At 72.8% G+C, this 57,671-nt stretch carries 38 protein-coding genes and 1 pseudogene (1 of these 39 running past the window's edge); 18 read left to right on the top strand and 21 right to left on the bottom strand.

Annotated elements, in window-relative coordinates; all coding sequences use genetic code 11:
• Positions 1 to 124 carry the 5' portion of a GNAT family N-acetyltransferase gene (locus MXD95_RS29420; RefSeq protein ID WP_250643370.1) on the bottom strand. The gene continues 113 nt to the left of window position 1, outside the view, so only the first 124 of its 237 coding nucleotides appear in the window; the start codon lies at positions 122 to 124; its stop codon lies beyond the left edge, outside the window.
• A gap of 128 nt (positions 125 to 252) precedes the next feature.
• Positions 253 to 2,349, bottom strand: a complete 2,097-nt coding sequence (locus tag MXD95_RS25895) for an anthranilate synthase family protein (protein ID WP_285223773.1) — start codon at positions 2,347 to 2,349, stop codon at positions 253 to 255.
• Positions 2,350 to 2,670: 321 nt separating this feature from the next.
• Here MXD95_RS25895 and MXD95_RS25890 point away from each other — a divergent pair, with 321 nt between their 5' ends.
• From MXD95_RS25890 to uppS, 4 genes are all read left to right on the top strand, one after another.
• Positions 2,671 to 3,171 (top strand): NUDIX domain-containing protein, encoded by a 501-nt coding sequence (locus MXD95_RS25890; protein WP_250643345.1) that lies wholly within the window; start codon positions 2,671 to 2,673, stop codon positions 3,169 to 3,171.
• A 344-nt stretch (positions 3,172 to 3,515) separates the two neighbouring features.
• Positions 3,516 to 9,983 (top strand): type I polyketide synthase, encoded by a 6,468-nt coding sequence (locus MXD95_RS25885; RefSeq protein ID WP_250643344.1) that lies wholly within the window; start codon positions 3,516 to 3,518, stop codon positions 9,981 to 9,983.
• A gap of 771 nt (positions 9,984 to 10,754) precedes the next feature.
• Positions 10,755 to 11,912, top strand: coding sequence for a glycerophosphodiester phosphodiesterase (locus MXD95_RS25880; protein ID WP_250643368.1), 1,158 nt, complete (start codon positions 10,755 to 10,757; stop codon positions 11,910 to 11,912).
• A gap of 277 nt (positions 11,913 to 12,189) precedes the next feature.
• On the top strand, positions 12,190 to 12,966 hold the full coding sequence (gene uppS / locus MXD95_RS25875; RefSeq protein ID WP_374122148.1) for a polyprenyl diphosphate synthase: 777 nt from the start codon (positions 12,190 to 12,192) through the stop codon (positions 12,964 to 12,966).
• Positions 12,967 to 13,036: 70 nt separating this feature from the next.
• Here the strand turns inward: uppS and MXD95_RS25870 are convergent, their stop codons facing one another.
• Positions 13,037 to 14,263 (bottom strand): ABC transporter substrate-binding protein, encoded by a 1,227-nt coding sequence (locus MXD95_RS25870; RefSeq protein ID WP_250643342.1) that lies wholly within the window; start codon positions 14,261 to 14,263, stop codon positions 13,037 to 13,039.
• Positions 14,264 to 14,643: 380 nt separating this feature from the next.
• On the opposite strand from MXD95_RS25870, the gene mftA reads away from it, so the two are divergent.
• The 3 genes from mftA to mftC are packed head-to-tail and all read left to right on the top strand — an operon-like array spanning position 14,644 to position 16,489.
• Positions 14,644 to 14,763 carry a mycofactocin precursor MftA gene (mftA, locus tag MXD95_RS25865; protein ID WP_250643341.1) on the top strand — a complete coding sequence of 40 codons (120 nt, stop codon included), beginning with the start codon at positions 14,644 to 14,646 and terminating at the stop codon, positions 14,761 to 14,763.
• 59 nt (positions 14,764 to 14,822) lie between these two features.
• The gene (gene mftB, locus MXD95_RS25860; protein ID WP_518456206.1) at positions 14,823 to 15,218 is read left to right on the top strand and encodes a mycofactocin biosynthesis chaperone MftB; all 396 of its coding nucleotides are present in this window, start codon (positions 14,823 to 14,825) and stop codon (positions 15,216 to 15,218) included.
• Positions 15,215 to 16,489, top strand: a complete 1,275-nt coding sequence (gene mftC / locus MXD95_RS25855) for a mycofactocin radical SAM maturase (RefSeq protein WP_250643340.1) — start codon at positions 15,215 to 15,217, stop codon at positions 16,487 to 16,489. Before mftB ends, mftC begins: the two co-directional genes overlap by 4 nt.
• A gap of 293 nt (positions 16,490 to 16,782) precedes the next feature.
• On the opposite strand, the gene MXD95_RS28735 is transcribed toward mftC, so the two are convergent.
• Complete coding sequence (locus MXD95_RS28735) at positions 16,783 to 17,508, bottom strand: TetR/AcrR family transcriptional regulator (protein ID WP_308301585.1); 726 nt, start codon at positions 17,506 to 17,508, stop codon at positions 16,783 to 16,785.
• 349 nt (positions 17,509 to 17,857) lie between these two features.
• Between MXD95_RS28735 and MXD95_RS25840 the strand changes: the two genes are divergently transcribed.
• The 7 genes from MXD95_RS25840 to MXD95_RS25810 all read left to right on the top strand — a co-directional run bounded on the left by MXD95_RS25840 (position 17,858) and on the right by MXD95_RS25810 (position 32,394).
• On the top strand, positions 17,858 to 19,102 hold the full coding sequence (locus tag MXD95_RS25840; RefSeq protein WP_250643339.1) for an amidohydrolase family protein: 1,245 nt from the start codon (positions 17,858 to 17,860) through the stop codon (positions 19,100 to 19,102).
• An 848-nt stretch (positions 19,103 to 19,950) separates the two neighbouring features.
• Positions 19,951 to 21,129 carry a pre-mycofactocin synthase MftD gene (mftD, locus tag MXD95_RS25835; protein WP_250643338.1) on the top strand — a complete coding sequence of 393 codons (1,179 nt, stop codon included), beginning with the start codon at positions 19,951 to 19,953 and terminating at the stop codon, positions 21,127 to 21,129.
• Between the two features lie 571 nt (positions 21,130 to 21,700).
• Positions 21,701 to 22,051: a hypothetical protein gene (locus tag MXD95_RS25830; protein WP_250643337.1), complete on the top strand. Its 351-nt coding sequence runs from the start codon at positions 21,701 to 21,703 to the stop codon at positions 22,049 to 22,051.
• 527 nt (positions 22,052 to 22,578) lie between these two features.
• The gene (locus MXD95_RS25825) at positions 22,579 to 23,682 is read left to right on the top strand and encodes an ABC transporter substrate-binding protein (RefSeq protein ID WP_250643336.1); all 1,104 of its coding nucleotides are present in this window, start codon (positions 22,579 to 22,581) and stop codon (positions 23,680 to 23,682) included.
• Between the two features lie 266 nt (positions 23,683 to 23,948).
• Positions 23,949 to 24,872 (top strand): phosphatase PAP2 family protein, encoded by a 924-nt coding sequence (locus tag MXD95_RS25820; RefSeq protein ID WP_250643335.1) that lies wholly within the window; start codon positions 23,949 to 23,951, stop codon positions 24,870 to 24,872.
• Between the two features lie 649 nt (positions 24,873 to 25,521).
• Positions 25,522 to 25,962: an SsgA family sporulation/cell division regulator gene (locus tag MXD95_RS25815; protein ID WP_250643334.1), complete on the top strand. Its 441-nt coding sequence runs from the start codon at positions 25,522 to 25,524 to the stop codon at positions 25,960 to 25,962.
• A gap of 246 nt (positions 25,963 to 26,208) precedes the next feature.
• Complete coding sequence (locus MXD95_RS25810; RefSeq protein WP_250643333.1) at positions 26,209 to 32,394, top strand: HEAT repeat domain-containing protein; 6,186 nt, start codon at positions 26,209 to 26,211, stop codon at positions 32,392 to 32,394.
• 39 nt (positions 32,395 to 32,433) lie between these two features.
• On the opposite strand, the gene MXD95_RS25805 is transcribed toward MXD95_RS25810, so the two are convergent.
• The 3 genes from MXD95_RS25805 to MXD95_RS25795 form a co-directional block, all read right to left on the bottom strand.
• Positions 32,434 to 32,628 carry a CorA family divalent cation transporter gene (locus tag MXD95_RS25805; protein ID WP_480023996.1) on the bottom strand — a complete coding sequence of 65 codons (195 nt, stop codon included), beginning with the start codon at positions 32,626 to 32,628 and terminating at the stop codon, positions 32,434 to 32,436.
• A 41-nt stretch (positions 32,629 to 32,669) separates the two neighbouring features.
• Positions 32,670 to 33,626: an SDR family oxidoreductase gene (locus tag MXD95_RS25800; RefSeq protein WP_250643331.1), complete on the bottom strand. Its 957-nt coding sequence runs from the start codon at positions 33,624 to 33,626 to the stop codon at positions 32,670 to 32,672.
• Positions 33,627 to 33,820: 194 nt separating this feature from the next.
• Positions 33,821 to 34,918: a TIGR03564 family F420-dependent LLM class oxidoreductase gene (locus tag MXD95_RS25795; RefSeq protein ID WP_250643330.1), complete on the bottom strand. Its 1,098-nt coding sequence runs from the start codon at positions 34,916 to 34,918 to the stop codon at positions 33,821 to 33,823.
• Here MXD95_RS25795 and MXD95_RS25790 point away from each other — a divergent pair.
• Positions 34,917 to 35,765: a helix-turn-helix domain-containing protein gene (locus MXD95_RS25790; protein ID WP_250643329.1), complete on the top strand. Its 849-nt coding sequence runs from the start codon at positions 34,917 to 34,919 to the stop codon at positions 35,763 to 35,765. The genes MXD95_RS25795 and MXD95_RS25790 overlap by 2 nt on opposite strands.
• A gap of 40 nt (positions 35,766 to 35,805) precedes the next feature.
• A complete protein-coding gene (locus MXD95_RS25785; protein ID WP_308301584.1) occupies positions 35,806 to 36,222 on the top strand; it encodes a ChaB family protein in 417 nt (138 codons plus the stop codon).
• 36 nt (positions 36,223 to 36,258) lie between these two features.
• Here the strand turns inward: MXD95_RS25785 and MXD95_RS25780 are convergent, their stop codons facing one another.
• The 11 genes from MXD95_RS25780 to MXD95_RS25730 all read right to left on the bottom strand — a co-directional run bounded on the left by MXD95_RS25780 (position 36,259) and on the right by MXD95_RS25730 (position 52,866).
• Positions 36,259 to 37,593 carry an extracellular solute-binding protein gene (locus MXD95_RS25780; protein WP_250643328.1) on the bottom strand — a complete coding sequence of 445 codons (1,335 nt, stop codon included), beginning with the start codon at positions 37,591 to 37,593 and terminating at the stop codon, positions 36,259 to 36,261.
• A gap of 79 nt (positions 37,594 to 37,672) precedes the next feature.
• Positions 37,673 to 42,202 (bottom strand): nSTAND1 domain-containing NTPase, encoded by a 4,530-nt coding sequence (locus MXD95_RS25775; protein ID WP_250643327.1) that lies wholly within the window; start codon positions 42,200 to 42,202, stop codon positions 37,673 to 37,675.
• A gap of 154 nt (positions 42,203 to 42,356) precedes the next feature.
• The gene (locus MXD95_RS25770) at positions 42,357 to 43,322 is read right to left on the bottom strand and encodes an SWIM zinc finger family protein (protein ID WP_250643326.1); all 966 of its coding nucleotides are present in this window, start codon (positions 43,320 to 43,322) and stop codon (positions 42,357 to 42,359) included.
• Complete coding sequence (locus tag MXD95_RS25765; protein WP_250643325.1) at positions 43,315 to 46,719, bottom strand: DEAD/DEAH box helicase; 3,405 nt, start codon at positions 46,717 to 46,719, stop codon at positions 43,315 to 43,317. The genes MXD95_RS25770 and MXD95_RS25765 overlap by 8 nt, the downstream gene beginning before the upstream one ends.
• Before the next feature lie 464 nt (positions 46,720 to 47,183).
• Entirely contained in the window at positions 47,184 to 48,161 is a 978-nt protein-coding gene (locus tag MXD95_RS25760) for a fumarylacetoacetate hydrolase family protein (RefSeq protein ID WP_250643324.1), read from the bottom strand.
• Positions 48,162 to 48,255: 94 nt separating this feature from the next.
• A complete protein-coding gene (locus tag MXD95_RS25755) occupies positions 48,256 to 48,456 on the bottom strand; it encodes a hypothetical protein (protein WP_250643323.1) in 201 nt (66 codons plus the stop codon).
• Positions 48,457 to 48,744: 288 nt separating this feature from the next.
• Positions 48,745 to 49,098 (bottom strand): group I truncated hemoglobin, encoded by a 354-nt coding sequence (locus MXD95_RS25750; RefSeq protein ID WP_250643322.1) that lies wholly within the window; start codon positions 49,096 to 49,098, stop codon positions 48,745 to 48,747.
• A 204-nt stretch (positions 49,099 to 49,302) separates the two neighbouring features.
• The gene (locus MXD95_RS25745) at positions 49,303 to 50,343 is read right to left on the bottom strand and encodes a metallophosphoesterase family protein (RefSeq protein ID WP_250643321.1); all 1,041 of its coding nucleotides are present in this window, start codon (positions 50,341 to 50,343) and stop codon (positions 49,303 to 49,305) included.
• Positions 50,340 to 50,861, bottom strand: a complete 522-nt coding sequence (locus MXD95_RS29055; protein WP_250643320.1) for a cupredoxin domain-containing protein — start codon at positions 50,859 to 50,861, stop codon at positions 50,340 to 50,342. The genes MXD95_RS25745 and MXD95_RS29055 overlap by 4 nt, the downstream gene beginning before the upstream one ends.
• Before the next feature lie 122 nt (positions 50,862 to 50,983).
• Positions 50,984 to 51,892 carry a Rieske (2Fe-2S) protein gene (locus MXD95_RS25735; RefSeq protein ID WP_250643319.1) on the bottom strand — a complete coding sequence of 303 codons (909 nt, stop codon included), beginning with the start codon at positions 51,890 to 51,892 and terminating at the stop codon, positions 50,984 to 50,986.
• Entirely contained in the window at positions 51,892 to 52,866 is a 975-nt protein-coding gene (locus MXD95_RS25730) for an RNA polymerase sigma factor (RefSeq protein WP_250643318.1), read from the bottom strand. Before MXD95_RS25730 ends, MXD95_RS25735 begins: the two co-directional genes overlap by 1 nt.
• 506 nt (positions 52,867 to 53,372) lie before the next feature.
• On the opposite strand from MXD95_RS25730, the gene MXD95_RS25725 reads away from it, so the two are divergent.
• On the top strand, positions 53,373 to 54,350 hold the full coding sequence (locus tag MXD95_RS25725) for an ABC transporter ATP-binding protein (protein WP_250643317.1): 978 nt from the start codon (positions 53,373 to 53,375) through the stop codon (positions 54,348 to 54,350).
• 69 nt (positions 54,351 to 54,419) lie between these two features.
• On the opposite strand, the pseudogene MXD95_RS25720 reads toward MXD95_RS25725, so the two are convergent.
• Together MXD95_RS25720 and MXD95_RS29050 are read right to left on the bottom strand one after the other, a co-directional pair.
• Positions 54,420 to 54,569, bottom strand: a pseudogene (locus MXD95_RS25720) (IS200/IS605 family transposase); the annotation flags it as partial.
• 60 nt (positions 54,570 to 54,629) lie between these two features.
• Entirely contained in the window at positions 54,630 to 55,835 is a 1,206-nt protein-coding gene (locus MXD95_RS29050; RefSeq protein WP_250643316.1) for a DUF2889 domain-containing protein, read from the bottom strand.
• A gap of 298 nt (positions 55,836 to 56,133) precedes the next feature.
• On the opposite strand from MXD95_RS29050, the gene MXD95_RS25710 reads away from it, so the two are divergent.
• A complete protein-coding gene (locus MXD95_RS25710) occupies positions 56,134 to 56,727 on the top strand; it encodes a Rieske (2Fe-2S) protein (RefSeq protein ID WP_250643315.1) in 594 nt (197 codons plus the stop codon).
• A gap of 13 nt (positions 56,728 to 56,740) precedes the next feature.
• On the opposite strand, the gene MXD95_RS25705 is transcribed toward MXD95_RS25710, so the two are convergent.
• The coding region (locus MXD95_RS25705; RefSeq protein ID WP_518456197.1) for a flavodoxin domain-containing protein at positions 56,741 to 57,671 on the bottom strand (931 nt) is incomplete at its 5' end.

The raw sequence follows: 57,671 nt of genomic DNA, 5'->3' as shown, positions 1-57,671 counted from the left end.
AGGCGCCGAACTTGAATCCGACGCGGGGATAGACGCCGATCAGGGTGAAACCGGCGGCGGTGTGCAGCCCGACGCTCGCCGCGTTCGGCAGGGAGATGCCGGCATACACGTTGAGGTAACCCAGCGCCCGCAGCTCGGCGAACAGCCGCTCGTAGAGCCGCCGCCCGAGCCCCTGCCGAGCCCCTGCCGAGCCGCTCTGATGCTGACCATCGTTCCTCCGCCGGTGCCAGAAGGTTCGCGTACTCGTCGGAATTATCCGACGTGTACGGCAGGCGCCGCGCCGAGAAGCCTCGTAAGCTCCGCGCGCAGAATGTCCATACCATCGAGGCTCAGCGCCGACTCGGGATGGAACTGCAACCCGGTGAAGAACGCTCCGCGCAGGGCGTGCACCGCCCCGTCGGCCGGGTCGCGGGCCAGCTGGACGGGACCCAGCGCGCTCACGTGCACGTCAGCGTCGCAGACGGCGGTGAACGTGGAGTAGAACCCGACCCGGCGGGGCCGGCCGAACAGGTCGATGGCGCGGGCCAGACCCTGGTGCGGGTCGGGACGGCGCCGCAGCGGCAGGCCCAGCAGCTCGGCGAGGACCTGATGGCCAAGGCAGACGGCCAGCAACGGCGCACGCCGCGCCAGCCGGCGCTCGACCAGACCGCGCAGCGCCGCCATCTTCGGGTCACCGCCGCGGTGCGCCGTCGGATCACCGGGCCCGGGCCCGACCACCAGCAGCTCCGCGCCATCCGGGTTGTTGCCTACCTGCGTCCACGGCCGGATGGTGACGGCCAGGCCCAGGGCGTCCAGCAGGTGTCCGAGCATGCCGGCGAAGGCGTCCTCGGCGTCGACGATCAGCACCGAGCGTCCAGCCAGCGCGGACCGCCGCGGTTGCGCGGAACCGTCTGGTGTCGGGGAAACATCGGGCGTGGGCGGCGCGGGGACGACGCGGTTCATGCCGGGACGGCTAGCGCGGTCGAGCCAGAAGGCGGCGAGCCCGGCGTTGCGTCCGGCCAGGGCCGCCGCGACGGCCGCGTCCGCACCCCACGGTTCGGCGGTCGAGAGGTTTGCGGCCGGGATGGCACTGATCGGGATGGCACCGATCGGGATGGAGCTGGCCGGGATGGAGCTGGCCGGGGAGGCGGAGGGCAGGCCGAAGGCGGACAGGATCGCGGCGGCCTTGGTGCGGGTCTCGGCCGCCTCGCCGTGCGGGGTGGAGTGGCGGACCAGGGTCGCCCCGACGGGGACGCGCAGGATGCCGTCCGGGGTCAGTTCGGCGGTGCGGATGAGGATGGGCGCGTCCAGGGTCTGGCGGCCCGTGCCGTCCAGGCCGAGCAGTGCGGCCACGCCGCCGTAGTAGCGCCGGCCGCGGCGCTCGTGCCGCGCGATCACCCGCAGGGCGTTGCGCAGCGGGCTGCCGGTGACGGTGGGGGCGAACATCGTCTCCCGCAGGATGTCCCGGATGTCGGCGTCGCTGCGCCCGGTCAGCAGGTACTCGGTGTGGACGAGCCGGGACATCCGCCGCAGCCGGGGCCCGTGGGCGCGCCCGCCGTGCTCGGTGATCCGGGCCATCATCTTCAGTTCCTCGTCGAGGACCATCGACAGCTCGTCGGTCTCCTTCGGGTCGGCCAGAAACCGCAGCAGCCAGTCGAGATCCTGGTCCCGGTCCGGCGGCAGGTGGTGGGTTCCGCAGATCGGGTTCATCGTCACCTGCCCGCCGGCCACGCTGACGTGGCGTTCGGGGGACGCGCCGACGAAGGTGCGCCGGCCGGTGTGGATCAGGAACGTCCAGTAGGCGCTGGGCTCGTGGCGGAGCAGATGGCGCAGCGCGGTGAGGGCGGCGCGCAGTGGCGGGCCGTCGACGGTGGCCGTGAACGTCCGGTGCAGGACGAAGTTCGAGCCCTCCCCGTGGCCGATCTCGTCCCGCAGTACCGCACGGACATGCTCGGTGTATCCCTCGTCGTCGATGTCAAAAGCCCCGTCGCGGACGGCGGGCGGGCCGGCTGGCAGCGCGGCGAGCGCGGCGAGGGTGTCGGCGAGGGAGATCCGGACCTGGTCGGTGACGCGCAGAGCCTCGAGCGGGACCCCGTCGTCGACGCAGGGCAGGCCCGCCTCGGTGAGCTGCCGGAACGGCACGACCGCCAGGGTGCGCGGCCCGGCCGGTCCACCGGGCACGGGCAGCTCAGCCAGGCGTGTGACGGCGAGCGGCTCGCCGAGCAGCAGGTCCAGCCGGTCGGATCCGGCGGCTTCGGGGGCGGATTCCCTGGCGCCGGGGGCTTCGGGCCCGGTGCGGCGCAGCAGGGCGAAGGGGCCGGGGTCGTCGCCGGCGGCGCAGGCGGCGACGAGACGGTGCAGCAGGTCCATGGACGTCCTCGTCGGGTGGGACGCGCCGCCGGGGCCCGGGGCCGACCCGTACCCGGTGTGGTGCAGTGCCCGTCGAGGAGCTCGCTCGTCGGGTGGACTGCCCGTCGAGGAGACGATGGCGGCCGCCGGAGGGGGCGGCCGCGTGCTCGGATGCGGGTTACGCGCGCGTCAGGACGGCCGCCAGAAGGACGGCCCGCCACAGACCTCTGCGCGCAGACATGGGGTCACTCTAACGCATCACCCGCCCGTGGCGCGGTCAGCCTCGGGCCTCGGCCGGGCCGTCGGATCAACGCCGGGTGGTGGTCCTGTTGGTTTATAGTCGTGAATGTGACATCGCTGGACGCTGCCGCCAACCTGGAGTGGCAGCGCGGGCTGCCGCGTAAGCGTCTGGGTGCGGCCTGTCTGCTCGTCGATGCGCATGGTCGGGTGCTGATGGTGAAGCCGACCTACCGGCCCGGCTGGGACCTGCCCGGCGGAACAGTGGAGCTCGACGAATCGCCGCGCGCCGCGGCGCGCCGGGAGGTCGGCGAGGAACTGGGGCTTGACCGCGCACCCGGGCGGCTGCTGGCCGTCGACTGGGTGCCCGCCTCGCCCGGGCGAACCGAGGGGATGGCCCTCGTCTACGACGGCGGCCTGCTGACGGCCGCGGACGCCGCCCGGATCCGGATTCCCGCCGACGAGCTCGCCGACTGGTCCCTGGTCCCCGGGAGCGATCTCGCCGAGATCACCGAGCCGAGGATCGGCCGCCGGGTGGCGGCCTGCCTCGCGGCTCACCGCGCCGGCAACGCCATCTACCTCGAGGATGGCCACCCGCCAGCCTGACCGGCCGGGGACGATGGCCCGATCCTCGGCCACTCGCCGGGCCGGCCGGATCGGCCACTCGTCGGACCGGCAGGCTACCCGCCGGGGCGCGGCCTTGTGGGGGCCCCTGATGGCATCAAGGGACCAGCGCCCCGGGCGGAGCCGGCACGGCCACCACCGGGCCAACCGCGCGCGTCAGGACCTGCCCGGATGGCGATCCGCGCGGGTCGACCGCCGAAGGTGACGCCGTGCGAGTGGTGTCACCAACGTGGCGCGGCACGTTGTCCGTTTTGGATGCGATGGGGAGGATTTCACCAGGCGCGCCGGCCAAGCACGACGGGAACGACTTCGAGGATCGGTAGGCCATGGGTTCAGCCCGCAACACCGCGCGGACGTCGCGTGAGCAGTGGCAGGCCCAGCTGGCCGGACGGTCGGCGCGAGCCCAGCACGATCTGCTTGTCGACCTCATCGACTCCCGCGTCAGCGCGGCCACCGGTCGTCCGGTCGGCGGTGACCCGCGTGCGCCCTGGCGGTCCCGCGGGGTGTACCGCGACGCCGCCGAACGGCTGCGGGCCGACCTCGGCGCGCGGACCGGCGTCACCCTGCCGGCCACGTCGCTGTTCGACCTGCCCAACCCGCACGTGCTCGCCGACCATCTGCGCCGCGAGCTGCTCGCCGTCACCACGTCGGCCGTCGGCCAGGAACCCGCCGGCCAGGAACCCGCCGGCGAGGAACCCGCTGGCCAGGCAGCCGTCGGCCAGGAACCTGTCGGCGAGACGGCCCTCGGCCAGGCAGCCGTTGCCCGGGCCGCTGTCCGCCCGGAGCCGGACGACGATCCGATCGTGATCGTCGGGATGGCCTGCCGGCTGGCCGGCGGCGTCGACTCCCCGCGGGCGCTGTGGGAGCTGATCCGCGACGGCCGCGAGGCCACCTGCGACCTGCCGGACGACCGCGGCTGGGACCTCGACTCCCTCCACGATCCGGACCCGGACCGGCCGGGCACCGTCCACACCCGCCGAGGCGGTTTCCTGGCCGGCATCGACCGGTTCGACGCGAACTTCTTCGGCATCGGCCCCCGGGAGGCCGCGGCGCTCGACCCGCAGCAGCGGCTGATGCTCGAGATCTCCTGGGAGGCACTCGAGGACGCCGGCATCGACCCGCGGTCGCTGCGGGGCAGCCGCACCGGGGTGTTCACCGGGACGTCCCTGTCCGACTACGGCCCGTCCTGGCACCTCGCGCCGACGTCGGCGCAGGGCCAGCTGCTCACCGGCACCGCCTCGGGCGTCATCGCGGGCCGTGTCGCCTACACCCTCGGCGTGGAGGGACCGGCGCTGTCCGTCGACACCCAGTGCTCCGCCTCGCTGGTCGCGGTGCATCTGGCCGCCCAGTCGCTGCGGGCGGGGGAGTGCGAGCTGGCCCTGGCCGGCGGGGTCACCGTCATGTCGACCCCGGGCATCCTCGTGGAGTTCAGCCGCAAGCGCGGGCTCGCGCCGGACGGTCGCTGCAAGGCGTTCTCCGCCGACGCGGACGGCACCGGCTGGGCGGACGGCGCCGGGGTGCTGCTGCTCGAACGCCTGCGCGCCGCGCGCCGCGCCGGCCACCGGGTGCTCGCCGTGATCCGCGGCAGCGCCGTCAACCAGGACGGTGCCAGCAACGGCATGACCGCGCCGAACGGCCTGTCCCAGCAGCGGCTCATCCGCGCGGCGCTGGCGAACGCGGGGCTTGGCGCCGCGGACGTCGACGTCGTCGAGGCACACGGCACCGGCACGGCGCTCGGCGACCCGATCGAGGCCTCCGCGCTGATTGCCACCTACGGCCAGGACCGCCCGGCGGACCGGCCGCTGCGGATCGGCTCGCTGAAGTCCAACGTCGGCCACAGCCAGGCCGCCGCCGGGGTCTGCGGCACGATCAAGATCGTCCAGGCGCTGCGGCACGAGATCCTCCCGGCGACCCTGCACGTGCGGGAACCCTCCCCGCACGTCGACTGGTCCGCCGGTGCGGTGGAGCTGCTCACCGAGGCACGGCCCTGGCCCCGCCGCGCCGGGCAGCCCCGCCGGGCCGGGATCTCCGCGTTCGGTATCTCCGGCACCAACGCCCATATGATCATCGAGGAGGCGCCGCCCGGCCTCGCCGCGCCGGGTGTCGTCCCAGCCGCCGTGCCGGTGCCGGTGGTGCTCTCCGGGCGGACCGAGGCCGCGTTGCGCGCCGCCGTCGAGCGGCTCGCCGTCCACCTACGGGCGCATCCCGACCTCGACCTGGTCGATGTCGCGCACACCTTGGCCGGACGGACCCGTTTCGAGCACCGGTCCGTGCTGGTCGTGAACCCATCCACCGCCGTCGCGGCCGGGACCGCCGTCGGGGACGGGCCTGCCGGCGCCGCGGCGGCGCGGGAGCGGCTGCTCGCCGCGCTGGACCGGCTCGCCGGCGGCCGGGTGGCGCCGGGCGTCGTCCAGGACAGCTGCGTGCCCGGGGCGAAGGTGCGCCTGGCGATGCTGTTCACCGGCCAGGGCAGCCAGCGGGCGGGGATGGGCCGCGAGCTCCACCGGGCGTTCCCGGTGTTCGCCGCCGCCCTCGACGAGATCGCCGCTCGTTTCGACGTCCACCTCGCCCGCCCCCTGCTCGAGGTGATGTTCGCCGAGGCCGGCTCGCCCGACGCGGAGCTGCTCCACCGCACCGAGTACACCCAGCCGGCGCTGTTCGCCCACGAGGCCGCGCTGTACCGGCTGGTCACCTCGTGGGGGGTGCGTCCGGCGTCGCTGGCCGGCCATTCCATCGGCGAGCTCGTCGCCGCGTACGTCGCCGGTATCTGGTCACTCGACGACGCGGTGACGCTGGTCGCCGCCCGCGGCCGACTCATGCAGGCCTGCCCGCCGGGCGGGACGATGATCGCGATCCGCGCGGCGGCGGGCGAGGTGGCGGCCTCGCTGGCCAGGTGCGGGGGACGGGTCGCGCTCGCCGCGGTCAACGCGCCGAACGCGGTCGTCATCGCCGGGGACGCCGAGCCCGCCGAGCGGATCGCCGCGCACTGGGCGGCCCGGGGCGTCGCGACCCGCCGGCTCAACACCAGCCACGCGTTCCACTCCCCGCACATGGACGGCATGCTCGAGCAGTTCCGCCGGGTCGCCGCCGGCGTGCGCTTTCAGCCACCCGCGCTGCCGATCGTCTCGACGCTGTCCGGCGAACCCGCCGCGGCGGAGCTGCTCGATCCCGACTACTGGGTACGGCAGGTCCGCGGCGCGGTGAACTTCGCCGGCGCCGCCCGCAGAATGGCCGCCGACGGCGCCGGAGCCTTCCTGGAGCTGGGCCCCGACGCGGTGCTCACCGCACTGGTCCCCGCCTGCCTCGCGGACGAGACGGCCGCCGCGGCGGGACCGGTCACCACGGGACCGGACCCCGCGACCACGGACCCCGCGGCGACACCTTCGGCCGACGCCGGGGCGGTCCCGGTTCCCGCGCGGGCGGATGCCGCCGGGCGGCGAGAGCCGCTGGTCGTCGCGACGGCGCGGGCGAGGCGGCCCGAGGTCGACACGATGCTCGCCGCCGCCGCCGGCCTGGACGCCCGCGGCATCGACGTCGACTGGCGGGCGGTGCTGGGCCGCCCTGGCCGGCTGGTCGAGCTGCCCACCTACCCCTTCCAGCGCCGCCGCCACTGGCTGGATGGCTCGGGGGTCCCGGCGCTGTCCATCCCCACGCCGAGGGCCGGATCGTCCGGCGCCGTGGTAGCCGGCGGCGCAACGGCCGGTGGTGCGCAGGCCGGTGGTGCGCAGGCCGGTGCGCCGAGCGACCCGTCAGGGTGGCGCTACCGGACCCGGTGGCAGGAACTCCCCGACGCCGACGTCACGGCCATGCTCACCACGCATGCCGGGATCGGTCAGCTCGGCGACACCATCCCAGCGACTCCCGGGGGGCGCTGGCTGGTGCTCGTCCCGCCGCGAGGTGCCGATCCGGCCCTCGTCGACCGGCTTGGCTGGGTGCTGGAACGCCTCGGCGGCAGCGAGGTGGTGCGCCTCGGGCGGGCAGACCGTCAGGAGATCGCGGCCCGGCTGGCCGCCTGCCGCCCCGCCAGCGCCGGCGCCGGTACCGAGGCCGGCGACCGCGCCGACGCCGGCGCCGGCGCCGCCAGCGGGCCGATCAGCGGGGTCGTCTCCCTGCTGGCGCTGGATGACACTCCCGATCCCGACCATCCGAGCCTGCCCGTCGGGTTCACCCTGTCCGTCGCCTGCGCGCAGGCTCTCGCGGACGCGGCACTGGACGCGCCACAATGGATGATCACAGCCGGGGCGGTGGCCACGGGCGACGACGACCCGGTGACCCGACCCGGGCAGGCGATGCTCTGGGGCCTGGGCCGCACCCTGGCGCTGGAGCGTCCCGGTACCTGGGGCGGCCTGATCGACCTCCCTGACCTGGGCTGGCGCGTCCCGGGGCTGCTCGGCGCCGGGCGCGCCGAGCCCGGCGTCGACGACCAGTCGTTGCTCTGGCTCGGGTTCGCGCTGACCGCGAACTCCGGCGACGACCAGTACGCCGCCCGGCCGCAGGGGCTGCGCGTCCCACGGCTCGTGCCGGTGCCCGCGGCGGAACTGGCCCCGTTCGAACCGGGGGCCGAGCGCGCCTGGCGTCCGACCGGCACCGTGCTGATCACCGGCGGGACCGGAGCCGTCGGCGCGCATGTCGCCAGGGCGCTGGCCCGTGCCGGCGCTGGACGGCTGGTGCTGACCAGCCGGCGCGGTCCGCGAAGCCCCGGCGCGGCGGCCCTGCTGGACGAGCTCACCGCGCTCGGCGCGCGGGCGACGGCCGAAGCCTGTGACGCCGCGGACGAGAGGGCACTCGCCGGGCTGCTGCGCCGGTACGCGGGCGACGACGAGCCGGTGACCACGGTCGTGCACGCCGCCGGCATCGTCGGGCCGACCCGGCCCCTCACCGAGCTCACCCTCGCCGAGGTCGCCGAGGTCGTCGCGGGCAAGGCCGCGGGCGCCGCTGCCCTCGAGCGGCTGCTCGCCACGCCCGAGGGCGCCACCATCACCGACATGGCGCTCGTGTCCTCGATCGCCGCGGTGTGGGGCAGCGGCAACCAGGCCAGCTACTGCGCCGCGAACGCCTACCTGGACGGCCTGGCCGGCCAGGCGCACCCGGCCGGCCAGGCGGGCCACGGGGGATGCCGGATCACCTCCGTCGCCTACGGCCCCTGGGACGGCGGCGGGATCGGCGCCGAACCGGCACTGCGCGCGTATCTGACCCGCCGCGGTCTGCGCCCACTCGCCCCGGCCCCGGCGGCCGCCGCGCTCGTCGCCGCGCTCGGTGCGAGACGCCCCCCCGCCACGGGACACGAACCGGGAACCGGCGTGGGAACCGGCGTGGGCGTGGGCACCGGGGTGGGAGCTGGTGCCGAAACGGGCGCGGGGTCGCGGACCGTCACGGTGGTCGACGTCGACTGGGCGCGGTTCGTGCCCTCGATCACCGCGGCGCGGGAGAACCGGTTCTTCGACCTGCTGCCGCAGGGCGATGGGTCCGGGTTGCCCGTCGCCGGCCGTCGCGCGGAACACCTCGACCGCGTGTCCGCGTCCGGGCGGGCGCCAGGGCCGGACGACGAGCCGACGGCCGGGGCGCCCGTGGTGCCGACCAGCCCCCGAGAGCTGGCCGGGTTGGTTCGCGCCGAGGCGGCCGATGTCCTCGGGTATGACACGCCCGAGGAGCTCGACCCGTCCCGGCGGTTCCTCGAGCTTGGGTTCGACTCCCTGGCTTCGGTGGAGCTGCGCCGCCGGCTGGTGGCGGCCGCTGGCATCCCACTCGCGACCCAGGCCGTCTTCGAACATCCCACCGTCACCGAGCTGGCCGCCCATCTCGCCGAGCTTGCCGCCCGTCTCGCCGCCCACGGCAACACGCACGGCAACACTCACGGCAACGCCCACGGCCGGGCAGATGGCCACCATGGCCACGGCAACGCCGGCGTTGCCGGCGGCGACGCGGTCGGGGTGCGCGGGCTGTACCGGCAGGCGTGCGCTGACGGCAAGTTCGCCGCGGGCGTCGGGGTGCTGCGGGCGGCGGCGAAACTGCGGCCGGTCTGCGAGTCCGTCGATGAGTTGGGTCCGCCGGGCCAGCCGGTGCGCCTCGCCTCGGGGCCTGCGCCGCTGCCACTGATCTGTCTGCCGTCGATGGTGGCGCCGTCCGGGCCGCACAACTTCGCCCGCATCGCCCTGCACCTGCACGGCCGCCGCGACGTCCACGCGCTGGCGCACCCCGGGTTCGGGGACGGCGAACTGCTGCCCGCCACCGCCGCGCTCGTCATGGAACGGCACGCCGACACGATCATGCGGGCGTTCCCGGACTGCCCGGTGGTGCTCGCCGGCTACTCCTCCGGCGGCTGGCTCGCCCACGGGATCGCCTCCGTGCTGGAGGAACGCGGCGTGCGTCCGGCGGCCGTCGTGCTGCTCGACACCTGGCTGCCCGCCGACCGCATCCCCGAGGAGGACATCCAGGAGGAGCTGCGCGGCATCGCCGTCAACGAGCAGGCGTACGCGCTGATGACCGAGGCCCAGGTCACTGCGCAGGGCGCCTACCTGGACCTGTTCGAGAACTGGCGGCCCCGGGACGTCCGCGCGCCGGTGATGCTGGTGCGGGCGAGGACGCGGATGCCACGGATGCCGCGGCGCGCCGTGGCCGAGGACGTGACCGGCGCCGGCCAGACCTGGACGAACGAGTGGACGCTCGATCACGAGAGCTTCGACGTGGCCGGCGACCACCAGTCGATGATGCACGAGCACTCCGCCGCCACCGCACTCGACCTGCACCGCTGGCTGGAAGGCGTCGAGGCCCGCGCGCACGCGCAGGCCAGCTGACGGCGAGCGTCCCGCGGTGAAAGTGGGCAGCCGACTGGGTTCCTTCTCGTGGATCTCCGGCTTGCGGCCGGGGTCACCTGGTGAATCTCACTGTCCGTGATGGGTGGCGCCGCTGATGCGCAGGATGTCGCTTCTACCGGGTAATCTGTCCGGTTTGCCCCTTCGTAACCCGGTAGAAGCGACACGGGGGTTTTCCGGGGCCGGTCCGTCGTCACGCGCGGCGGAGAGCAGGGCGGTGGCGGGGCGGCGGTGGGAGAGGGCTCGCTGGTCGTGACGACCGGGGGCTGACGGTGACGGCGGGGGCACCGTGCACCACCGGTCACGCGGTACGCCGCGGGTCTGATGTGTGTGACGGAAGATCGCACCACGCCGAACCAGGTGGTGTGCATGCAGTGTCCCTGACCGCGACCTCAAGGGCGCGGACCGCGGCGGATCTGTTCACCCAGACGTCCGCGGTCTGTGCCCGACGGGTAAGACGCGGTCCGCTGTGGCGCCATCTGATCCCGCTTGTCTGGTCAGACGCTCCCGCGGCGACGGTCGCCGTCCGGCGCGCGTGGAGGACGAGTGGATCGCCACAACACGGCTGGTCTGAGCTCCGCCGGCAGGACTGTGGACGGCCAGGCAACCGACGGCCAGGCAACCGAGGGCCAGGTCACCGAGGGCCAGGTCACCGAGGGCCAGGTCACCGAGGGCCGAGGCGTCGACGAGCAGGATGTCATCGCGCGAGGCACGGATCGCCGCGGAGTCGGACGGCGTGGTGTCCTCGCGGGGATGGTCGCCACGCCGTTCGTCGCCGCCCCGTTGGCGGTGGCCCTGGCAGGTGCCGCTCCGGCCCAGGCCGCCACCACCGCGGCCGGCGCCAGCGGATCGCGGCGCCGCGGGGGGACGTTGGTGATCGGGCACCGGGGCGCCTCCGGATACCGGCCGGAGCACACGCTCGCGTCCTACGAGCTCGCGGCGCGCCTCGGCGCGGACTTCGTCGAACCCGACCTCGTACCCACCAAGGACGGCGTGCTCGTCTGCCGGCACGAGCCGGAGATCGGCGGGACGACGAACGTCGCCGATCACCCCGAGTTCGCCGGACGCAAGAAGACGGTGCTGCTCGACGGAGTGTCGACCACCGGCTGGTTCACCGAGGACTTCACCCTGGCGGAGCTGAAGAAGCTGCGGGCCAAGGAGCGGCTGGCCGCCGTCCGCCAGCGCAACACCCTCTACGACGGGCTGTTCGAGATCCCCGCCTTCACCGAGGTGCTCGAGCTGCGGGCCCGGCTGTCCCGGGAACTCGGCCGGGAGATCGGCGTCTACCCGGAGACCAAGCATCCCACCTATTTCCAGAAGTCCCACCTGCCGCTCGAACAGCGCCTGCTGGACGTGCTGAACCGGTACGGCCTGAACCGGGCGGACGCCCCGGTGTTCGTCCAGTCCTTCGAGACGACGAACCTGGCCCAGCTGCGCACGCTCGGCCTGCGCACCCGCTCGGTGCAGCTGCTCTCGGCCGCCGGCGCGCCGTTCGACCTGGTCACCGCTGGTGACAAGCGTACCTACGCCGATCTCGTCACCCCCGCTGGTCTGCGCGCCATCGCCGCCTACGCCAGTGCCATCGGCCCGGACAAGCTGCAGGTCATCCCGACGGGCTCCGACGGCGCGCTGGGTAAGCCCACCTCGCTCGTCACCGACGCGCACGCCGCTGGCCTGCTGGTGCACCCGTACACGTTCCGCGCGGAGAACAGCTTCCTGCCCAAGGACTACCAGCGCGGCAGTGCGCCGAACGACTACGGCCGGGCCCTCGACGAGCAGGTCACCTATCTGAAGGCCGGCATCGACGGCCTGTTCACCGACCAGGCCGACGTCGGCCTGCTCGCCCGCGCGATCGCCACCGGCGGCTCCATCGTCGCCACCCAGCCCACCCCTCACTCCGCCACCGTCTGACGCCACGCCACGGATGTGGTCCGGTGCGGTGGGGGCGGTTGGGGGGAGCGGGGTGCGGGGTGCGGGGTATCGTCGGCCAACCCGGTCATGTCCTGGCCGGGGTCATGTCGTGGTCACGTGGGGCCGCGCCGCCGCTGGGACGGGGTCTGGCGGCGATCGCGAGGCCGGTGCCGCCCACGACCCCCACGATGTCCGCGGCTGCCCGCGGGCATCCGCGTCGGAAGGTGTCCCGATGCCCCTCGACGGCATGTCCCACGGTGGCGTGGCCCTTGGTCGCATGGCCGTCGGTGGCCCGCTCTACGCGTTCTACACCCGGCGGCTGCGCCGGGCGGTGATGGCCGGCCCGCTGCCCGCCCATGTCGGCCTGGTCATGGACGGCAACCGGCGGTGGGCCCGCGAGATGGGGATGGCCAACCCCAGCCTCGGTCATCGCTACGGCGCCGAGCATGCCGAGGACGTGCTGTCCTGGTGCGAGGCGGTCGGTATCCGGCACGTGACGGTGTTCGTGTGCTCGACGGAGAATCTGCAGAACCGCGGGGACGCCGAGGTCGCCTACCTGATGAGCGTGATCGAGCGGGTGGTCTCCGACCGCCTCGCCCGCCCGGACGCCCGGTGGCGCGTGCACCTCGCCGGCATGCTCGACGTGCTGCCCGACTCGACCGCGAGGGTGCTCAAGGACGCGGTCGAGACCACGCGGACCTGCGCGACCGGCTTCCACGTCACCCTCGCCGTCGGCTACGGCGGGCGGCAGGAGGTCATCGTGGCGCTGCGCGAGCACCTGCACGAGCGAGCCGAGGCCGGGGACTCGCTTGCCGACGTCGCCGCGGCGCTGACGATGGACGACATCGCCCGGCACCTCTACACCGCCGGCCAGCCCGATCCCGATCTCGTCATCCGCACCTCCGGTGAGCAGCGGATGTCCAACTTCCTGCTCTGGCAGAGCGCCTACTCCGAGCTGTACTTCTGCGAGGCGTACTGGCCGGCGTTCCGCGAGATCGACTTCCTGCGCGCCCTGCGCAGCTTCGCCGCCCGCGAACGACGCCACGGCTCCTAGCGGATGCCGGTCACCGGTTGCCGGTCGGTGGCCCACCGATCGCCGGTGCCGGCCGGCCGGCCGCGCCCGATTATTTCGAGACGCGTTTTCCGCAGAAGTCCGGGTCGATCGTCGTCAGGCCGTTACCGGCGGCGTTCACGGCCGTAAGCGGATAGCACACCGGGATTCGGCCGAAATCCCGATCGAAATCAGTGGTCGTGATGAGGCCGCCAACGGTGTAGTTCCGCACGGCGCGCAGACCGCTGATGAAACCCTGCCGAGTCGGGCAGGGGCCGGCGGCCTGCAGGCCGCGGACGACCATGTCGCCGAGAACGTAGCCGACCTGGGCAAGCGCCTGACCGGAATCCAACAGTTCCGGAGAGTATCGGTTCATGGCGTCCTTGTAGGCGCGGTAGCCGGGGGACGTGGGGTTGACCGGCGGGCTGATGTAGGAGGTCAGGCCGGCGAGCGCGGGCCCGTACTGCGCGAGCAGCTCGGCGCCGGGCAGCTGACTTCCGGCGAGGATGACCTTGAGGGGCAGGTTCCTCTGCCGGACCAGGACGAGGAGCTGCGCGAGGGCATCGATCGTCACGACGCTGGCAAGGATGTTCACCTTGTCGGCGCTGATCTTCTGGATGATCTCGTTCAGTTGGCCCTGGGTCGGTGCCGTGTCCATCGTCGCCGAGGAGACGGGGATGCCGACCGACGCGAAGCTGTCGCGCAGCTTCTGGGCGGGGCCGTCCAACTGACCCGTCCGGGCAGCGTCGGAGATGACCAGGGCACGCGAGCCACCCTGACTCAGGGCGTACTGGCCGAAGGTGGTGACCACGTCGGTCGCGCTGGAAGTTGCCTGCGCATAGTTGACAAAGGTGAACATGTTCCGGTAGGTGGACCACACGGACTCCCCGGAGACACCGGCCACCGGGATGTTGTTCGCGGCAAGATAAGGAGCTCCGCCGGCCGCGCTCGCCGTCGCCTCGACGATGGCGAAGTCCTTCTTCTGCTCGATCAGGTCCCGGCTGGCCACCTGGTTGGTGTCCGGCTGGCCCCCGTCGTCGGCCCAGTCGTACCCGAGCTTTCGGCCGTTCACCCCGCCGGCCGCGTTGATCGCTCCGAACCTGGCGTCGAGCCCCGCCCGCACCGGCCTGAAGACGTCAGCGGTATTTCCGGTGTCCGGGTAGATGAAACCGACCTTGACCTCGTCTGCCGAGACTCCCGGCGTACTACAGGATGCGGCCGACGGGTGCGATGCGGTATCGCAGCTCGCCACGGCGGCCAGAACTAATAATGCGGTTGGTAACGCTGTCAGCGCGCGCATGGACACTCGGCGGTCCTCTCTTCGGCACGGTCGGGAGCCGGTCGTGACGGCGTTCTCGGCACGTTCGGCTGGTCAGTACTATCGCCTGCCCAGCCAGCCGCGGGACGGGTCGAGGCGCGGTGGCAGGCGCTGGGACGGGCGCTGGGACGGGCGCTGGCGTCTGCCGGGCAGGTGCCTGGACGGGGTCGCCGAGGGCCGCTTCGCTGTCTCGGCCATTGTGGTGTCTCGGCGGTCGGGTGCCTAGGCGCGGTCGACCTGGCGCAAACACTTTTCTTTGACACTCGGTGCCACTACACTGCTCCCCCAGTGGGATCGATGCTGGTCCCGCCCGGACCAGCATCGTGCGGTCCAGGATCGTCGAGCGGCCCAGGGGAGAATGCATGGAACCGACCGCGGTTCAGATCGACCAGCCGGTCGAGGCGGCCGACGTGGAGGCGCCGGTTGTGGCGGACCTCCTCGTCGAAGAGGTCTCCATCGACGGCATGTGCGGCGTCTACTGAGCGCCGATCCAGACACCTCGGCTGGATCCGCCGGTCCGGCCGCGTCCGCCCATCCGACCGTGCCCGGCAGCGTGGCCGGCGGCGCTGGTGCGGCGGCGGGCGCGGCCTCGGCGTCCTCGGCGGACTTGTCGTCCTCGGCGGACTTGTCGTCCTCGGCGGCCCCCGGCCGGGCAGGTGGCGGCGAGTTTGATCTGGACCGTCCGTGGCGGCTGCATCCGCGGGTGTCGGTGCGGCCCGAATCGTTCGGTGCGCTGCTGTACCACTTTGGCACCCGGCGGCTGTCGTTCCTCAAGGAGCCGGGGCTGTTGGCGCTGGTCGAGGCGCTGCCCGAGCACGAGTCCGCGCGGGCCGCGGCGGCCGCGACGGGGCTGGCCCCCGCGGACCTCGGCCGTTACCAGCCGGCGTTGGCGACCCTCGCCGCGTCCCAGATGCTCGTTGAGGGGAGCCCGCAGTGACCACCACCGCCGCGCCGGCACGTCTGATCGACCACTTCGCCCGCGGGCTGGCCGCGCCGATCTGCCTGACCTGGGAACTGACCTACGCCTGCAACCTGGCGTGCCGGCACTGTCTGTCGAGCTCCGGGCGGCGTGACCCGCGTGAGCTCACGACCGACGAGTGCAAGGCCGTCATCGACGAGCTCGAACGACTGCAGGTGTTCTACGTCAACATCGGCGGTGGTGAGCCGACGGTGCGCGCCGACTTCTGGGAGCTGGTCGACTACGCGACCGCCCATCACGTCGGGGTGAAGTTCTCGACCAACGGGGTGCGCATCACCGCGGAGATCGCCGCCCGGCTGGCGGCCAGCGACTACGTCGACGTGCAGATCTCCCTCGACGGCGCGACCGCCGAGGTCAACGACTCCGTGCGCGGACAGGGGTCGTACGACACCGCGATCCGCGCGATGGAGAACCTGGCCGCGGCCGGTTTCCGTGGGTTCAAGCTGTCGGTCGTCGTCACCCGGCACAACGTCTCCCAGCTCGACGGCTTTCAGGCGATCGCGAAGCGCTACGATGCCCAGCTGCGCCTGACCCGGCTGCGCCCGTCCGGGCGCGGCGCCGACACCTGGGACGAGCTGCACCCCAGTGCCGCCCAGCAGCGCGAGCTCTACGACTGGCTCGTCGCCGCCGGCGAGAACGTGCTGACCGGCGACTCCTTCTTCCACCTGTCCGCCTACGGCCAGGCCCTGCCCGGACTGAACCTGTGCGGCGCCGGCCGGGTGGTCTGCCTGATCGACCCGGTCGGGGACGTCTACGCCTGCCCGTTCGCGATCCACGACGAGTTCCTCGCCGGCAACGTGCGCGACACCGGCGGCTTCACCCGCGTGTGGCGCGAGTCCGACCTGTTCGCGGCGATGCGCGAGCCGCAGACCGGCGGGGCGTGCGCGTCCTGCGGGCACTACGACTCCTGCCGCGGCGGGTGCATGGCGGCGAAGTTCTTCACCGGCCTGCCACTGGACGGCCCGGACCCCGAGTGCGTCCAGGGCCACGGGGTGGACGCGCTGCTGGCCCGCGGCGAGGTCGCCCCGCCGCGCCCGTCGGCCGACCATTCCCGGCCGGCCCCGACCGGCCCGGCGGCGCGGCGCACGCACGGCGGGCCGGTGCCGGTGACGATCGGGCGGGCCCCGAGCACGCTGTCGCCCGCGCTTCCCCCGGTCAGCGCCTGCCAGGAGGACCCCCTCGCCGGGTTCGACCCGACGCCGACCGTCGCCGTCGCCGTCCGCGCCTGAGGGCTCAAGCCCCGCCCCGCCGCCCCCCGCCGCCCCCCGCCGCCCCCCGCCGCCCCGTCCGCAGGGCGGCGCGGGGCGGCTTGGGGCATTGGGACGGCTTCCCGCCACAGCCTGGCCGGGTAGGCGCGGGCCCGACACCGTCGTCGTCGCCGGAGCGGAAGGTCGGCGGAGCATGATCGAGAATAAAACTTAACAATGTTCAGGCCGGGAGGTATGGTCCGAAGAGGGGAGTGGGCAGGCGGAAGGAGGCGGCGATGGACGGTCGCCACGGGCTGGGCGTCGGGTGCTCGTCGTCACCCGCCGTTGGCGGCGGGTGCCTCGTGGATGAGCGCCTTCCAGCCCCGCATCAGCGCCGTGAGCTCGAGCTCGAAGACGCGGTTGGCGGCGACGTCGGCAGCCGCGATGATCCGTTCCAGCTCACTGGCACGATCGGTGTCGGTGTCGGTGTCGGCGGAGTTGATCCGCGTGGGGCCGAGGCCGGAGCCGGTGGGGCTGCGGGCGGGACTGTCGGGGTCGGGATCGGCCGGGTCCGGCTGGGTGTTCGGCGGCAGGAGCCGCGGGTTCGTCATCGCGGAGCCGAGAGCGAGCATCTCGGCGCTGTCGATGATCGGGAACCAGAACTCCTCGGGCACCCCGTCCGCCAGCATCTTCGCGGCCACGAACTCGCGGGCCGTGTCGCTCACGGCACGGGTCGGCAGGCTGCCGGGAACGAGCAGCGGCGCCGCGTTGGGATGGGACAGGAGCACGCGGCGGAAACGCGTCGTCGACGCGATGATGATCTCGTCCCAGGTGCCGTCGGCGTCCGGGGGCATCACGGCTTTCGCGAGCACGACCCCGACGACGCCGCGCAGGATCTCGTTCTTGTCGGTGAAATGATGGTAGAGGGCGGCACCGCTGACGCCGAGTTCGGTACCGAGCCGGCGGAGGCTGAGTGCGTCAAGACCGTCCCGGTCGATGATGTCGAGTGCCTTGCTGATCGCCTCCCGGCGATCCACGAGCGGCAGCTTCGGCCGTCCCACGTCTCGGTCTCCTTCGCGCGCCGCCCGGCGCCGGTACCAGGTACCCACCCGGAGTCGGCGTCCGTGCCCGGGCTGACCCCGGTGTTCCTCAGTCTGCCTGGCCGGCCGTGGCCGCGGCGCCTGGCTCACGCACCGTGACCAACCCGGCCGGCCCCTGCCCGGCGTCGCCCGCGCACCGACGAGCGCCCGGGGCGCCGCCTCCGTCCACCGCGTCCGGCTCTCGTGATCCCCGGAATCGCCCCGGAAGCCGCGTGGCGAAGGCCGCGCGGCACGAACCATGGGCCAGAAGCATGCGCGAGTAAGCGCGTACCCGAAATTGCCCGACAGGAATCACGCACCAGGAGAGAAGATGTCCCGAGTCCTCGATTTTCCCGTCTTCGACGCGGACAATCACATGTACGAGACGACCGATGCCTTCACCAAGTACCTGCCGGAGAGCCACGCCGGGCTGGTGAAGTACGTCCAGGTGGGTAAGCGCACCAAGATTGCCCTGCGGAACGTCATCAGCGATTACATTCCGAACCCGACGTTCAACGTCGTGGCGCCGCCCGGCGCCCAGGAGATCGAGTTCCGGCTGAAGAACCCGTCGTCGAAGACGAAGCCGGGCGACATCGAGGCCGCCCCGCCGCCGAGGTACATCCCGTCCATCCCGGCGTTCTTCAACCCGGCTGACCGGCTCGCGCTGATGAACGAGCTCAGCATCGACCGCGCGATGATGTGGCCGACCCTCGCGAGCCTGCTCGAGGAGCGCCTGGCCGACGACGCGGAGTCGACCGTCGTCGTCATCCACGCGCTCAACCAGTGGATGCACGAGCACTGGACCTACAACTTCGAGGACCGGATCTTTCCCACCCCGGTCATCACCCTGCCGATTCTCGACGCGGCGCTGCGCGAACTCGACTACGTCATCGAGCGCGGCGCCCGCGCCATCCTGATCCGCCCGGCGCCGGTGCCGACCCTGAACGGGTCGCGCCGCTCGTTCGCGCTGCCGGAGTTCGACCCGTTCTGGAAGCGGGTGGAGGAGGCCGGAGTCGTCGTCGGCATGCACGCCTCCGACGACGGCTACCAGCGTTACCTCAACGACTGGGAGGGCTCGAGCAGCGAGTTCCTGCCGTTCCAGTCGAAGCGCTCGGCGTTCCATCACATCGTGTCCGGGGAGTACCGGTCCATCAAGGACTGCGTCGCCTCGATCATCGGGCACGGCCTGGCCACCCGGTTCCCGGGCATCCGCATCATGCCGGTCGAGAACGGCAGCTCCTGGGTCCGTCCGCTGGTCGGCCAGCTGACGAAGCTCTATTCCCGGGACCCGAGCATCTTCGACGAGGACCCGATGGTCGCCTGGAAGCGCAACATTCTCGTCCACCCCTTCCACGAGGAGGACGTCACCGGCCTGGTCGACGTGCTCGGCGCGGACAACGTGGTGTTCGGCTCGGACTACCCGCACCCCGAGGGCCTGTTCGACCCGGTGACCTTCATCGACGAGATCGAGTCCCTCTCCTTCGAGGACCAGGGCAAGGTCATGGGCGGCAACCTCGCCCGGATCATGGGCATCGACCCGAAGGAGAAGGCCCTCCCCGTCCCCGCCACCGTCTGACCGTCTCGGCCTGACCGGGTTTCGGCCTGACTGGTCTCGGCCCTGACTGGCTCGGCCCTTCGCGGCCGAGTTCGACCGCACGTCACGAGGACGGGGTGGGTCCCACCGGGCTCACCCCGTCCTCGTCTGTGGTCCGGTCGCGGGACGGCGGGGCAGCCGCAGCGCTGTCGCGGTCGTGAATCGGGCCAAGCCTCTCTATAGCCCCCATAGCAGGACCACCGATCGCGGGACCGTCCCGGTCGGCACTTTCGACCGGACACCCCCACCCAATTCCCATGATCGTCACGCCGTGCGGTTTTCCGCCGGGCAAGATCCGCCTAAGTAGGTCGTTGTGGGGGGCAAATCGGACACGAATGCCCCCACCGCGACCTGTTTGGATCTTGACCGCACCAGGTGCCGTCGCCGAGGGTGACCTCTGGCTGCGGGAGTTCTCTGTCTGGCCAGATGGCCAGATGGGCGAGCGGGATGGCGGGCCGGCGGGATGGCGGGACGGTGGAAGGAGGCCGGGCTGAGTCTTCTGTGGGCGCAAAACGGGGCGAAGTGCCCATTGTGGCGCTGGCGCGGCCCCATCCGTGACCCGGCAAAGGGGCTGTGGGGTCGGGGACGGTCTGGTGGCTTTGCCTGGTGATGCGTCGAACGGGGCCCGCCGCTATAGTGGCACTCGGTGTCAAATTGGATGACGCCGCCGTGGAGGTGTGAGGCGCGCCCTCACCCGGGCAGCAGGTCGCCCGGCAGCAGACGCTCTGGCGCGTGGCGCGTGGCGCGTGGCGCGTGGCGTGGCGGGCGCGGAACGTCCGTATGCGGGGCGCGTGCGCGCGGCGGGTCGGTCGGAACGAGGCGGGAGTGCGATGGCCAGCACGAAGGATTGGTTCGAAACGGTCGCCGAGGCGCAGCGGCGGGCCAAGAGGCGACTGCCCAAGGGCGTCTACCTGGCGCTCGTCGCCGGTTCCGAGGCCGGGGTGACGCTGGACGACAACACCGCCGCGTTCGCCGAGCTGAAGGTTCGCCCGCACATCGCCGACCTGCCGGCGACCCGTGACCTGAGCACCACCGTGATGGGTCAGGACATCAGCTTCCCGGTGATCATCTCGCCGACCGGTGTGCAGGCGGTGCATCCCGACGGCGAGGTCGCGGTGGCCCGTGCGGCGGCCGGCGCGGGCACGGCGATGGGCCTGTCGGCGTTCGCGTCCAAGCCGGTGGAGCAGGTCGGTACGGAGATCGACAAGCTGCTGTTCCAGTCCTACTGGCTCGGCTCGCGCGAGGAGATCCTCGCCCGCGCCGAGCGGGCCCGTGCCGCCGGTGCCAAGGGCCTGATCATCACCCTGGACTGGGTGTTCGACTCCCGCCGGGACTGGGGCAGCCCGTACATTCCCGAGAAGCTCGACCTCAGGGCGATGGCCCGCTACGCGCCGCAGGTCGTGATCAAGCCCGGCTACCTTGCCACCTGGCTGCGCAGCCGCTCGCTGCCCGACCTCGGCGTGCCGAACCTGGGCCCGCGCGAGGCCACCCCGCCGACGTTCTTCGGGGCCTACGGTCAGTGGATGGGGACCCCGCCGCCCACCTGGGCGGACCTCGCCTGGCTGCGTGAGCAGTGGGATGGCCCGTTCATGATCAAGGGCGTCACCCGGCCGGATGACGCCCGCCGGGCGGTCGACATCGGCGCGAGCGCGATCTCCGTGTCGAACCACGGCGGCAACAACGTCGATTCGACGCCCGCCTCGATCCGCTGCCTGCCCGGAGTGGTGGACGCGGTGGGTGACCAGATCGAGGTCGTGCTCGACGGCGGGATCCGCCGCGGCAGTGATGTCGTCAAGGCGCTTGCGCTCGGGGCTCGCGCGGTCATGGTCGGCCGGGCCTACCTGTGGGGAATGGCCGCCGGCGGCCAGCGCGGCGTGACCAACGTGCTGGAGATTCTCCGCCAGGGAGTCAGCGAGACGCTGCTCGGGCTCGGGCACTCCTCGGTGCACGAACTGTCGCCTGAGGACCTGCTCATCCCCGCCGGCTTCGCCATCGACCACAAGGTCTGAGCGCATCCGGAAGGGACGCGGCCGGCGTCCGTGTTTACCGGCGACACGCTCGAACGTTCCGCACCCGGACCGCCGCGCCGACGGCGAGTCCGGGTCGCGTGGCGCCCCGGGGGGAGCCCGGGTTGGGCTGCCGCCCGATGAAGCGATGAGGCAGTACGGACGCTACCGTGCCATGAGGCCGGCCGCGACCCGTTTGGGCAGATTGGCCGTACGGGTTCGAAACCATGATGGCATTCGGTCGGATGTATGCGGACGGAAACCCGTGCGATACATTCGGGATACTATCGGGAAACCCGTGTCAACCGGGCGAGGTGAAAGGCGCGTGCAACGCCTTGTTGCACCCGGGGCGAAAGCCGGTTGCACGGTTGTACCTATCTGACGGTATGTGCACCATAGTGGCATGCCGTGTCGCCCTCGCATTGTGGTCCCCGTGGTCCCCGTTCCCGAGCGTCCGGACGAGTCCCATTCTGGGGCGGGTACCGGTTCGCGCGTTCCGTTGACAGCCGGCAGGAATGCGTTCGGCGGCCGCGTTGTCATTTCCGCCACGCATCTCCCGTCGACGATTCCCGCGGTGCCTGCCCAGCGTGCCGGGTCGGCCCAGCCCGGCGCGTCTGCCCAGCCTGTCGTGCCGGCCCAGCGCACCGTGCCGATCCAGCCCACCGTGCCGATTCAGCGCACCGTGCCGGCCCAGCGCACCGTGCCGATCCAGGCCGATCTGCCTGTCCAGCTCCGCCTGCCCGTCCAGCCCGGCCTGTCCATCCCCGCGGCGGTGCCTGCTGTACCGGCTTCGGCAGCCGCGTCGTCGGCGGCCGATCGCCGGCTGGCTGCCCGCCGCACGGCCCGGCGCTCCGTGCACTACACCGGCCGGTGTTTCCGGCGTCCCGGCGGCGGCCTGTCCGGCGCGAATGTGCACGCCGAATGATTCCCGCGAGCCGATGGCCAGCGAGTCCCAGGCCGGAGGGCTCGCGGCGGGCGGGTTCGGTGAGACTTGGCGCGGGACCGGCCAGGCGCCGCCTGAAGCCGGCGAGGCGGCGTCCGGTGCGGGGAAGGCTGCGCCAGGATCCGGCGAGGCCGGGCACCGCACGGCCGGGTCCCGCGAGGACGGACAGGCCGCAACCGGGTGCGGTGAGGCCGGGCCCGAGGACGGAGAGGCTGCGGTCGGGGGCCGCGGCGCCGGGCCCCAGGACGGAGCGAGCGACGGCGACGCTGGGGGCCGCGGGGCCAGGCCCGGAATCGGCGAAGCTGCGTCCGGGGACGGCGCGGCGACGGGCGGCGAGGCGGCTGCGTGCGGTGGAACGGCGGACGAGGAGGCATCGGCGGGAGGCAGGGCGCCTCGCGGCCTGGATGGGGCTGCCGACGATGCTCTCCCTGCTGCTTGTCGGGATATCGACCTGTTCCCGGACACCGGGTATCGCATCGTCGTGCGTGGATACGAGCAGCACCCCGGGAGTGACGAGGAACGAGATTCGGCTGGGCCTGCTGATGCCGGACTCGGGCGTGCTGGCAGCAGGGTTCCAGGCGGCGCGGGCCGGCGTCGACGCGCGTATCGGCGCCGTCAACGCCGCCGGGGGAATCAACGGCCGTAAAATCGTCTACTCCTGGCGGGATGACGCCGGGACGGCGCAGGGAAATCTCATCGGCGCGCACGACCTGGTCGACCAGCAGGGTGTTTTCGGAATGTTGGAGTTCACCCCGGTCGCGTCGGGCGGTGCCGCCTATCTCGCCGAGCAGGGGGTCCCGGTGGTCGGCCTCGCCACCGAGCAGGTCTGGACGACCAACCGGAACATGTTCGCCGTGATGAACGCGGCCGGCACGGCGGTCGACACCTATGGCCGGGCCGTGGCGGCGCGCGGTGGTGGGGCGGCGTATCTCGTGCGGGCCGGGATATCGGCGCCCGTGTCCGGGACGGCGGACCGGGTCGCGCAGAGCCTACAGGCGGCCGGGGTGCGGGTGGTCGGCAACAGTCCCTACCTCGCCGGTGCGGACAGCGTCACCGAGCTCGCTCGCCGGATCGTCGACTCCGGCGCCGACGCCGTGGTCACCATGCTCGCCGCGCCGGCGATGCCGGCGCTGCTCGCCGCGATCGAGGCGGCCGGCGGTGAACCGGATGTCGTGCTGGCCATCGGCGCCTACGATCGTGGCCTGTTGCGCCCGGGCGATCCGTCGCTCGCCGGCATGCTCGTCCCGGTGTCGTACCGGCCGTTCGAGGTCGGCGGGCCGCCGACGGTCCGCTACCTGGACGCGATGCACCGTTACGCCCCGCAGCTCGCTGATCCCGATCAGGAGAGCCCCCTGGTCTCCTACATCGACGCCGACCTGTTCCTGCGTGGCCTGCGGGCCGCCGGTCCCTGCCCGACCCGCGGCGCCTTCCTCGCCGCGATGCGTGGGCTGACCGGCTACGACGCGGACGGCCTGCTCGGGCCGACCAATGTCGCGCTCGCCCAGGCCCACCCGGGTGCCTGCTTCGGGCTGCTGCGGGTCAACGCCGCCGGCACCGCGTTCGACCCCGACGAGACGAACCTCTGCGGTCGCGAGCTCACCCCCGGCGTCTGAGCGGGCCCCGGCCCGACCACACGGTGCGTCACCCATCGGAGCGTGGTGGACGGCGCCGGCGTCTCGCGACCGGTGCCGGGCTGTCGTACGACGACTCGTCGAGCACCGTCCGGGGCCCTGTCTGCGCCCGGTGGCGGCGGGACGTAACGTGACAGTTCGGAGGTCCTCGGACGGCCGCCGCGCCGACGCCGACGCACTGGCCCGACTCCGCCGCGACCGGCAGCGGGGGAGTGTGTGTCGGGGCGGGGCGGAGGGCGGCGCAGGCGATGCCACTATGGCAGCAGGCGGGGGTCGCGGCCGGCGTGCTGCTGGTGCTGGCGGTGCTCGCCCGGGTGGTGGGCCGCTGGTGGCCCCGCCGGGCGCTCGGTTTCCTCGCCGCCGCGAGCCAGGAGGCCGGGACGATTCTCGGCCTGTTCACCCTCTGGCAGATCGCCCGGATCCTCGGCGTGACCCGGGTCAACGGGGCGATGGAACGCGCCGACTGGATCTGGCGGACCGAACGCACGCTGCATCTGCCCAGCGAGCTGGCGATGGAGCGGTTCATGCTCCGCCACGAGTCCTGGCTGCGGGCCGCGAACGTGTTCTACAGCTGGGTGCACTTCCCGGCAATGAACGTGTTCCTGGTCTGGCTGTTCCTGCGCCACCGCACGTCCTATCCCTCGGTGCGTACCACGATTGTGCTGTTCACCGGCTCGTCCCTGCTGTTCCACATGTTTCTGCCGACCGCGCCGCCGCGGATGCTCACCTCGGTCGGCTTCGTCGACGAGGCGGTGCGGCTTGGACAGTCCGTGTACGGAGAGTTCGGCGCCGGCGTCGCCGCGCAGCTTTCGGCCCTGCCCTCGGTGCATGTGGGCTGGGCCTGCCTGATCGCCTACGAGGTGATCCGGGTGAGCCCGAGTCGCTGGCGCTGGCTGATCCTCGTCCACCCGGTCGTCACGACCCTCGTCGTCGTCGTCACCGCCAACCACTGGTGGGCCGACGGCATCCTCGCCGTCGCCCTGCTCGTGCTCGCCATCGTCGTGGGCCATGCCCTGAGCGTGGCCCTGCGTCGCCTGCGTGCCCGCGTCCTCGCCCGCCGCCGACCATCCGCGCGGGAAACCGAGCCGCCACGACGGCCCATAGGATCAGTGGTCCCGTCAGCCACGGGCGATCACGTCTTTGCCGATCAGGTAGACCGGCCGCGCGCGTGACGCCGGGCCGGCTCCTCAGCCGTCATGCCGGACCGTCCGGCACCTCACGGCCCGAACCCCGGCGCGATCAACCAGGCAGGACCGTCATGCATCACCGTGCGCCTGGGCGGTGTGCCATTCCCAGCGCCGCGCCAGTGCCATCCCGGCGACCTCCCGACGGCACAGAGCGGGCTACGTGACGGCGCCACTACCGGCCCGGCGGCGCATTCCGGTGCTGGTTAGGTGCCGTCTTGGTGCCGTAGGCGCGCCATCTCGCCGCAGAGCGCAGCGAGGACATGACAGAGCGGCGTCACACCCGGGAGGATGTCTCCTGGCCCATTCACACAGACCTGTACGCCCTGGGAGCGACGGCATGCGACCGGTCCCCTCGGAACGGACCCTTCTCGCGGACCTCATTCGCGCACGGTTATGAACGCGGCCGCGAGCCGGAGATCCACGCGGCGCGACCTGGGCGCGGGCTTCCACCTGGTGATCGGCGAGCGGCCGGACGGGGAGGCGCTTGACAAGCAGGACAAGCCACGACGGGTATGGCCGACAGCGCAGGTGTGTGACGATGGGCTGCGGCACCTTGAACGGCGGGCCGCCAGTCTTGCCGCGCCCGTGGTGGGACAGCGCGTCCGTAGCGGACAGTGAGGAACGGGGGGATGGGATGTCGTTGCAGGGCGGTCCGGCGGGCGGCGGCTCCTTCGAGCGGTCGATGACGGCGTACTACGTCCAGCCGGACGGAACCCGGGTGCCGTTCACCGCGGCGCTGTGCTTTGACAAGGCCGACCCGTATGCCGTCGGCCTGCGGCTGCGCACCACCGACGTGCGTACGGTGACCTGGACGTTCGCCCGCCAGCTACTGATCGACGGCATCCGGCGACCGGCCGGGGTCGGCGCGGTGGAGGTCCGTCCGGACTTCCACGGCGACAGCCGGCTGCTCGCCCTGTCGCTGACCTCCGCGTCGGGCCGGGCCGACGTGCAGTTGCCGTACGCCCCCGTCGCCGCGTTCCTGCGTGACGCCTACGCCGCCGTCCCCCCGGGCGCCGAGGGCGACCAGGTCGACTGGAACGCCGAACTCGCCCGCCTGCGCGACGACAGCCGGTAGCATTCGGCGTTTGTTGACGGGTAGCCGGAGCGAACCGCGGCCGAAACGCCCGAGGCCGGTGCAGGCGTCTGGTATCGGTTGACGCGGCGCGCGGTGCCGGCGGCAAACCGCGGAGCCTAACCCTTGTGGCGCGGCGGGTCCCGGGAAAGCTGTCAAAAGCGGCCGCGAACTCGGGCGGGGGAGCGGGTTCGTCCGGGCTCTTCGTGCCCCTCACGGTGACTGTGGTGAAGTGCTACCGTTGATCGTATGGGGGTGTGGCGGGTTTTCCTGAGCCATACGTCGGAGCTCGCCGAGTATCCGGCCGCCCGGCCGTTCGTGGCAGCGGCGAAGGCGGCGGTTACCCGCGCGGGCGAGGTCCCTGTCGACATGAGCGACTTCACCGCCCGCGATGAGCCACCCGCGCAGTACTGCCGGGAACGCCTTGGCTCGTCGGACGTCTACGTCGCCGTGGTCGGCTTCCGCTACGGCTCGCTGGTCCCGGAACTGGATCCTATCTCTTATACCGAACTTGAGTTCAACGTGGCCACCGAGCTCGGCCTACCGCGGTTGGTCTTCTGCCTGCACGAGGAATCAAGCGATCTCAGGCTGCCCCCCAAGGCGTGCACGGATCCGGAGCGGGGTGCGTCGCAGGTTGCTTTTCGCCGCCGGCTCGGCAGGCCGGCGGCCGGCTTGACGCTGTGCTTTGTCAACAGCGCCGACCATCTTGAGACGTCGCTGTACCAGGCGCTTGTCGAACGACGCAAGGTTCAGGGCGAGAACGGTCAGGCGACGGGCACCGCGAGTGTGGACGGAGCCGACCCGCGGATTCCCGCGTCGGTTCTGCAGGCGTATTTCACCCGGCTCGACCAGCAGTACCGACGCCTTGACCTGGAGGCGCTGACCCCCGCGCAGCGGGACGAACACGTGCCCATCGCGCTGCGGAGCGTCTTCGTACCGCAGGACGTGCGGGAGAACCCCCCGCCCGTGGAGCTGCCGAAGGAGATCTGGCGCCGGCTGGAGGCCGGCGGAGAGATCCAGCGCAGCGAGCTGCCGGCGGGCCTGGACGAGGCGACCCTGGCCGCCGCCCGGAAAAGCTACAGCGCCCATCCACGTCGGCCGGTGCTGGAGCTGCTCTCCGGCGGGGATCGGCTGCTGGTGCTGCTCGGTGACCCCGGCGCGGGCAAGTCCTCCCTGGCCCGGTACTCGGTCCTGCGGATGACCGACGAGCAGACCCCCACGGCCCCCACCACGCTTCCGCTGTTCATCGAACTGCGGGCGCTCGCGCAGACCCAGGGCCGTTTCGACACGTTCGTCGAGTACATCGACCATCTTGCCCGCACCGATGGTCTCGGCGTGCCGGCGAAGCATCTTGTGCCCTACCTGCGTGCCGGCGCGGACGCGCAGGTGGTCTTCGACGGCCTCGACGAGATCTTCGAACCAGCGCAGCGGGACGCGGTAGCGCGGCGGATCGCCGGTTTCGCCGTGGAGTTCCCCCACGTCCGCATCATCGTCACCTCCCGGATCATCGGCTATCGGCGGTCTATTCTCACGGATGCGGGGTTCGCGCACTACACCATTCAGGACCTCGACCGGGCCCAGACCAGCGAGTTTCTCACCAGGTGGTACTCGGTCGCGCTCGGCGAGGACGACGGGCGGGCCAACGAGCGGCGCAGCCGGCTGACGGCGGCCATCGCCGGTTCCCGGCCCATCGAGGAACTGGCCTCGAATCCGCTGCTGCTCACCATCCTCGCCATCATCGGCAAACATCAGGAACTGCCCCGTGAACGGTGGGAGGTGTACGACCACGCGGCCTCGGTGCTCGTCGAGCACTGGGACGTGAACCGCTACCTGCGGGACCGCCGGGTCGAGGCGAACTTCATCGGCAAGGAGGACAAACGCGAGCTGCTGCGGCGCATCGCGAACCGGATGCAGAGCGGCCGGCACGGGCTGATCGGCAACGTCATCCACCACGATGATCTGGTCGGTGAGATCGAGGCCTATCTCCAGGAGCGGTACCAGCGTGACCCGGCGAGCTCGAAGGTCATCGCGGAGGAGATGATAAACCAGTTCCGGGAACGCAACTTCATTCTCAGCCGCTACGGCGCCGAGGTGTACGGGTTCGTGCACCGTGCATTCCTGGAGTTCTTCTGCGCCGAGCACATCCGGCGGCGTTTCGAGCGCACCCAGGAAATGTCCGCCGAGGACCTGCGCCGCGACGTTTTCGGACGACGCTGGGAGGAGGACTCGTGGCGTGAGGTCCTCCTGCTGATCGCCGGCATGCTGCACGAGCGGTTCGTCGCCGGCGTGATCGAGTACCTGCTGCGGGACGCGAACCTGCCCTGGCTGCCGAGGTTCAATGACCGGCCTCCCCGCAATGTCCTGCTCGCCGTGCGATGCCTGGCGGAGATGCGCAACCGCCACGTGGGCGCGGGTGCGGCGCGGCTCCTGCTGGGTCAGGTCATCGATCTGATCGAGCGTTCCGGCGACGGCGAGCAGACCGTCGACGCCTTCCTCGACGACGAGCTGCTGCCCGCGGTCGCCCAGGTGGGCGCGGACTGGCCCGGGCGGGAGGAGGCGTTCGCCTGGTTCCAGGCGATCGGTGCCCTGATTATTCGCACCCCGGCCTGCCGCTTCGCCAGCCGCCTGCTGGCCTGCCTGTTTCCGGATCGCGATGAGGTGGCGACCCTGTTGCGGGCGCGGGCGGTCTACCTGTGGGACTGGACGTTGCGGGACGCGGCCGTGGCCGCGCTCGGGCAGTACGCCGCGGAGCCTGCCTCGTCGTCGGACGTGTCGTTGACGGTGTTGCGCGGGTGCGCCGAGCGCGACCCGGTGGCCGTAGTTCGCTGGCGGGCGGTGGAAGCCGTCGCGGATCGCTCGGCGCCCGGGGCCGAGCTGTGGGAGTGGCTCCAGGCGCGGCTGGAACAGGAGATTTCCACTTTTGTCCGGGTGAGGGCGCTGAAGAAACTGATCGAAACCCGGCCCGAGCCACCGGACCTCGAAGCAAGGCTTCGTGGTCTGGCCGATCAGGACCCGGCGGCAGATCTTCGCCGGGCGGCTGCCGACGAGCTCGCGGCGCGGGCGGCGGGCAGCCCCGAGACCGCCGCCTGGCTGCGGGCGCGGTTGCACACCGCCGGCCGCTGGGAGATCCGCCATGCGGCCCTCCGCGCGGTGCGGGTGCCGGACCCGGCCGCGGACGAGGACCTGCTGGCGGTGGTGCGTGACCGTGCCGAGTCCGATCTGCATCCCACGGTGCGGGCGGAGGCGATCCGGGTGGCGGCTCGGCAGTGGCGCTCCCGCCCCGGGATGCGGGCCTGGGTCTGCGGGCGCGTCGAGCGCGACGACCTGGGCTCCGTCCGGCAGGCGGTGATCGAGGCCGTGGCATCCGGCTGGGCCGACGAGCCGGCGACCCACGGGTGGCTGGTGGAACGGCTCGAACGCGAAGCCATCGCCTCCGGGCGTCTGGCGGCGGCGCGCGCGCTGCTCACCCTCCTTCCGCGGGCCGAGCGTCCTCCACGGTTGGTGGACGTGCTGCGGGCGGCTGCGGAGCGGGACCCCGACATGGAGGTCCGCCGCACCATCCTGCGGGGCCTGGCCGACTCGGACCGGGACGGGGCCGCCGCCGTGCCATGGCTGGCGGAGCGGGCCACCGTGGATCCGGACTCCGGGGTTCGAGGCGAAGTCATCAAGAGTATCGGCCGGGTATGGAAGGACCCGGACGCCACGGTCGCCTGGCTGATGGACCGGTCCGAACGCGATCCGGACCGATATCCCCGGCAATCGGCCCTTGCCGCCATCGCGAGTGCCTGGGCCGACGATCCCCGCGTCGCACCCTGGCTTCGGCAGCGGGCGGAGACGGACGAGGTCTGGTCTGTCCGGGAGAACGCGGTCGTCCATCTGGCCCAGCTACGGGAGTCCGAGCCGGCCGACGGCCGCGCCTGGCTGATGCGGCGCGGGAGCGTCGACGCGGACGAGGACGTCCGGCTGACCGCGCTGCGCGCCGCCGCCCAGCGGTGGGGCCAAGCGGACGATGTCCGCTCCTGGCTTCGCGAACGCGCGGTCAACGACCCCGATGAAGATGTGCGGCTCGCCGCGTTGACGGCGCTGGCCCGGGGCGCCCGGGATGACCCGCCCACGCTGCCGTTGCTGCGGCAGCGGGTTGTCGCCGACCCGCACTGGGACGTCAAGGCGAGGGCGACCGTCCTGATCGTGGAGGGCTGGCCCGACGATCCTCGGACGGTGCCCTGGCTGTTGGACAACGCCCGGGACGCCGACTGGAACATCCAGTCGCCTGCCATCGCCGCGCTGTGCCGGGTATGGCCACTGCATCCTGTCGTGGCGCCGCTGCTGCGCGACATCGCCACCGGTCACCGATACGGCAATCCGCGCAGGTGGGCCATCGAGTCCCTCGCCCTTCATCATCCGGATCGCGCCGGGACGGCTGCGCTGCTGGCTGAGCGGGCCGTGGCGGCTCGCAATTCCGGCAATCGTCAGATGGCTCTTTTCGCTCTCGTCCAGGGGTGGTCGGCGGATCCGATGTGCCGGCGTGTGGTGCGCCAGGCCGCGGTGCGGGACCCCGCACGCCGTGTCCGGCTGCAGGCAGTCAGTTATCTCGATGGTCCTGCGGGCTCGGGCGGCGTTGGACGGCTGCTGCGGGAGATCGCCGAGAACGACGACGCGGCGAACGTGCGAGCCGAGGCGGTTGCTGCGTACTCCCGCCTTCGGCCGCCGCCGGCGAGGCTGCGGGCCTGGTTGGTGCACCGCGTGGACGACCGGTCCAGCGATGTGGCCGCCCAGGCTGCCCAGGCTCTTGCCCAACTCGCGGATGGCAGCCCGGCACGACTGCGTCACCTGCTCGGCATCGTCCAGTCCGACCCGCGCTGGAAGGTCCGGCGTGCGGCGTTCCGTGCTCTGGACAACATCAGGGGCGATGCGCCGGACGACCTCGTCGCCGCCACGCAGGGATGGTCGAGCAGACGCGAACGTGTGGTAAGGGCGGCCACAGCGGGCCACCCCGGCTCCCGGCTGGATGATCCCGTCTCCGCGCCGTGGCCGCAGCTTCGTGCGCACCTGCCGAGCCAGAGCTGGCAGGAGCGGCGGCGGATCGTGCGCGCGGTGGCGGCTGCGCGCCGCGACGAGCCGGAGACACCTCGCCGGCTCAGCGAGCTCATGCGCACCGAGGATGACTGGTCCGTGCGGTGCGCCCTGGTCAACGGGATCGCCGCCGCCCGCACGGCGGATACCGACGTCCTGGTGTGGCTGCGGGACCGCGCCACCGCCGACCGCGACGCCCGGGTTCGGGCCGCGGCGGTGCGGGCGGTCGGCTGGCACGGCCGGGACGACCCGGCGGTTCGGTCCTGGATCACCGACCAGGCTGTCGTGGCGCACCGCGGGGAGGTACGTCGGGCAGCGCTGCGCGCGCTGGCGGCCGACCCCGGCAGCTGGGATGAGCTCCGGCCGTGGCTGCAGAAGCGAGCCACCGAGGACAACGTGGTCGGCCTGGTGTGGCGCACCGCGCTACGCCTGCTGGTCACGGTAGCGCCCGCGGACCCACAAACTGCGGATTTCCTGCGCGGTGTTGCGAGTAGTACGGCGGCTGAAGAGGTGCGCAGCTTCGCCCTACGGCTGCTTGCGCATTGCACTGCGCCGGACAGGCCGTCCACGATGGCCGTGCTGCTGCGCCACGCGGAACAGGACACCATGTGGCACGTGCGGCGGGCCGCGCTGGATGCGCTCGCGCGACACTTCTGCACTGATCCGGGCCTGGTGGACGTCGCCCGTCGTCGAGCGGAGACCGATGTCGCGGGGGAGACCCGCCGAGCCGCTCGCCGTGCCATGATCGCCGCTCTGCGGGGAGATCCTGGGGCGGCGTGCGCCTGGTTACGGGAACGAGCCGTCCTCGACGCCGATTGGCAGTGTCGCCGCGAGGCCATTCGGCTGGTCGCGCGGCTGCAGAGCGGTGATATCGACATGATGCGGTGGCTGCGGGAGCGGGTCAGATCCGATCCTTATGGAACCAGCCGAGAAGAGGCCGTCGCGGCCGTGGCACGGTACTGGGCGGCGGAACCGGAGGTCCTGCCATGGCTGCATGAGCTGGCCACCGGCGCGGGCTGGTCCGAGGTGCGCCGAGCCGCCGGCGAGGCCATCGCGCGCCACTGGCCGTCCGAGCCGGACTCGGTCGCCGTCGTGCGGCGACTCGCCTGCAACGATGTCTCTCCTGAGGTCCGCGAGGCGATGGCCTGGGTGCTCGCGCGCACCTGGCGTGACGACCCCGAGACCCTGCCCTGGCTACGTCTCATCGTCGACCTCGAGGACACCGAGGCCACTCAGGACGCGATGGCCTGGGCTCTTACTGAGCGTAACGACGCCGCGTTCTGGTTGACGTATGGGCTCAGCCATCACCAGCAGGAACTCGCCGAACTCGAAGCGGCGGCAGCGGCGGTCGGTCGGCGGTGACGCGGCCAGGCCGTGCCGGCGGGGGCGAAGCCCGCCCGCTCAGAGCCAGCCGCGGCGGCGGAAGACGAGGCAGAGGGTCGTCATCGAGGTGATGAGCAGGCCGAGATCGATGGCGAAGCCCCAGCTCTCGCCGCTGCCTGGGAAGGGGACGTTCTGGCCGAAGAAGCCGGTGACCAGGGTCGGGACGGCGATCACCGCGGCCCAGCCGGTGAGCTTCTTCATGACCAGGTTCAGGGGGTCTGCTCGTCGAACAGCATGTCCTCGAGGTCCTCGCGCTACTGGCCGCGGGCCAACGCGATCATCGAGCGGAGGGTGAGGCCGGCGCGGGTGCCGCCGTCACAGAGGATGTCGGTGCCGGTGAGGTAGCCGGGTTTCCCGCTCGCGCAGAACGCGAGCAGCTCGGCGATCTCCGTCGGCGTCCCGAACCGACGCAGTGCCGCGTACTCGACGAGTTTCCCGGCGCCGCTGGCCTCCTCGAGCCGGCCCATCGTCGTGTCGAACGAGCCCGGGGAGACCGACAGGACGCGCGCGCCCCGGGCCCCGAACGCGCCGGCCAGGTGACGCGAATACCAGATGACGAAATTCTTGCTCAGCGAGTAGGCCGAACCCGCGCGCCCCGCCTTCGGGCCACGGTTCGCCGCCGCCACGAGCTTGCGAGTGAACGCGGCGGGGTCGGTGTCCGCGAGGGCGTAGGCCCGCGTCGGGACGAGCAGCCGAGGCACCATGTGCCCGGCGATGGAGGCGACGTTGACGAGCGCGAAGCCCTCACCGGCGGCCGCCAGCGCGGCCTGGGTGATGTGGATGGTGCCCAGAGCATTGATCCGCACGATGGTCTCGGCGGAACCCATCGACGGGCTGACACCGGCGGCATGGACCACAGCCATGACCCGGCCAGCCGCCCGCGCCCGGCCGAACAACGCGTCGACCGAGGCCCGGTCGGCGATGTCACAGACCACACCCTCGGCGTCGATCCCGGCACCCTGGAGCTCTTTGACGGCCTGGTCAAGGTGCTCCTGATGGACGTCGCTGAGGATCACCCGGTGCTCACGACCAAGGATCCGCGCCGTGGCGGCACCCATCCCGCCCGCGCCGCCTGTGACGACCGCGACCGTCGTCCGCCCCGCATCCGTGGCAGCGGGAGTGGGGGTGCTGGCGGGAGTGGGGGCGCCTGCGGGGGTGAGGGTGCTGGCGGGCTGGGCTGGGTGAGCCGACTGGTCGCTGCTGGCCGTCATCGTCGTGTCCGCTCCGTTGTCGCTGTCCGGTCCGGTCTGACGATGGGAGCGTATTGGCACCGCGGCCGTTGACCAGATCGGCGGTGGCCGCTGGCCACGCGATGGCCGCGGTGGCGATGGTGGTCGCGGGTGGCCGCGGTGGCGGTGAGGCGGCCGTCGTGGTGGGAGCCGTCGTGGTGGGAGAGGCGGGGCCGTTATGCGTGCAGCGCGGCGAGTGCGCGCAGGGTACGGGTGCGTTCCTCGGGGGTGCCGACCAGGCTGACGAGCGCGTCGGTCGCGCCGAGATCGCCATAGGCGGCGAGGCCCTTGGCGACCGTCTCCTCGTCGCCGACGACGGCGAGCGCGCCCGCCTCGGTCTCGGCCAGGCCGTCGCGGGCCAGGGCGGCGCTGTAGGAGGGCAGGCGGGCGTAGCCGGCGTACTCGGCGCTCAGCTCGGCGCGGATACGGTCCGGCTCGGTGGTGACCGCCACCGGCAGGCCCACGACGACGCGCGGCGCCGGGCGACCGGCCTCCCGCGCGGCCGCACCGATCAGGGGCACAACATGATCACCGATGGTGCGCTGCCCGGCGAGGAAGGTGATCGTGCCGTCGGTGCGCTGCCCGGCCAGGCGCAGCATCGCCGGCCCGAGCGCGCCGAGCAGCACCGGGACGCGTGGCGCGGCTCCCGGCACGGCGCTGTCGGCCGCCTGGGAGCCCGCGCCGGACGCGCCGGGGACCGCGCGGCCGTCGAGGATCGGCAGCAGGGTGTCGAGGTGGGCACGCAACGCGGCGAGCGGCCGGTGGAACGGCTGACCGTAGACCTCCAGCAGGCCGGGATGACTGACCCCGAGCCCGAGGGTGAACCGCCCGTGCGCGGCGGCCTGGGCGGTGAGCGCCTGCGCGGCCAGCACCCGCGGATGACGCGGCTGGACGATCACGACGGACGTCCCGAGTTCCAGGCCCGGCACGTCCCGGGCGAGCGCGGTGAGCACGCCGATCGCGTCATAGCCGAGACCCTGGGGAAGCCAGCCGGTGGGCAGGCCGGCATCGGCCACCACCGTGGCGGTCGCGACGATCTCATCCACGAGATTGCCGGCGCGACGCCCGGCGCGACCATCGGCGACGGCGGGACCGTCCTCGGACGCGGCGGCGGGAGAGCCAGGGCCGGGAGTGGGAGGCCCGGCGACGAGGTTGACACCGATACGAATCACTCGGCCGAGCATGGCCGGGAACCGGTCCGCCGACCAGAGGCGTGACGATGCTGGCAGGACCGATGCTGGCAGGACGGATGGGGGAAGGAACAGTGACACCATGACACCCGGCGCACTCTTGACAACGGCGCCCGCGCCGTCGGCGCGGCTGAGCGCGGCGCGACGCCGTGAACTCGGCGCCTGCCTGCGGGCCTACCGCGGGCTGATCGAGCCGGCCAGCGTGGGGCTGCCCGCGGGGGCGCGCCGCCGCGGGCCGGGGCTGCGCCGGGAGGAGCTGGCGAGCCTCGCCGGGGTCAGCCTCACCTGGTACACGGGCCTGGAGCAGGGCCGGGTGGCGGCCTCCGCGCAGGTCCTCGACGCTGTCGGCCGGGTACTGCGCCTCGACGAGGTGGGGCGCCGGCACCTGCGTCGGCTCGGGGCGCCCGAGCCACGCGAGCGCGCCGCGTCCGACAGCCAGCTGCGTGCGGTGGCACCGCTGGTGGACGGCTGGCGTGACGGCCCCGCCGCGCTGCTGGACCACCGCCTGGACGTCGCCGCCGTCAACACGGCGTGGGTCCGGCTGTTCGGCGACCCCGCCGAATACGAGCCGGCGCGGCGCCATCTGCTCTGGTTGGTGGCCGGCGCGCCGGCCGGGGCGCGGGGCCTGCTCCTGCCGGTCGCGCGGCAGTTCCGGATGGCCGCGGACCTGCATCCCGCGGACCCGCGGATCATCGAGGTCGCCGCTCTGCTGCGTGCCGATCATCCACGGCTCACCCCGGTCTGGGACTGCCGGGGTGTCGGCGCCTTCGGCCGGCCGGCGGTCGATCTCGCCGGCGAGCCCGCGGCCGCCCACCTGCTGCATCCCACCGGAGAACCCGGCATCGCCCTGCTGGTCGCCGCCACGGCGTGCGCTGAGATCCGCGCCGCGGCCCCGCGCCGTGAGGTGACCCGGGCGGTTTTGCCGGCGTGAGCCCGGGTAGCCGCCTGCTGGAAGCCGAGAATCCGATCGCGTGAGGTTGGTGACCATGATGCCCGGTGAGCAGGAGCTGCCCTCGACGGTGGCTCGCTCGTCCCGTAAGGCCCAGCGGACGTGGATCAGGACGCATGACGCCGCGGTCGACGAGTACGGCGAGGGCCGGCGCGCCCATCAGACCGCGTTCGCCGCGCTCAAGCACTCGTTCGAGAAGGTCGGCGACCGCTGGGAGCCGAAGGCGGGCGGCGCGAAGGGGCCGTCCGACTCGCGTGCGGCGACCCCGCGTGGCGCCGGTGGGACGAGCCACGGCGGGATCGACGCGAACGCCAGCAAGCGGCACCTGCTCGAACGCGCCCGCGAGCTGGACATCCCCGGGCGCTCCACCATGACGAAGGACCAGCTCGTCGCCGCCCTCGACCGGGCCAGCCAGCGGGCCACCGCGAAGGCCCGGTAGCGCGAGACCGCGCCGAAGCCGTGCCGGGGCGGCGGTTCAGCTCGCGAGGATGGCGTTGAGGTCGTGGTGCGCGCGGGCCAGGGCCTGCGCGGGGCTCAGCTCGGTACTCAGGGCACGGTGGATGTTGGTGTAGACGACCCGGCTCAGCTCGGGGTAACGCGGCATGGCGGCGGGCCGGGCGACCGGACGGACCCCACGGATGACCGCCAGCACCGGGCTGTCGTTGTCGAGGGAACTCTGCTCGATCACCGACCGGTTCGTCGGCATCTGGCCGTAGCGGGAGAGCGTGCGTTGCGCCGGCGGGCTCGTCATCCACTCGACGAAGGAGCGCACCGCGTCCAGCCGTCGGGTGCGCGGGTTGACGAACATGCTCCATCCGCCGATCGCGGAGTATCCCGGCTTGGGCAGGCCGGCGAACGTGGGCAGGGGTGTGGCGGCGTATTTCCACGGTTTCGAGCCGAGCGCGGTGTCCGCGGTGTTCCAGCCGCGCATGAAGGCTACCTCGTCGTTGTTGTACAGGTCGGTGGTCTGCTGTTCCCGCATGGTCGCGAGATCCCGAGGGGCCAGGCCCTGCGTCACCAGCCCGCACATGAAACCCAGCGCCCGCGCACACGACGGTGTGTTGATGGTCGAGTGGCGCAGCGCCGCGTCGGTGATCCGGCCACCGGCGCTGGCCGCGAACTCGGTCCACACGCAGGTCAGCCCTTCGTAGGCGTCACCCTGCCAGACGACGTGGTGAGGGGTGCGCGGCAGGCCGCGCAGCAGCCGCGCGGCGCCCGCGAGCTCTTCCCAGGTCGTGGGAGGCGGGCGGCCGATCCGCGTCATCAGGTCCGGGCGGTAGTAGAGCAATCCCCGGTTGGCGAAATAGGGCACCGCGTAGACACGACCCCGGTAGGTCGACGCGTCCAACAGGGTGGAATCGAAGCGGGACCAGAATGCCCGGTCGAACTGGTCGTCCAGCGGCAGCGCGAGGTTCTTCGCGGCGAACTCGGCCAGCCAGATCACGTCGCCGAGGTAGACGTCCGGCCCGTCCTCACCGCCGCGGAGCAGCTCGGTGAGGGCCGCGCGCTTGGCGTCGGTGCTGAAGGGCACCAGCCACAGCTTGACCGTGATCTCCGGATGGGCTCGCTGGAAGGCGCTGATGAGCACCTGGCGGGAGTCGATCAGGTTCTGGTCGTTGGAGCTGGCCGCCCAGCGGACGCGGCGCAGGTCGGGATCATCACCGTCGTCCCTCGCGCGCAGCAGCCCGGACAGGGCCAGCCCCCCGGGAACGCCCACACCCACGGTGATGGTGGCCGCCGCGGCCCGCACCAGCTGGCGGCGGCTGGGCGTGGGCCACCGGCCCGTCTCACTCCTGCCTCTCGCACTCACAGTTTCCCCGCACCTCTCTCCCATCGGCCTCGCGTCTCCCGCCGGGCAGGCCCTTCCCCTGTGTCCCCGCGCCGGCCGCTCACCCGGTGGCCGAGCCGGGTGAGGCCTGCGGCGGGCAGGTCCGCCGGTAGTCGCCGGTCGGCATGTAACGGGTCCATTCCCGCCCGCCCATGGCCGGGCCGGGCGCGCAGATCGCGCTGATGACCTTGTCCGGGTCGATCTGCCAGGTCAGCAGGGTTCCGTCATGGTCCGCGGTGACGAGTTCCGTGCTGTCCATGGTGAACGCGACGGCGCTGGCGTCACGGCCACTGAGCACCGCGTACAGATCCCCGGTGTGGGCGTCCCAGATCCGCACCGACCCGTCCACGCTGGCCCCGGCGATCCAGGTCAGGTCGGGACTGAACGCGATCGAGGTGACCGCCTGGTCGCCGCCGGTCAGCGTTCGGGGTGACCCGCTCTGGTACGGCTGGCCGGGCCGTGGCCGGCTGATCGTCCACACCAGTACCGAGCCGTCGTCCGACCCGCCGGCCACGCGCTGGCCGTCGGCGCTGACCGCCAGCGACTTCATCGGGCCCGGGCCGCGCAGGTCCACCCGTCGCGTGCCGCCTTCGGGGTCGCGCAGGTCCCAGAGGCTGACCCAGCCGTCGTCGCTGGCGCTGGCCACGGTGCGACCGTCCGGTGTGAATCGCACGGCGTTCACGGGGTTGTCATGGCGGTAGAGGACCGTGCCCGCCCGGTGCGGGTCGATCGCTTCGACCCGCACCGTGTTGTCGGTGCCGCCGATGGCGATCCGAGTCCCGTCGGGTGAGATATCGACCGCGTTCACCGCGATGTCGTCCGCCTCGGCGCCCGAGCGGGGAGCTCGGTCGACCAGCACCGTCCGCGTGGCACCCGCTCGTGGGTCGAGGACGGCCACGCGGTCGTCGCGCGCGGCGGCCAGCCGGGTTCCGTCACGGTCGAACGCCAGTGCGGCGGCCGCCCACGAGCCCTCCACGGTGGCGACCTGGGCCGGTCCGGACTGCCCGGCCCCGGCCCCGGCCACCCCGACGGAGGACAGGTCGATCGAGGACACATAGGCGGGCGGGTCGAGCCGCCACAGCCTGACCGTACGGTCGGCTCCCGCGGTCGCCGCGAGCTGGCTGGACGCGCTACGCGCGCCATCCGTGCTCGCGCCACGCGCGCCATCCGCGCCGGCCGTGCCGTTCGGGTTGGCCGTGCCGTTCGGGTTGGCTGGGAGGTTCGGGTTGGCACCGCGGGTGAGGGCGACCGAGGCCACGATCGGCGCCTGGTCGCGCGAAACCGGGCGGGAGATGTGCCACAGCCCGGTGACGCCGTCGGCGCCCGCCCCGGCCAGGGTGCGCCCGTCGGGGCTGAAGGCCAGGCACAGCACGGACCTCGACGGTCCGGACAGTGCCGAAAGGCCCGTCCGTGCCCCGACGTCCCAGATCCGCGCGGAGCCGTCGTCCGCTCCACTGGCGAGCACGCCGCCGTCCGGCGAGAAGGCCACCGTGTCGACCGGACCGGTATGCCCGACGAACGTCGCGACGGGGATCGGCCGGCCGGTGCCGGGCACCCGCCACAGCCGCACCGACCGGTCGTCACTCCCGACCGCCAGCACGTCGCCTCCGGGGGAGGAGGCGGGTGAGAAGGCCACCGCACGGGCCGTGCCGGTGTGCCCGCCCAGCACCCGAACCTGGGGACGCGCGGAGGAGCCCTCCTTCGCGGACGCGAGCAGCGACGAGGTCTGGAAGATCGAAATGGTGTCGTCGGCGCCGGCGGCGGCGAGCAACGCCCCGCTGCGGCTGAACGCCGCGGTCTGCACCGGTCCGGGCCCGACCCGCGCGCTCGCGCGTGGCTCCAGCCGGGAGGTCCCCAGCAGTTCGATCCGCCCGCTCGCCGAGGCGACGGCCAGCAGATCACCGCCCGGCGCGAACGCGACCTGGTCGGCCGCCTCGCCGGAGGCTGGGCCGCGGCGCAGAAGCCGCCCGGTCGCGACGTCCCACAGGCTCACGGTGCCGTCCTGCTCGCCGGTGGCCAGCCGCTGGCCATCCGGGCTGAACGCCACCGAGTACACCGGGCTGTCATGCCAGAGGACCGCGGTCGGGGGCCGGTGGGTGGCGCCGGTGTCCCAGACCCGGACCGCTCCGTCGTGGCCGGCGGTGGCCATCTGGTGCCTCGACGCGGGCGCGTAGGCCACCGCGTGCACCGGCCCCGCCGGGCTCGGCGGGGCGCCGGCGTCCGGGGTGTCAGGGCCCGCCGTGTGGGTGCCCGCGGTGTGGGCATCCACCGTGTCGGCATCCACCGTGTCGGCGTAGTAGCTGGCCTGGGCGCTGAGCAGGTTCCCGCGGGCGGCCACGGTCGGCGCGATCCGGTATGCCTCGATGCTGAGCAGCAGCGAGACCCTCGGGTCGCTCTGGCGCAGGGTGATCGCCTCCTGGATCAGCCCCCGGCTGACCGCCAGCCGCCGCTCGTGCAGCGCCGTGCGGCTGTAGACGGTCGCGACGACGGCGGCGAGCAGCGCCGCCACCAACAGCGACGACAGAACGGCGATCGCCCGAGCGCGCAGTCGACGGTCGCGGCGGATACTCGCCTGCAGGAACTCCACGGCATCCGGGGTCAGCCCCGGGCTCGCCGACGCCTGATGCGTCCGCCGGCCCACCTGCTCCCGCGCCTGCCGCCCCGACCGCCGTCGTCGTCCCCATCGCCGCCGGCCCGACCGGGCCCACGGACCGCCACGCCGCGCCCCGGCCGTCGATCCTTCCCGCCCATGCGAGCCGGCCGCGACGCCTGCGGCGTCGTCCCCGTCAGGTCGAATCCCGTCGTCGCCGGCCTCGTCCTCGCCGCCCTCGTGGTTGTCGCCGTCCCCGTCGTCGGTGCCGCTCTGGTCGTTGATGCCGTCCCCGTCGTCGGTGCGGCTCTGGTCGTTGCCGTCGCCCTCGTCGGTGCGCACGCGTGGTGGGGTGGCGCTCACGAAGGCCCGGAGTTGGGGGCGGGTCCACAGCAGGGACGTGGGCCGGCCGGCCTCGCGCCAGTGCCGGGCGTCGCGCTCGATCTGGCGTTGCCGGCGCAGCACGTCCCGCTCGGCCTCGATCCGTCCCTCCAAGGGAGGCCAGGCGGTCAGGAAGGCCTGATGGGCGACGCTGTACACGGTGTGGCCATTGATGACGTCGGTGATCACGAGGCGCCGCGCGACGAACGGCTCGAGCCGGGCCCGGTGCGGCGCCGACAGATAACTGGCGTCGACGCGTTCCGAGATGAGCAGACCGAAGTCGTCGAACGAGACCAGCCGCAGCAGACTGGTGAGCACCTGCTCCTCGGTGGCGGCGCCCGCGCGGGTCGCCTCGGCGAGGGCCTGGTCGGCCTGATGGACGATGGTGCCCCGCACGCCGCCGAGATCGGAGTAGCGCAGCCCGCTGATCTCGTCACCCCGGTCCAGGTCCGCGGCGAGTTTCCACAGCGTGAACGCCAGCAGCGGCAGGGCCATACCGGTCACCGTGTCGGCGACCATGCGGATGAGCAGACCTTCGTTGATGCGCAGGCCCGCCTCCCGCGCCGGTCGCTCGATCACGGCGCGTAACTGCAACGGGTCCAGTGGTTCCAGCGGGAACCTGGTCACCGGCAGGGCCCGCAATGCCGGATCGGACGCGAACGTCCGGTCGTACTCGGACCGGAACGCCGCGACGATCCGCAGCCGCCGTTCCAGCGCACCGCCGAGCAGCGCGGCGAACTGGCCTCGGCGCTGCTCCGAGGTGATGGTCAGCAGCTCCTCGAACTGGTCGATCGCGAGGAGCAGGTGCTCGGCCGGTGGCCGCGCGGCCAGCATCTCGTCGACCAGCCTCGATAACGACCGGGCGTCGCGCAGCCGGTCCAGCACGTCCTCACGGTGCCAGCCGAGGTTCAGCCGGTGCGCGGTGATGAGCAGGGCGCCTGCCAGCGCCCCGATCGGATCGTCGCCCGGGGTGAACGCCGGCAGCGCGCGCCAGTGCGCCAGGTCCAGGACCGCCGGGCCGACCCCGGCCCGCAGCACCGACGACTTGCCGACGCCCGACGGCCCCGTGACGAGCACGAGTCGATGCTCTCCGGAGATGCTCGTCGTAAGCTGATGAACAATGTGCTGCGTCTCGCCTTCCCGGCCGAAGAAGACGGCGCGCCGGTCGTCGGAGAACGGCTCCAGGCCGGGATAGGGATTGCGGCCGTGTGACCAGCCGCGACCACTGCCGAGATTGATGCGGACGAGGGCCTCGAGAACCGCCCGCATCGCCCGCTCGGGGTCGGCGGAATAGTCCAGATAGTGCAGCGAACCGAGGAGCCGAAACCGGACGCCCGGCTCCGCCAGCAGCGGCAGCACGACCGCGCCGCGGGAACGGACGACCGCCACCTCGGCCAGGCACCACGGCGAGGCCGCGTATTGCGCGGTGATGATGGCGACCAGGGCGTCGGCAGACCGCAATTCCTCGTACAGCCGCTCTTCCCAGTCCTGACCAATCCACACACCCCGATGCTCGTCGGTGTCGAGGAAGACCTGATGCCCGGCATCGACAATCCGCCGGCTCGTCTCCTCGCCGATGGCGGCGTCCTGACGCGCGTAACTGACGAACACCTTCGCCATCGGGTCCCCCCGCCGCCGGCTCTGCACCCACCGAAGCCCGGAAAACAAGGATATCGTGGCCTCCGTTGGATCAGATGGCCGCGTCCGGACATTTCTGCTCGCGCCGGAGGGTGCCTGTTGGCTGCCCGTCGGCCGGGGGTCGCGGAATGTACGTTCAGTCCTCGGTGCGACGTTGCGACCGGAAAGCAGCATAGGCTGGCCGCAGCAGAATCCGCAGGTCTGCGACCATCCTGTCGGTGCCGTGGGAGTCGGCTGTCACCACCCCGCTGACTGATTCCGGTGTACCGGCCGCTCCCGCGGCGTCGTTCCCCGCATCGCTGTGGGCCGGAAGCGGTCCACACTGGTCGAGCAGCGTCGCCGTACCGCGTATTCCGGCCGTGCTGTGCTCCCGCGCCATCCGCCGTCCCGCGGGCGCGCTGGGCGGCTCGGCGGCCTCGGGGGCGGGGACGGGGACGGTGCGGTAGGTGCGCAGGCTGTCGAGCAGGACGTCACGCTCGCGTCCGCGCAGGGCGAGCAGCTCGAACGGGTCGTGGTCGAGATGGCGGGCGAGGGCGTGGCAGGCGGCGGCCAGGTGGGCGCAGGGCCGCTGCCAGTCGGTACAGGTGCAGTCCATCGCCAGGTCGTCGGCGCCGGTCGGCAGCGGCGACAGCCCGAGCGCGGCGAACAGCCGGTCGATCTCCGGCGGCACCATCCCGGCCAGCAGCGACGCCGCATAGCCGGCCCGGCTGGCCAGGGCCCGCTCGATCCGAGCCCAGTCCCCACCGGTGAACGTGCGCACCGCGAGCCGCGCCTTGTGGATCTCGGCGGGGCGAGCGTCGGCGTCGGGACGGGCATGGGCGTCGGGACGAGTGTGGGCGTTAGGACGAGCGTCGACGTCGGGACGGGCACGGGTGGTGGGACGGGTGTGGGCGTCGGCGTCGGGATGGCGGACCCGGGCGACGACCAGGTTGCCGGTGCGGCGCAGGTCGAGCACGGCGTCGGTGCGGGCGAGGCGCCGGCCGTCGCGTAGCGCCGCGGTCATGCCGAGGTCCTCGATCAGCGTGAGGAAACGTCGGGACCAGGCCGAGTGAGCGGAGCTCTCCCGGTTCGACCGGTCGTCCCGGCTCGGTCCGTCAGGCATCGAGTACCTCGGGGGCGAGGACGCACAGGTCACGCAGCTGCTCGGTGGACAGCGACGCGAGCCACGACTCGCCGTTGCCGACCATGGTCCGCGCGAGCGCGCTCTTGTCGGCGAGCATCCGGTCGACGCGTTCCTCGAGCGTCCCCATGCAGACGAACGTGCGGACCTGCACGCCGCGTCGCTGGCCGATCCGGTACGCCCGGTCGGTGGCCTGCGCCTCGGTCGCCGGGTTCCACCAGCGGTCCAGGTGCAGCACATGGTTGGCCGCCGTCAGCGTCAGGCCGGTACCGCCGGCACGCAGGGACAGCAGGAAGATCCCCGGGCCGTCGCCGCCCTGGAACCGTCGCACCAGCGCGTCCCGTTCGCGTCGCGGGGTGCCGCCGTGCAGGAACGCCACCTCGACGTTGTGGCGCCCGGCCAGGTAGGGCGCGAGCATGGCACCGAACCGGGCGTACTGGGTGAAACACAGCGCCCGTTCGCCGCCGGTGATCACCTGGTCGAGCACCTCCTCGACCCGGGCGAGCTTGCCGGAGCGTCCGGGCAGCGCGGATGCGTCGTCCAACAGGTGCGCCGGATGGTTGCACACCTGTTTGAGCCGGGTGATCGCGGTGAGCGCGACCCCCTTGCGCCGCGCCGGCGAGGTGTCGGCGAGCCGGTCGAGCATGTCGTCGAGCACCGCCCGGTACAGCGAGGCCTGCTCGGCGCTCAGCGTGCACAGCTCCCGAAGCTCCGTACGTTCGGGCAGCTCGGCGAGCACCGCCGGGTTCGTCTTCACCCGGCGCAACATCACGGGACGGACGCGGGCACGCAGCCGCTCGGTGGCGGCGCCGTCCTCGTACCGTTCGATCGGCACCGCGTAACGGGCGCGAAACCGCGAGGCGCTGCCGAGCAGGCCGGGATTGAGCACGTCCATGATCGACCACAGGTCGGCGAGCCGGTTCTCCACGGGCGTGCCGGTGAGCGCGACCCGGTGGCGTGCGGGGAGCTGCCGCACGGCCTGGGCCAGCTGCGTGCCGCTGTTCTTGATCTGCTGCGCCTCGTCGAGGACGAGCCGGTCCCAGTCGACCGCAGCGAGACTTGCCGCGTCCCGGCGCACGACCGCATAGGTGGTGATCACCAGATCGTGCGCGGCGGCCTGCCGCGCGAGCCCGGCGCCCCGCGCCCGGTCGGACGCGTGGTGCACGAGCACCCGCAGCCCCGGCGCCGCCCTGGCCGCCTCGTCCACCCAGTGCCCCACCACGGAGGTCGGGCACACCACCAGCGTCGGCGCCCGGCGCCCGGCCGCCGCACGCGCCCCGATCTCGCGTCGACCGAGGCCGGACTCGACCGATGCTGCCTGACGGGTGTCCGCGTGGCGGGTGTGCAGCTCGAGCGCGAGCACCTGGACGGTCTTGCCGAGACCCATGTCGTCCGCGAGCAGCGCCCCCACACCCAGCCGGTCCAGGAACGCCAGCCACGCCAGCCCCCGCCGCTGGTAGGGCCGCAACGTCACCGCCAGCCCCGCCGGCGCCTCCACGAACTCGACGACCTCGTGCGCGGACGGGTCACCGAGCGGCCCCCCCAGCAACGCACCAAGCCACCCGTCCGCCCGCACCTCAACGTCAAGATCGTCCATCGTGGTGCTGATGGGGCCAGTGGTGCTCATGGTTCCGGTCGTTCCGGTGGGGCCGGTGGTGCTCGTGGTGCCGGTGGGCAGGCGCAGGCCGGCATGGCGCAGGGCGGCGCGGGCCGTCATCCGGCCGGTGGCCGCGCGGCGGGTGCGGTCGAGGCCGGCGGCGAGCAGAGCCGGGTCGAGTCTGGTCCATCGGCCGCGGACCCGCACCAGCGGCAGTTTCGCCGCGGCGAGCTCGGCTAGCTCCGCGCGACTCAGGCGCTCGCCGCCGAGCGACACCTCCCAGCGGAAGTCGACCATCTCGTCGAGGCTCATCGCCGCATCCCGCACACTGGCGACCACCGGGTTGACCGCCCGCACCGACAGCGCGAGCCCCACCCGCGCCGGCCGGCGCCAGAACGTCGGCACGAGCACCTCGAAACCGGACTGCTCCAGCTCGTCCGCGGACTGCAGGAACGCGTACGCCTCCGCCACATCCAGCGTCACGCCCGTGGGTCTCGCCTCGAGCAGCGCGCGCCGCACCAGCGGCCAGACCTCGGCGGCCCGGCCGAGTGCGGCCAGCAGGGTGTCCTGCGGATGCGTCGACCAGACGGCGAGCCGGTCGGCCCGGCCGTCCCAGACCCGCTCGGCGTCGACGAGCAGACTCGGCTCGGACGCCGGCCGGACCAGGAACTCGACCCGCCAGCCCGCCTCGGGATCGGCCGCGTCGTTCGGCTCGTGCAACCGGAAACACACGACGGTGGATGGCGCCGTTCCACCGCGCGCCCGCCACCGCGCGACTCGCTCGGCAAGCTCACGGACTGCGTCCCCGGGCCCGGTGAACCGTGGCTCGCCGTGGAGCGCGGCCACCCACCCGCGGCTGACCTCGTCCGCCGCGGCGCTCACGGTGGCCAGCTTCGCGGCGGCGATCCGTTGGCGAGCCTGCGCGTCCACCGCGGCGGCGAGGGACGCGCGCAGTGCGCCGTCCGGAGTGGTGGACGCCGTCGCAGACGCATCCGTCGTCGGCGTCGTACCTGGCACCGATGCCGTGCCTTTGCTGAGAGCGTCCTGTCTGCGCCTTTGCGGGCCTTTTTCGGGACGGTGTGTTGAAATCGGCGAGCCAACGGATTTTTGCGGGTTGATGCTCGTGTTGGTCGGCTGAGTATCGCCGAGGGGAAAGCCGGGAGGCATAGCGTCGCGGAGCGTCGTGAGGCGTTGCAGGTCCGCGCCAGCGAGAAACGGCGTCCAGCGGCCTTCGGGGCCGTCCGCCGTCAGGATGACGTCGGGTAGCAGGCGGCCGCGGTCGACGAGATCCGCCGCGAAGTCGCAGATTTCCACGAAAAAACGCAACGATGCGCCAGCGACCCAGCCCACGCCGCCGCCACGCGACAGGCCCGTCCCCCCACCCAGATCCAGCCGGATCGCCGGCACCCGCCACCAGCGCGGCGACGGCTGCGCATCAGACTCGCCCGCCCTGGCAACGCCGCGCTGGACGGCGCCGCCATGCGGGTCGGTGTCGCTGCGGAGCCCGGCGACGATCGGGGAAGGTAGCGGTCCGGCACTATCACTGAGCAGCAGGATGTCCACGCCCCCGGTGGCGGGCGGCATTCCAGAGTGAGGGCGCAGCGCGTCCAGCCGCATGAGCGCGGTGAGCGGTGCCGCGAAGGGATGAGTGCTCCCGACCCGCCGCCCGGGTTCCCGTGTCTGACCACCCGCTGCTGCGGCGGGGTCCGGCAGCGTGCGGTCGACATCCTCGGCCCACAACCATGGGCCGTCCGGACCCCACAGGGCATGGAGTACGAGCATCCGAGTCGCTACCTCCGCCGGCCACCCTACCCGCCGGCCGGTCCCCGTTCGGCCCCCGCGGTCCTGTCCTCCACCGCCCCCTTTGGGACGACCGTGATCGTTTTGTCGGCTGACGGCGGACACCCCCCGACTCGCCAGAGCGGGATAAAGATGGTCCTGACACCGCTCGGCCGGCCGAGCGGGACGCGGGTCACGTCCGCGCCGGCCCCCAGCCGCGATGCGCCTCCCTCAACTACCGCCTCGACCGTCTCGACCGCCAGTTTCACGGTCCGTGACGGCGAACCCGAGCTCCCGCTCGCTTAAGATCCAAACAGGTCGTTGTGGGGGCATTCGTGTCCGATTTGCCCCCCACGGTGACCTGTTTGGCGGGATCTTGCCCGGCCGCTCGTCGCGGGACGTGACCGTGGGTGCGGTGCGGTGCGGTGCGGTGGGTGCGGTGCGGGTGTCCAGCGTGGGTGCTGGGCTCAGGGGCGGTGGGTGGAGTCGACGACGGGGGAGCGGATCGTGCCGAGGCGGTCGATGGTCACCTCGACGGTGTCGCCGGGGTGCAGGTAGCGGGGCGGCGTACGGGTGTAGCCGACCCCGGCTGGAGTGCCGGTGATCAGGACGTCGCCGGGGTTCAGCGTGAGGGTGCGGCTGACGAAGGAGAGGATCCGACCGACCGAGAAGATCATGTCGGCGGTGTTGCCGTCCTGGACGACCTCGCCGTTGACGGTGGTGACCAGCCGCAGCCCCGAAGCCGGATCCCCGCCCCCGCTGGCCTTGCCGCCGCTGTCGGTCCCGCCGATCCCGGCGAACGGGCCGACCTCGTCGGCGGTCACCACGGGGCCCATCGGACCGCTGCGGTCGGCGTTCTTGCCGAGCGTCCACTGCGCCGAGGAGCCCTGGGCCCGCCGCGCGCTCAGGTCGTTGAACACGGCATAGCCGAACACCGAGTCCGCCGCGGTCGCCTCGTCGACATCGGTGAGCGCCGCGCCGACCACCACGGCGAGCTCACCCTCCCAGTCCAGCCCCCGCTCGGCCGGCGGGACGGGCACCGGCGTCCCGTCGAAACACAGCGACGCCGTCCACCGTGCGAACAGCGGCGGGTACTTCGGCACCGCCAGCCCCGTCTCGGCGGCATGGTCGTGATAGTTCAGTCCCATCCCGAGGATCCGTGCCCCCGCCCGGACGGGCGGCACCAGCTCACCGTCGCCCAGCCGGCGCGCGGGAAACGGGCCGGCGTCCCCAGCCGACTGGGCCACGACGTCCTGAGCAGCGAGGGCGCGCCGTGCTGTGCGCGTCCATCCGGGGAGATCGTCGTAGAAGTCGTCCACCTCGGTCAGCACGTCCACCCGGGTGCCCGGCCCCGGCCGGACCGGCACAGATGAGTCCGCTGAACTCGCCTCCAGCACCAGTCCGACCAGGACCCGCCGCCCGTCCCGCACACCCACGAATCGCATGTGCCACCACCTTCCAGATCCGCACCCAGGTGGATCGGTTGTCAGTGAGTTCGATCTCCTATTCGAGGTACGGCCTTGGGCTTGGCCAGGGCATTCAGACGCGGATGACTGCGATGGTGCGTCCGGTGGGGCTGGTGGGGCTGGTGGCGATCTGGGTGCCCAGCTCGGTGCTGACGCGTCCGCGTTCGGCGGGTCGCTGGTCGAAGATCACAAGATGGCCGGTGGGGAGGTCGAGGCACGCAAGGCCCGGCCGTCCCGAACGTGCGAGCCACCGCCCACTCTCCTGCCAGATCACGCGCCACTGATCGCAACTCTACGGAATCGGCGGCGGACGTCGTCTCGCGGTCGCATGGCCGGTGACGGGCCGAGGGCAGATCGCGCCGGACTCGGTCGGCCAGGCAAGGCCCCGCGGTTGCGCGGAACCGCATCCCGCGGCGGGGGTCCCGGCCTGGCGGCTCGAAACCAGCGGCCTGGATGCTCGAGGTCGCGGACGGCGGACGGCGGGCTGCGGACCCGGGTCGGGGCGATGCCCAGGCCCGACCCGGGCGTCTGTGGGCCGTGGGTCCGAGACGGTGCGGTGCGGTTACGCGGTGACGATCTCGGAGCGCAGCGGGGCGAGGGCGGCGCCGATGTCGCCTGCGGTGGGGGCGGGGACGCCGAGGCTGGACAGGGCCGCGAGCAGGTGGTTCACGACCGCGTCGAACTGGGCGTTGTTGATGTGCAGCGAGGCGTGGACGGCCGGGATAGCGCGGCCGGAGTAGGTCTCGGGGCCGCCGATCGCGGCGGCGATGAACGCGCGCTGGTGGATCTTGAGGGAGGGGATGTCCTTGCCGGCAAAGAAGGGGGCGAGCTGCGGGTCGGCCGTCACCCGGACATAGAAGTCGTCGACGGCGGCCTCGACGGCCTTCGCGCCGCCGATGGTGTCATAAGAGCTCATCGAAGGACTCGCTTTCACAGTAGAGGCCCGACGGAATCCACTCAACCTGGCGGCGCGGCCGGGTGGAAAGTGCCGGAGGTCCGGGTGTCCGGGAAGGAAGGCCGGACACCCGAGGGCCAGACGGCTCGATTTCCACGGTATTTCTGGCGGAGCGACGCCAAAGGGCCACCACCTGCTGGCAGCCGGCATGTGCTGCCGGGCGGCCTACGCGAGCCGGGTGTCGGTGACGGTGAGGGCGGGATTGCCGGGATGGTAGGCGACCTCGCGGATGCCGAGGGCACCGGCGAGCTTCCCCGGGGGCAGCGTCTGCGGGGTGGGCGCAGGTGCCTGGCCGGGATGGGGGAGGGGATAGGCTGTTGTGGTGGCGCTGTGGAACGTCACGTTTCCCTCCCGTTTGGTGAACAGCTGGTGGACGTGACCGTTCAGGCAGGTCACCGAGGAGAAGCGCTTCAGCAGGGCGAGGACGGTGGCGGAGTCGTCTGTTCCCCAGCCCCACTTCGGGTACATGGCGAACAGCGGGATGTGGCTGAACACGACGATCGGCGTGTCACTCGAAAGGCCGGCCACATCCTTGCGGACGAAATCGATCTGGTCGGTGCCGAGATGGCCGAGCGCCTCCAGGGCGAACGTGTTCACCAGCGAGATGAAATGTACCCCGCGCACGTCGAAGCTGTACCAGCCCTGGCCTCGGGTCCCGGCGCCGAAGGTGGCGAGGTACTGGCGCCCGCCGTCATCGACGGAGTCGTGCTCGCCGGGCACCGTGTAGACCATTCCGGTGCGCAGACCCGACATCATCTGCTTGGCCTGGTCGAACTGCGCCGGGGTGGACAGATGGCTGATGTCGCCGGTGTGGAGGACGAAGTCCGGCCGGTAGGGCAGCGCGTTGACCTGGTTGATCGCCCGCTGGAACGAGGTGGTGACATCCGGGTTGGCGGTTCCGTGGAACCCCAGGTGACTGTCGCTGATCTGGACGAACCGCAGGTCGGGCGCGGCGGCCACGCCGGCTGTGGCGGCGTCGCCGTGGTCGTCGTTCACCACGTGCCGGGTCACCTCGCCGCCGACGACCGTGAGCGCCACGGCCGCGCCGAACCACGTGGCGTGCCGGGCGAGCTGGCGTCGCGAGAATCCCCGGCCGGCGGCCGGTTGCTCGTGCCCCCGGGCGGCCTGGTCCCGGGCGGCGCTGTCCCGGGCGGCACTGTCCTGGTCAGGCCTGTCCTGGCCCGGGCCCTCCTGTCCGCCGGTCACGCGGTCACCACCACGGTGCCGACCATGAACGGGTGGATGGAGCACAGGTAGGAATAGGATCCCGCCTTGGCAAACGTGTATTTGTAGGTGTCGCCGGTGTTCAGGGTCGGCGAGTGCAGTGGGCCGTTCGTGCTGACGACGGTGTGCGCGTCGGCGTCCCGGTTCGTCCAGGCGACCGTGGTGCCGACCCGGACGGTGAGGTTCGCCGGCGAGAACGCGAAGTTCCTGATGTCGACGGTGGTCCCCGACACCGGTGCCTGGGCCGCCGGATCGGACGCTCTGGCGCCTGCGGGCATCTGCATTCCTGGCATCGAACCTGCGGAGGGCTGCATTCCCGGTGTGGCGGCCGCCGGGTCGGTCGTGCCAGCGGCGGCGGTCGCGGCCGCTGCGGGAGGCGCGGCGGCGGCCGTGTTGTTTCCGGACGATCCGCAGGCGGCGAGAACGGTAAGCGCCACCGTCGCGAGAACGACGCCGGAGAACGGCGCGCGTCGCCACCATACTTGAGACTGAGCTGTCACCACAAAACCGTTCCGGCCCGGTGCGGGCCTTGGATGTCGTGGTCCGCATCGGTGCGGACTTCTCGTCTCTCAATAGGGCTACTGGTTACACATCCAGGCCCGCGGGAAAGACCCGTTACCCGTCACGCCGGGCGCGGCGGGGAATACACCTGGACCACGCCGGAGAGCTCGCGCACCTGAATGTCCGGCAGGGTACGCGGCGGTGTGCGCAGCTGCGAATGCACGACCTCGCCCGAAAGGGAGAACGAGGTGCGGTGGCAGGGGCAGTTCAGTCGACTCGCCGCCGCGTCCAGCGCCAGCTGGCAGCCCTGGTGGGTGCACACGCCCGACACGGCCCGCACCTGCCCACCGCTGCGGCGCACGTAGCCGGTCACCGTCCCCACGTCGAAGGCGCGCACGCCCCCCTCGGGCAGCTCCTGGCTGGTCGCGACCGTCGACCAGATCGCGCTGGCCGGCATCAGCGTGTCCGCCTCGGCGCTCGGTGTCGTCTGGGCGTCAGCAGAGGTGAAGATCCGCTGGACGAATGCCCCGACCACGCCGCCGACGGTGGCCGCCGCGGCTGCGACAGAGGTGACCCCGACGAACCGTCGCCTGCTCCCGGCCCGCCGGTCGTCTCGTTCTCGTTCCCGATCCCGATCCCGGCGGAACGCAGGGTCATCGGCGAACGAACCCGTCGACGCCACGGTGCCGCTCGTATCCACGGTGCCGCCGGTGCCCGCGGTCAGGTCACGTCCGGCGGCCAGGCCGCGATCGGCGGGTGAAGGGACGGTCGGCCCGGCCACTGAGGAGCGGGCGGGGCGGGCGGGGCCGGCGGGGCCGGCGGCGGACGGACCCTCGGCGTCCATGCCGGCGGCGAGGCGGCGATGCAGATCGGCGAGGAAGTCCGAGCTCGGAGCGTCGGCGCCGGGCGCCGAGGCACGCAGGGTGATGGCCGTGCGAAGCTCGGCGGCGTCCTGCGGGCTGGCGGCGAACGGTCGAGGACGGCGTCCACGCAGCAGGTCCTCGACGAAACGGTGCGTCCCGCGCCGCATCACGCCTTCCCTCCCCGCGATGCCCGCGCGGCCCGGGCCGTCGCGCTCGCCTGGGCCGCTGCGGTGGTCCGGGCGGGCTCGGCGGTCTGGGAGATCTGGGCCGCCTTGCGCAGCGCCCGGTGCTGCAGGACCTTCGCGTTCGCCACGCTGACCCCGAGCTCGCTCGCCGCCTCCCGGATCGTCCGGGATTCCAGGAACCGTAGCCGAAGGATCTGCTGGTAGCGCGGGGACAGCGCCGCCAGGATCTCCTCGGCCTGCGCCGCGGAGCTCCCGACCGGGCCGGCCTGACCGGCGGCGGTGGCGTCGGCGAGCGGTCCGTGGCCAGAATGCTCCCCGCGTCGCCGGTGTCGGCTTTCCGCGCCGGTACCGTCGGCAGGCAGGCCGCCGCGGGCGCCGGAACCGCGGTTGACGTCGTCGGGATGCCCGTCGGTGCTGCCTGGTCCGCCCAGGTCCTCGGCCCGGCCGGACTCGGCGATCGCCGCCTCCATCTGCTCGGCGTCCAGGGTGGTGACCGGGACGCCGAGGGTGCGGCGCCAGTGCGCGGCGAGCGCGGTCCGGGCGACGGCGTTGAGGTAGGCGCGGACCTCCCCGACGCTGGCCGAGACCCGCAGCGGGCGCAGCGCGGTCGTGAAGACCTCGGCGGTCAGGTCCTCGGCGTCGGCCCGGTTGCCGACCTTCGCGAACATCATCCGATAGACCCGGTCGACGTTGTCGCGGTAGATCTCCTCCCAGCTCGGATAGGCCGCAGTGCTGTCCGGCGAGCGTGCGGTGTCCGGGGGGCGGGGGATGTCGGCAGGGTTGTCTTGCGCGGAGTCGTTCGCGCGAGAAGGCGAGCTGACGCTCGCGTATGTGTCTCCGGGGCCGACAACGCGAAGGTATGGTCCTGTTCCGCCGCCGCGGAGGCCACCGGTCGCATGGGTGATCCCGGACTCGGCGCTGGTGCGGGTGCCCCCGGCGCCAGTAGCCCCGCGCATGCCCCCGGCCCTGTCGGTGGAGGCGGCAAGGCCGGGACCACCGGGGCCACCAGGACCACCGGGGCCACCAGGACCACCGGGGCCACCAGGAACAGCGGGATGAGCGGGGCCACCAGGAACAGCGGGGCCACCGGGAACGGCGGGGTCAGGAAGGTCTGTCGGGTCGGCGGTGCGCGGATGACGCGCCGGGCGGGTCATGCCGGGCATCCGCCATCCAGACCTGCGTCCGAACCGCGGCTCGCCGTCCCGCACCGGCTGCCACCGCCTCTGCCGTCCGCCGGGCCGTCTGGACGCCCGGGCCGTCCCGGGCACGACGTGTCGCCGGGTCCGCTCCATGTCTCGCGCACACCATGCAATAGCACCCCGGGTTACACGGAGCGTGCTGTCGTGGATACGACACCGTGCGGGTGGGTGGCGCGGTACCAGCAGGGCCCCGGGTCGGGCACCAGTCCAGCGAGGTGGGAGGCGGTGTGCCGCGGGACCACGGCCGATGCGAGGGTGGAACCGTGAGTGTCACTGACCCCGGCCCGACCTCGACGGGCGGGCACGGAGGGCTGCTCGAGGCCGTTCTCGAGCTGCGGGACGTCTCGTTTCGGCGCGACGGGCGCCCGATCCTGCACGAGGTCTCGATGACGGTGCGGCGCGGAGAGTTCTGGGCGCTGATCGGTCCCAACGGCGCGGGCAAGAGCACGATGCTGAGCATGTGCGGTGCGGTGGCCCATCCCAGCACCGGCACCGTCCACGTCCCGGGCGAGCGGCTCGGTCACGTCGAGCTCGCGCGGCTGCGCCGGGTCATCGGCCATGTCAACCCCCGGCACCCGCTGCGTTCCCCGCTGCGCGTGCGCGACGTCGTCCTGACCGGCCTGACCGGTTCGATCGAGACGCCGCCCCGGTGGCAGCCCCATGCGGACGAGGTCGAGCACGCCGAGCGGCTCATCGCCACGCTCGGGCTCGCCGCCAGGAGCGGTGACCGCTGGCCGACCCTGTCCCAGGGCGAGCGCGGCCGTGCGCTGCTCGCCCGCGCGCTCGTCTGCCGGCCCAGGCTGCTCCTGCTGGACGAACCGGCCACCGGCCTGGACATCGCCGCCCGCGAGCAGCTTCTGGCGACCCTCGACGCACTGCCCCGCACCGACCCGGAGCTGTCCTGCATCCTGGTCACCCACCACCTCGAGGAACTGCCCACCGTCACCACCCACGCGGCCCTGCTGGCCGGCGGCCGGCTGACCGCCACCGGATCTGCGCGCGCGACCGTCACCTCGGAGAACATCTCCGCCTGCTTCGATCACCCGATCGACGTGCGCCACGACGACGGTCGATGGGCCGCCCGCGCCCGCCGAGCCACCACCCACCCGCCGGCAGAGCCCCACCCGCCGGCAGCGTCCCACCCGCCGGCAGCGTCCCCTCGGCTCGACCAGCCCCATCTGCCGGCTCAGCCTCTCTCCGGCCCAGCCCCTCCCGCCGACCCAGCCCCATTCGCTGGCTGAGGCTCCCGGGCCCGGATCGGACTGACCCGGTACCGACCGCATGCCCCGTCGTTCACGGCGGGGTTGGGTCGGGGTGCGCTGGGACTGGACGTACTGGCGGATGATGTCGGGTGGTGCGCCGCCGCACGACGCGGCGAAGTAGGACGGCGACCAAAGGTGGTCGTGGTGGGTCCGAACTGCGTAGCGGGCGCGCAGGCGCCCGGACGAGACGCCCTTGAGGCGTCTGCGGGCGGGGCTTCCGCCGGCCGGTGTGCCGGTCTCGGACCTGCCGCGGGCGGCTCACCCGGGGTCGGGCCGGCCGGTGTGCCGTGCGAGCAGGACCGCGAGGGCGGGGAGGTCCGCCAGATGGCACAGGGTGTCGTTGAGGTGGGTGCAGGTCGGGGGGCCGGCGAAGTCGCGGCGCACGGACGCGCGGGCGGTGTGCGCGGGCTGCCCGACCAGCCAGGCGGCGCTGGGCACGGCCTCGGGGCACTCGATCCAGGGCAGCACCCGCGGCGTCGCCGCGAGCCGGGTGAACCGGGTGGAGCGCGGGTCCATCGCCCCGTGCACCTCGTACTCGTGCACGACCATCTGTGCTCCGTCGTCCGGTTGGAAGCTGTCGCGGAACAGCGATTCCACGGTGAACTCGCCGGCCGGTGCGCCCGTCTCGCGCCCGGTGGACGGGCCGGGGGCCTCGCCGATCGGTGACGGGCCGGGGCCGGCGGTCGGCGACGGGCCGGGGCCCGCGGCGATCAGGTCGATGCGGCGGTGACGGCGCGACGTGCGCGGCGCCATCGGGTCGAGCGCGCCCGCGTGCCAGGCCAGCGGATCGTCGGGGGAGCGCAGCGACGGCGCGTCCGGGCCGGTGGGAGCCGGCGCGCGCCCGGACGTCTCGATCTCCAGCATGATGGTGGCGCCGCGACGCCAGCCGGCACACTGGTCGGCACCGCGTGCCAACGCCGCGGCCAGGATCGCCGGGTCCGCCGATGCCGCCGGCGCCACCGAGCCGGTTGGGGCGGCCGAAGCCGGGGACGCCGCCGGGACCAGAGCGTTCGGGGAAGCCGCCGAGGGGGCCGGCGACGGCGGGGCGTCCAGCCGGGCCATGCCGCTGACCAGCACGGCGACCGGGAGGTCGTCGAGCAGGGCGGCGAGCACCGGGTGCGTGTCCGCGAGCCGCGGCGCGACCTCGGCGAGCCGGGTGCGGAACCCGCCGCTCGTGCGCGCGCCGACCAGCCCGGCGAGTTCCGGTACCGGCGGGGTGGTGTGGACCGCAGCCACCGTCCGCCGTCCGAATTCCTCGATCTCGAGGGTCAGGGTCTCCTCGGCGGCCACGATGATCGAGCCGTCGGCCCGGGTCACCAGGTCCCGTCCCAGGCCACGGACCTGGATCCCGCCGCGCAGACCGCCTGGATAGCGGGTCTCCAGGGTGAGGGTCCGCCGCACCGACAGTGGATGCCGCGGCGGCGTACCGGAGCTCGGATTGTGGATTCCGCGCCGAGGATGCACCCGTTCGACGCTACTCCCGACACTGCCGCCGACACCGCCGTCGGCGCCGTGCTCGCCGAAATGGCGGGACGGGCAGCGTACCGCCGGTGCGGGCAGAGGTGCTCAGCGTCGCTGATCTGCTACTGTCCGCTCAGCCACGGGTTTGCGCCGCGTCACCGACCTGAGCGGCGGCTGTGCGGCCTGTGCGAGGGCTGTGGCTGGAAAACGCCGCGTTCCGGGGTGAACCGGCCGGCGCGCGGCTGCGTGTCATCCGGGTGCGTGAATCGACCCTGGCCACCGACCCGCAAGGAGCGGACCCATGACCACTCTCGACGACCTCGCCCAGCACGCCCGGGAGGTCCGGCTCACGCCGCGGGACCAGCGTGCGGCGGCGACCGGGCGGGGCGCCGGCCCGGCGGGCGGTCCCGCGACCCGACGCGGGGTACTGTCGTCCGCCGCGGTCATCGCCACCGCCTCCGGCGCGGTCCTCGTCGCGGGCTGCGGCGGTTCGGACGGCTCGGACGACGCGTCCTCGTCGTCAGCCTCGTCCTCGGCCTCGTCCTCGGCGGCGCCGAGTGCCGCACCGTCGGCGAGCGCGACGGCGTCCAGCGGTGCCAGCGCCGGCACGGTCCTCGGCGCGACCAGTTCCATCCCGGTGGGCGGTGGGACGATCTTCGCCGCGCAGAAGGTGGTCGTCACCCAGCCGACCGCGGGCACCTACAAGGCATTCAGCAGCACCTGCACGCATCGCGGCTGTCAGGTCAACGCGGTCTCGAACGGCCTGATCAAATGCCCCTGCCACGGCAGCGAGTTCAGCGCCACCGACGGCTCGGTGCAGGCCGGACCGGCCCCGACCCCGCTGCCCGCGGCGAACGTCACCGTCCAGGGCGCGAACCTCGTCCTGGACAGCTGAGCCCCCGGCCCGGTCAGTAGACGTCGCGCACATAGCGGCGCTCGGCGGCGAGCCGGCGGACGTGGGCGGCGGCGTCCTCGGGGGAGAGGTTCCCATGTTCCGCGACGATGGCCCGCAGCGTCGCGTCGACGTCGCGGGCCATCCGGGACGCGTCACCGCAGACATAGAGGTGGGCGCCGTCGTCGAGCCAGGACCACAGCTCGGCGGCGTGCTCACGCATCCGGTCCTGGACGTGCACGCGGCCGGCCTGGCCGTCGCTGGGCTGGTCGCGGGAGAACGCCACGTCGAGGCGGGTGAGGGTGCCCATGTCGAGCAGGGCGGTGAGCTCCTCGGCGTAGTGGAAGTCGGTGGCGCGGTGGCGCTCGCCGAAGAACAGCCAGGTGCGTCCGGATGCCCCGCGGGCCTGGCGTTCCTGCAGAAAGCCGAGGAACGGTGCGACGCCCGTCCCCGGGCCGATCATGATCATTGGGGTGGTGTCGTCGGCGGGCGGGCGGAAATGCGGCGCGCGCTGCACGAACACCGGTACCGACTCGCCGGGCACGGCGTCGGCCAGGTAGGTCGAGCACACGCCCTTACGAGACCGGCCGGACTGGCCGGCGAAGCGGACGACCGAGACCGTCAGGCTCACCGAGGCCGGGTCGACCAGCGGTGACGAGCTGATCGAGTACAGCCGCGGCCGCAGCCGCGGCACCACCGCGAGCCATGCCTGGGCGTCCGCCCGCACCGGGTACTGCGCCAGGACGTCGACGGCCTGCCGTCCCCTCGTGAAGGCGGCGAGCGCGTCGCGGCGCTCGGGCCGCAGCAGCGCGCCGAGCTCCGCACCCCCGTTGGGGGCCCCCCCCCCGCCCCCCCCCCCCCCCGCGCCCCCGAGGCCGATCCCGCCAGCCGCGAACACCGGCACGGTCCGCCCGGCGGTGGCGCTCGGACCGTCGTCGGCGAGCAGG

The sequence above is a fragment of the Frankia sp. AiPa1 genome (assembly GCF_023243075.1).
Taxonomy (GTDB): Bacteria; Actinomycetota; Actinomycetes; order Frankiales; family Frankiaceae; genus Frankia.
Note: the sequence above shows the minus strand (reverse complement) of the source record. Positions and strands in the feature narration are given on the sequence as shown.

Bases quoted from the DNA above. Each gene is read 5' to 3' on its own strand.
- mftA (WP_250643341.1), top strand. From the start codon at position 14,644: ATGGAACCGACCGCGGTTCAGATCGACCAGCCGGTCGAGGCGGCCGAC.
- MXD95_RS25815 (WP_250643334.1), top strand. From the start codon at position 25,522: ATGTCGTTGCAGGGCGGTCCGGCGGGCGGCGGCTCCTTCGAGCGGTCG.
- MXD95_RS25795 (WP_250643330.1), bottom strand. From the start codon at position 34,918: ATGGTGTCACTGTTCCTTCCCCCATCCGTCCTGCCAGCATCGGTCCTG.
- MXD95_RS25760 (WP_250643324.1), bottom strand. From the start codon at position 48,161: ATGCGATTCGTGGGTGTGCGGGACGGGCGGCGGGTCCTGGTCGGACTG.
- MXD95_RS25800 (WP_250643331.1), bottom strand. From the start codon at position 33,626: ATGACGGCCAGCAGCGACCAGTCGGCTCACCCAGCCCAGCCCGCCAGC.
- MXD95_RS25790 (WP_250643329.1), top strand. From the start codon at position 34,917: ATGACACCCGGCGCACTCTTGACAACGGCGCCCGCGCCGTCGGCGCGG.
- MXD95_RS25750 (WP_250643322.1), bottom strand. From the start codon at position 49,098: ATGAGCTCTTATGACACCATCGGCGGCGCGAAGGCCGTCGAGGCCGCC.
- MXD95_RS25710 (WP_250643315.1), top strand. From the start codon at position 56,134: ATGACCACTCTCGACGACCTCGCCCAGCACGCCCGGGAGGTCCGGCTC.
- MXD95_RS25885 (WP_250643344.1), top strand. From the start codon at position 3,516: ATGGGTTCAGCCCGCAACACCGCGCGGACGTCGCGTGAGCAGTGGCAG.
- MXD95_RS25820 (WP_250643335.1), top strand. From the start codon at position 23,949: ATGCCACTATGGCAGCAGGCGGGGGTCGCGGCCGGCGTGCTGCTGGTG.
- mftD (WP_250643338.1), top strand. From the start codon at position 19,951: ATGGCCAGCACGAAGGATTGGTTCGAAACGGTCGCCGAGGCGCAGCGG.
- MXD95_RS25840 (WP_250643339.1), top strand. From the start codon at position 17,858: ATGTCCCGAGTCCTCGATTTTCCCGTCTTCGACGCGGACAATCACATG.
- uppS (WP_374122148.1), top strand. From the start codon at position 12,190: ATGGCCGTCGGTGGCCCGCTCTACGCGTTCTACACCCGGCGGCTGCGC.
- MXD95_RS25895 (WP_285223773.1), bottom strand. From the start codon at position 2,349: ATGGACCTGCTGCACCGTCTCGTCGCCGCCTGCGCCGCCGGCGACGAC.
- MXD95_RS25770 (WP_250643326.1), bottom strand. From the start codon at position 43,322: ATGCCTGACGGACCGAGCCGGGACGACCGGTCGAACCGGGAGAGCTCC.
- MXD95_RS25775 (WP_250643327.1), bottom strand. From the start codon at position 42,202: ATGGCGAAGGTGTTCGTCAGTTACGCGCGTCAGGACGCCGCCATCGGC.
- MXD95_RS25870 (WP_250643342.1), bottom strand. From the start codon at position 14,263: ATGCGCGCGCTGACAGCGTTACCAACCGCATTATTAGTTCTGGCCGCC.
- MXD95_RS25730 (WP_250643318.1), bottom strand. From the start codon at position 52,866: ATGCGCGGGGCTACTGGCGCCGGGGGCACCCGCACCAGCGCCGAGTCC.
- MXD95_RS25735 (WP_250643319.1), bottom strand. From the start codon at position 51,892: ATGCGGCGCGGGACGCACCGTTTCGTCGAGGACCTGCTGCGTGGACGC.
- MXD95_RS25880 (WP_250643368.1), top strand. From the start codon at position 10,755: ATGGTCGCCACGCCGTTCGTCGCCGCCCCGTTGGCGGTGGCCCTGGCA.
- MXD95_RS25810 (WP_250643333.1), top strand. From the start codon at position 26,209: ATGGGGGTGTGGCGGGTTTTCCTGAGCCATACGTCGGAGCTCGCCGAG.
- MXD95_RS25765 (WP_250643325.1), bottom strand. From the start codon at position 46,719: ATGCTCGTACTCCATGCCCTGTGGGGTCCGGACGGCCCATGGTTGTGG.